The sequence below is a fragment of the Rhodococcus sp. NPDC056960 genome (assembly GCF_042674125.1).
In the GTDB taxonomy this organism is placed as follows: domain Bacteria; phylum Actinomycetota; class Actinomycetes; order Mycobacteriales; family Mycobacteriaceae; genus Rhodococcus_F.
Genome location: NZ_JBHURF010000001.1, coordinates 228742 through 285085, shown reverse-complemented (window position 1 = coordinate 285085; position 56344 = coordinate 228742). Strand labels below are relative to the sequence as shown.

The window sequence follows — 56344 nt, the reverse complement described above, 5'->3', positions numbered from 1 at the left end:
AGCCGCGTCGGACGGGCACCCGGACCGCTCATCCGAATCGGCCGGGTCCGCGACGGGACAGGAGCGCCTCACCTGCGCGAACGCATCGCCCACCGGGTAATGCGCCAGGCTGCGCCGGTCCCGGGACTTGCAATCACGGTGATTCGAAGTGGCGACGTCCGCCGATCGGGCGGGTAAGCCTAGGTTAGGCTTACCTTCCATTCTCGTCCCGAAGGAGCCGTTGCCGTGTTCGCACTCCCCGCCCGACGTCAGATCGCCGTCGCACTCGCCGTGGCCAGTTCGTCCCTCTTCCTCGCCGCGTGCTCGTCCGGCGACAGCGGAGGCACCACGCAAGCGGCCGGTGCGGGCTTTCCGGTGACGATCGACAACACGTTCGGGTCGACCACCCTCGATGCGGCACCCGAGCGCATCGTCACACTCGGATGGAACGCCCAGGACGTCGTGTACGCACTCGGCCAGACACCGGTCGGCATGCCCGAGTACACGTACGGCGCCGAGGCGAACGGAGTGATGCCCTGGCTGCAGGACCGATTCGATCCGGCCGAGACCACCCTGCTCGACGCGGCCACGTCCACCCCGATCGAGTCGGTCGCCTCGCTGGCGCCGGACGTGATCCTTGCCCCGTACGAGGGATTCGACCAGGCCACCTACGAGAAGCTGTCGGGAATCGCCCCCACCGTGGGGTACCCGGACAAGGCGTGGCAGACAACGTGGCAGGACCAGACCGCGCTGGTCGGACAGGCGCTGGGCAAGAGCGCGGAGGCGGAACAGCTCGTGGCCGGTCTCGACGACACCCTCGCCCGGACGGCCGCCGCGCACCCCGAATTCGCCGGCAAGACGATCTCGGTGATCAACTTCGACACCGACGCCGCGACCGTCAACGTCTACATGCCGTCCGATCCCCGCGTCCAGGTGCTCACGCAACTCGGGTTCACCGTGTCGCCCGGCGTGCAGAAGCTGGCTTCGACGAACGACCCGGACAAGTTCTTCGCCGACATCTCGGTGGAGAACATCTCCGATGTGGACGCCGACGTCGTCGTCGCGTTCGTCCCGGAGAACACCACCGTGGCCGCGAACCCGGCCTACGCGAATCTCGGCGCCATCGGCCGGGGTACCGCCGTCCCGCTGTCGGACACGAAGATCATCTCGGGGCTCAGCCAGACGAGCGTCCTCGCGACGCCGTGGGTCCTGGACAAGCTGACGCCTCAGCTCAGCGAGGCCGCGAAGAAAGCGGGTGCCTGAACTCCCGCCTGACAGGCGGCCTCGGGCGTAGCGTATTCCGGTACACCTAGTTCGATTGTGCCCGCATCAGGAACGCTCGTCGAAAGCAGGTATGCGATGACGCAGATGTCCGAAAGACACACCGCGAAGGTCATCGGCGTCACCGTCGCCGCCGCGGTGGGTGGATTTCTCTTCGGTTTCGACAGCTCGGTCATCAACGGCGCCGTCGACTCCATCCAGGACCACTTCGAGCTGGGATCGTTCTTCACGGGCTTCGCCGTGGCGATCGCCCTGCTCGGATGTGCTGTGGGCGCGTGGTTTGCGGGTCGCCTCGCGGACCGCTGGGGCCGCAAGAAAGTGATGCTGCTCGGCTCGGTGCTGTTCGTGGTGTCCTCGCTGGGCGCCGGCCTCGCGTTCAGCGTCCCCGACCTGATGCTGTGGCGCGTCCTCGGCGGCCTCGGCATCGGTATCGCGTCGGTCATTGCGCCCACGTATATCTCGGAGATCGCCCCGGCCCGCTACCGCGGCGCGTTGGCGTCGCTGCAGCAACTGGCCATCACTCTCGGCATCTTCGCCGCACTGCTGTCGGACGCGGTGCTGCAGAACGCCGCGGGCGGCGCCTCCAACGAACTGTGGCTGAACCTCGAGGCCTGGCGCTGGATGTTCATCGTCGGCGTGATCCCCGCGGTCGTGTACGGCGTTCTCGCCCTGATGATCCCCGAGTCTCCGCGGTACCTCGTGGGCAAGCACCTCGATCAGGAAGCGGCCGACATCCTCGCGAACATCACCGGCGAGGTCGACCCGCACGAGCGCGTCTCCGAGATCCGGCTCACCCTCCGCCGCGAGTCGACAGCGTCGTTCGACGACATCCGCGGCCCCAAGTTCGGGCTGCAGCCACTGGTCTGGGTCGGCATCTTCATGGCCATCTTCCAGCAGTTCGTGGGCATCAACGCGATCTTCTACTACTCGACCACACTCTGGAAGTCGGTGGGCTTCACCGAGAACGAGTCGTTCACCACGTCGGTGATCACCGCCATCATCAACGTGGGCATGACGTTCGTCGCGATCCTGTTCGTCGACCGGATCGGCCGCAAGATTCTGCTCGAGGTGGGCTCGCTCGGCATGTTCCTGAGCCTGCTCCTGGCGGCGATCGCCTTCTCCCAGGCGACCGGCAGCGGGGACGACGTGGTGCTCCCCAGCCCGTGGGGGGCGCTCGCCCTGGTCGGCGCCAACCTGTTCGTGATCTTCTTCGCCGCCACCTGGGGTCCGATCATGTGGGTGATGCTGGGCGAGATGTTCCCCAACAACATGCGCGCCTACGCACTCGGCATCAGCACGGCGGCGAACTGGATCGCGAACTTCACGGTCACCCTCTCGTTCCCGCCGCTCACCCGGTCGGTGGGGCTGTGGTTCCTGTACGGACTGTTCGCGTTCTTCGCGTTGCTGTCCTTCTTCTTCGTCCGGTTGAAGGTCCGGGAGACGAAGGGAATGGAGCTCGAAGAGATGCACACCTGACCCAGCTGATACGGATCCGGCCGAATCACACTGTGATTCGGCCGGATTTCTCGTGTCGGGCGGTCGGTGTTACTGCTTCTCCGCGCGCTGCGCGTCGAGGTCGGCGACCACGCCGTTCTGCTGCCCGGCGGGCAGGTTCCCGAGGCCGGCGAACCACCCGGTGATCTGCCGGGCGACGTCCTGTGCGGTGAGACCCAGCTCGGCGTGGATCTGCGCGCGCGACGCGTGGTCGAAGAACCGCTGCGGAACACCGAGATCACGACAGGGGACGTCGACCCCGCCCGACCGCAGCGCCGCGGAGACGGTGGAACCGACACCGCCGTGCAGTCCGCTGTCCTCGACGGTGACGACCATCGTGTAGTCCTCGGCGAACTTCACCAGCGACTCCGGGACCGGCAGGACCCACCGCGGGTCGACCACGGTCGCCGAGATGCCTTGCTGCTCCAGCCGTTCCGCTGCGGCGAGCGCGAGACCGGCGAACGCGCCGACCGACACGATGAGTACGTCGTTCCGCCCGGAGGGGGCCCGCAGGACGTCGACGACACCGTCGAGACGGCGCACCGCGGGGACGTCGTCACAGACGGTGCCCTTCGGGAAGCGGAGCGCGGTCGGGCCGTCGTCCACCGCCAGCGCCTCGTCGAACTCCTCCCGCAGGGTGGCGGTGTCGCGGGGGGCGGCGACCCTCATCCCGGGGACGATGCCCAGCAGCGACATGTCCCACATGCCGTTGTGGCTGGCGCCGTCGCTGCCGGTGATGCCGGCGCGATCGAGGACGAGGGTGACGGGCAGTTTCAGCAACGCCACGTCCATCAGCAACTGATCGAAGGCGCGATTGAGGAATGTCGAGTAGACCGCGACCACCGGGTGCAGACCCCCGAGCGCGAGGCCGGCCGCCGACGTCACGGCGTGCTGTTCGGCGATCCCGACGTCGAACATGCGGTCGGGGTACTTCTCGCCGAACGCCGCGAGACCCGTCGGGCCCGCCATCGCGGCGGTGATCGCCACGATGTCCTGCCGGCGGCTCGCCTGATCGATCAGCTCGGCCGAGAACACGGACGTCCAGTCCGCGGCCGCGTTTCCGGCCGACTTACCCGTGACGGGGTCGATCACGCCCGTCGAGTGCATCTGATCGGCCACGTGGTTCTCGGCGGGCGCGTAGCCCATGCCCTTGCGGGTGACCGCGTGGACGATGACCGGTCCGCCGAACGCCTTCGCGCGGCGCAGCGCGGATTCCATGGCCGCCTCGTCGTGTCCGTCGACCGGTCCGAGGTACTTGATGCCCAGATCGGTGAACATCACCTGCGGGGCGACGGCGTCCTTGAGACCCGCCTTCATGCCGTGCAGAACCGAGTACGCGGTGCGACCCACCCACGGAAGCTTCTTGACGATGCGACGACCGCTGTCGAGGATGCGCTCGTATCCCGGCTGCAGCCGCAGGGCCGCGAGGTGGTCGGCGAGCCCGCCGATGGTCGGCGCGTACGAGCGGCCGTTGTCGTTGACGACGATGACCACCGAGCGGTCCTTGCCGGCTGCGATGTTGTTGAGTGCCTCCCAGCACATGCCGCCGGTGAGCGCGCCGTCGCCGACGACGGCCACGACGTGGCGGTCCTGGCCGGTCAGCTCGAACGCCTTTGCGAGGCCGTCCGCGTACGACAGCGACGCCGACGCGTGGGAGGACTCGACCCAGTCGTGATCGCTCTCCGCCCGGCACGGGTAGCCGGACAGGCCGCCCTGTTTGCGGAGCGAGTCGAAATCGTCCTTGCGGCCGGTGAGGATCTTGTGGACGTACGCCTGGTGGCCCGTGTCGAAGATGATCGGGTCGGCCGGCGAATCGAAGATGCGGTGCAGCGCGAGGGTCAGCTCGACGACGCCCAGGTTGGGGCCGAGGTGCCCGCCGGTCGCCGCGACCTTCTGGACGAGGAACTCACGAATCTCGGCGGCGAGCTGCTTCATCTCCGCCGAACTCAGCCGACGAAGATCGTCAGGCGTCTGGATACGGGCAAGAACACCCAACGAGATCGCTCCCTCCGTGATGCACGCGACCGTGCGTGCCTCTGCCACGTGGCTTTCGTGTCACGTCACAGTGGAACCAGTCTACGGAGCCGCGGAAGTGAGGGACACACGGTACCGGCCGCTGCGGCCCCGTAGTGCGGGTTCGTCCTCGGGCATTCCGGCCACAGCCGTGACCGGGTTCACACAATTGCGTCGCCGGGCGGGCCGGACGGAACGCCCGACAGCGTCGTGCACAGCCTCTAGGGTCGTCCCATGAGCACCGTCGTGGACGCGCTGATCGGAAAAGTCTTCACCGCAACCCAGGCGAATCGCAGCGGCGAGCTCGCCGACTACATTCCCGAGCTCGCCGCGGTCGCCCCCGACTCGTTCGGCATCTGCATCGCGACCGTGGACGGCTACGTGTACGAGGTCGGCGACACCCGGCTCCCGTTCACGATCCAGTCCATCTCGAAACCGTTCACCTACGCCCTGGCCCTCGCCGATCGCGGGTCCGACGCCGTGGCCGAGAAGATCGACGTCGAACCGTCCGGGGAGCCGTTCAACGAGATCAGCCTCGATCCGCGGACGGAGCGGCCCCGCAATCCGATGATCAACGCCGGGGCGATCACCGCGGCGTCGCTGATCGCCGGGCCGGACGTCGACACCCGGTTCGAGCGAATTCGATCGACGTATTCGAGGTACGCGGGACGGGACCTGACGTTCAACCGGTCGGTGTACGAATCCGAGTTCCGGACCGGGCACCGCAACCGGGCCATCGGCCACATGCTGCGCTCGTTCGACATCATCACGGGCGACCCCGACGAGGCGGTCGACCTCTACTTCCGCCAGTGTTCCCTCGACGTGACGTGCCGCGACCTGAGCCTGATGGCCGCGACGATGGCGAACAACGGCGTCAACCCCGTCACCCGCGAGACGGTGCTCGAACCGGTTCTCGTCGAGCGGGTCCTCAGCGTGATGTCGACGTGCGGCATGTACGACGCCGCAGGCAAATGGGTGTACGAGGTCGGGTTGCCTGCCAAGAGCGGGGTCGGGGGCGGCGTGGTCGCCGTCCTTCCCGGGCAGATCGGCATCGCGATCTACTCACCGCGCCTCGACGCCCACGGCAACAGCGTCCGCGGCGTCGAGGCGTGCCGGGCGCTGTCGAACGAGTTGGAACTGCACTTCCTGCACGTCACGCGCGCCGCCCGCGCTGCGGTCCGCGCCCGGTACTCCGTGACGGACGCCCCCTCGCGGATGCGGCGCTCCCCCGCCGAGCGCGCCGCCCTCGACGACGTCGGCAAGCGCAGCCGGATCTACGAACTGCACGGGGATCTGCTGTTCGCCGGCGCGGAGAGCGCCGTTCGCGAGATCGGCGCCGTCGAGGAGGAACTCGACGTGGTGGTCGTCGACGTCCGGCGTGTCGACGACGTCAGCGGTGTCGCACGCCGGATGTTCGAGACGCTGCGGGCCGACCTCGCCGCCCGTCGGTGCGCGATCGCGTTCGTCGACCCGGCCGGTCTGCTCGGCAACACTCACTCCGACCTGTCGGGGAAGTCGGGCCGGGTGTTCGCCGACCTCGACGCCGCCGTGCAGTGGTGCGAGGACATCCTGCTCGAACGGCACTGCAGCACGGCCCGTCAGCCGTCGTCCGTCACGATCGACCGGCATCCCATGCTGTCCAACCTCACCCCGGAGCAACTCCGGCGCTTCACCCGCGACCTCGTCACTCGCACCTATGCCCGCGGTGAACTCGTCCTCCACCGGGGCGACCGGGCCTGCGGGCTGTTCCTCATCCTGTCCGGGCAGGTCAGCTCCACGGTCACCGACCGGTCTGGTGCGGTGCACCGGATCATGACGTTGTCGGCGGGAATGAGCTTCGGGGAGATGACGATGATGCTCGACTCCCGGTTCCTCAACGACGTCCGGGCCGACACCCCGGTGACGGTCGCGGTGCTGACGTCCGAGCGCTACCTCGAAATGGCTTCGGAGGAACCGAAACTCAAGTTGGCACTGCTCGAGCGCCTCGCGTCGGGCGCCTACGAACAGCTCGACGTGATGCTGCGGTCCCTGCTGCGGCAGAGCGACAGCATGTGATCGGCTCCCGCGAGGACGCAGGGAAAACCCGTTGCCCAATTCGGAGAAATCGGACAGGCTGGGGGCTCCGGATCGACGACGCCGTAATCGAAAGCAGGGGGCAATGCTCACAGCGACCACGCTCGCCATCGAGACGACAGCGCTCGTCAAGACCTTCGGATCCACCCGCGCCGTCGACGGCCTCGATCTGGCCGTCCCGCTCGGCGGCGTCTACGGCGTCCTCGGACCGAACGGGGCGGGCAAGACCACCGCGATCCGCATGCTGGCCACTCTGCTGCCGCTGGACGGCGGAACTGCCACCGTGCTGGGGCACGATGTCGCGAGCGAACCGGACGCCGTCCGCGGGAAGGTCGCCCTCACCGGGCAGTTCGCGTCACTCGACGAGGATCTGACGGGCACCGAGAATCTGTTGTTGCTCGGCCGGCTGTACGGGTACTCCCGGGCCGCGGCACGCACCCGCTCCGAACAGCTGCTGTCCGCCTTCGGACTCGAGGAGGCAGGCAACCGGCAGGTGAAGAATTACTCCGGCGGTATGCGCCGGAGGCTCGACATCGCGGCGAGCATCATCGTCACTCCCGAGATGATCTTCCTCGACGAACCCACCACCGGACTCGACCCGCGCAGCCGCAACCAGGTGTGGGAGATCGTCCGCGCGCTGGTGGCCGGCGGGACGACGGTCCTGCTGACCACGCAGTACCTCGACGAAGCCGACCAGCTCGCCGACCGGGTGGCCGTCATCGATCACGGCAGGGTCATCGCCGAGGGCACCACCGGCGAACTCAAGGCGTCCGTCGGATCGGGCGCGCTGCACGTGCGCGTCACCGATGTCGCCACCCGCCCCGCGGCGGCGGCGTTGCTGCGGCAGGTGCTCGAGGTGCCGATCATCGAAGAATCCGACCCGGCCGCTCTCACCGCGCGCATCGACGACGCGACCCGCGTGTCGCGGGCGCTGCCCGCACTCGACGACGCCGGAATCGCCGTCAGCACGTTCGCACTGGGGCAACCGAGCCTCGACGAAGTCTTCCTCTCCCTCACCGGCCGACCCACCGAGGAGAATGCGTCATGACCTCCACCACCGACCGGACCGCCGACACCGCCACCGCTGTCGCCGACGTCCTGCAGATGCCCGGCCCGCGGCCGGCGCGACCCACCGCCTGGTCCACGTCGCTGTCGTTCGGGTGGCGGGCGCTGCTCAAGATCAAGCACGTCCCCGAGCAACTGTTCGACGTGACGATGTTCCCGATCATGTTCACGTTGATGTTCACCTACCTCTTCGGAGGCGCACTCGCCGGATCGACGAGCGCCTACGTCCAGTTCCTGCTGCCGGGCATCCTCGTGCAGACGGTCGTCATGATCACCATGTACACCGGCCTGACGCTCAACAAGGACATCGAGAAAGGCGTTTTCGACCGGTTCCGGTCGCTCCCGATCTGGCGGCCGTCACCGCTCGTCGGCGCACTGCTCGGTGACGTCGTCCGCTACACCATCGCCTCGATCATCGTCCTGATCCTCGGGCTGGTGCTGGGTTTCCGCCCGGACGGCGGTCTCGTCGGCGTGGTCGCGTCGATCGGACTGCTGCTGTTGTTCTCGTTCAGCCTGTCGTGGATCTGGACGATGTTCGCGATGCTCATGCGCACCGAACAGGCCGTCATGGGCGTATCGATGTTCATCCTGTTCCCGCTGACGTTCGCCAGCAACATCTTCGTCGACCCCGCGACCATGCCGGGCTGGCTCCAGGCCTTCGTCGGCGTCAACCCGATCAGCGCACTGGTGACGTCCATCCGCGGGCTCATGGCCGGGTCGGTGGAGATGGCCGACCTCGCCGTCGTCCTCGGTTGGTGCGCCGGTTTCGTGGTGATCTTCGGACCGCTGACGATGCGGCTGTACAACCGTAAGTCGTGACGGTGGCCACCCCCGATCCCGCCGAGCGCTCGGTGACGGTCCGCGGATCCGGAATCGTGTCCGCGGTTCCGGATCTCGTCCGCGCCACCGTCACCGTGACGGCAACACGTCCCGCGGTCGCTGCGGCGTTCGAGGCGGTGTCGCGGTCCACCACGGCCGTCACCGCTGTTCTACAGGGCCACGGCGTCTCGGGCCCCGATCTCGCGACCACCGGGCTGTCCGTGCACTCGGAAACCAGCTGGACCGAGGGCCGGGGCAGCGAGGTGACGGGCTACACCGCGGCCACGACGCTGCAGATCACCGTCCGCGCCGACGGCGCGTCCGCCGCGTCACCGGCACAGGTGGTGGCGGACTGCGTGGGCGCGGGCGGCGACGACATCCGTCTCGGCGGGCTCGAATTCGACTTCTCCGACCCCGCCGTCCTGACGGCCACCGCCCGGGAGCGGGCCTGGGCCGATGCGCTTGCGAAGGCGGAGCAGTACGCGTCGCTGTCGCATCGCGCGCTGGGCGAGGTGCTGGAGATCTCGGAAGTCGACACCGGCGAGGTGTCGCCGCGGCCGGCCGTGAAGGCGCTCGCGGCGGCCGATTCCCCGGTCCCGGTCGAACGGGGTGAGAAACCGACGCGGGTCGATGTCCGGGTGCGGTGGCGTCTGCTCTAGACCCGCGGTCCGCGCTGCTGCACCGACGCCGCGAACGTGTCACTGAGCTGCGTCAGCGCCGTCACCGCGGCCAGGGCCTGTTCCTGGGACCAGCCTTCGAGCATGCCGCGCAACCGTTCGGCGCGCCGTTCGGTGGTCTCGCGCAGAATGTCCATTCCGTTCGGCGACACCCGGATACGGGAGGCACGCTTGTCGTCGGGGTCGACTGTCCGGGACACGTAACCCGCCTCGACCAACTCCGAGATCTGCCGGCTGAGCGACGACTGACTGACGCACAAATCGGTGGCCAGTTCGTTCTGCCGGCATTCCCCCCGCGCGGCGAGCACGAAGAGCACGCTCGTCAATGCCGGTGCGAGCGGTGTCTCGCCGCCGGCGGCGACGACCGCCCGCAACGATCGCCCGAGTGCGAAAACCGCATCGACGAGCGCTTGCGCAGTATCTGCCTGTACCGACATCCAGTCCCCGTCCCACCACTACTTCTGTGCGGCTCGACTATACGTAAAGTTGCGTTCGGTAAACAACGAAGCGACCCGGCGTTCAGCGGGTCAGCAACGCGATGCACTCCACGTGGTGGGTGAGCGGGAACGCGTCGAACGCGCGGAGCCCGTCGAGCCGGAATCCCTGCCCGAGGTAGAGCCCGATGTCGCGGGCGAACGACGCCGGATCGCATCCTACGTGGACGACACGTTCGGCGCCCGCCGCCGCCACCGCATCGATCACGTCCCGCCCCGCACCCGCACGCGGCGGATCGAGCACCACCACCTGTGGCGGGGCGGTCAGACCGGAGATCGCGCGCTCCACCCGGTCGGCGTGGAAACGCACCTGCGGGACGTCGGACAGCGCGGCCTTCCCGTCCGAGACGGCCTGGCGTGAGGACTCGACGGACTCCACCTGCCCCGACGGTCCGGCATGTTCCGCGAGGGCCGCGGCGAACACTCCCACCCCGCCGTACAGATCCCAGGCGGTCTCCCCCGCCGACATCCCGGCCCAGTCGGCGACCACGGCCGAATACGTGTCCGCGGCGCCGCGGTGCGCCTGCCAGAACCCGGTGGCGGCGAGCGCCCATTCGCGGTCACCCACCCGTTCCACCGGACGACCCGAACCGACGACGACCCGCTCGGCGCGCGGGGCGCCACCGGCCGCGCGACGTGCCATGGCACCGCGCCGCCCGGGACTGGTCCGGCCGGTCCGCGACACCTTCGGCGGAGCGATCTCGACGACGTGCCGCTCCCCCGTGCCGTCGAGAACGATCTGCACCTCGCTGCCCGGCCTCCACTCTCCTTCGCTCACACCGTCATAGGCGGCGGCGTCGATCTGCGGGCACGCGAGGTCGGTGACGATATCCGAACTGCGGTGCCGGTGATAGCCGGGGCGCCCGTCCTGATCGACGGCGAGCCGTACCCGCGTGCGCCAGCCGGTGCCGTCCCCGGTGCCGGGCAGTTCCTCGACCTCCACGTCCCGCTGCACCCGCGCGAGCCGCACCAATTGTTCCGACACCACCTGAGACTTCATGTCCCGCTGCACGTGCAGGCTTGCGTGGGAGAAGTCGCAACAGCCCGCGCCACCCGGACCCGACACCGGGCACACCGGCGTAACCCGCTCCGGGGACGCATCGAGGATGTCGATCGCGTCGGCCCGGCAGTAGGATCCGCCGCGGTCTTCGGTGACGAGCGCCGTCACCCGCTCACCCGGCAGGCCGTGCCGGACGAAGACCACCCGGCCCTCGTGCCGGGCGACGACGAAACCGCCGTGCCCGGGGTTTCCCAGCCGCAGTTCGAGGCGGCGGTCCAACCAGTTCTCACTCAACGCGTCTCGCCCGTCACTTCTCGTCGGGTTCGTAGCCGCGGCGCGAGGCCCCGGCCGTGTATTCGATGTTCAGGGTCTTCGCCTTCTCGGACGAGTTCAGCTGCCACGGAACGCTGGTGACCATGACACCCGGCTGGAACAGCAGACGACTCTTCAGCCGCAGCGCACTCTGGTTGTGCAGGATCTGCTCCCACCAGTGCCCGACCACGTACTCGGGGATGAACACGGTGACGACGTCCCGCGGCGAGTCCTTGCGGACGCGGCGCACATAGTCGAGGACCGGTTTGGTGATCTCCCGGTAAGGCGACTCGATCACCTTGAGCGGCACCGCGATGTCACTCTTCTCCCACTGACGCACGAGCGCCCGGGTGTCGGGTTCGTCGACGTTGACCGTGATCGCCTCGAGCGTGTCCGGCCGGGTGGCCCGGGCGTACGCGAGCGCGCGCATCGTCGGCATGTGCAGCTTCGAGACGAGGACGATCGAGTGCGTCCGGCTGGGCAGCACCCCGTCCCATTCCTGCTCCTCGAGTTCCCGGGCCACGCTGTCGTAGTGTTTCCGGATCAGCTTCATCACGACGAAGATCGCGACCATGGCCACGATCGCGATCCACGCGCCTGCGGCGAACTTCGTGATGAGCACGATGACGAGCACGGCGCCGGTCATGGCGAGGCCGATGGAGTTGATCACCCGGGAACGCTGCATCCGCCGCCGCTGGGCGGCGTCCTTCTCGGATTTCAGGTGCCGGGTCCAGTGCCGGATCATGCCGGTCTGGCTCAGCACGAACGACACGAACACACCGACGATGTAGAGCTGGATCAGCTTGGTGACCTCGGCGCCGAACAGGACGACGAAGGCGATCGCGGCGCCGGACAGGAACAGGATGCCGTTGCTGAACGCCAGGCGGTCGCCGCGGGTGTGCAGCTGACGGGGCAGGTAGCGGTCCTGCGCGAGGATCGATCCGAGCACCGGGAACCCGTTGAATGCGGTGTTGGCCGCCAGCACGAGGATCAGGGCCGTGACGATGGCGATGAAATAGAACCCGATGGGGAACCCGCCGAATACCGTCTCGGCGATCTGCGCGATCAACGTCTTCTGGTGATACCCGTCCGGGGCGCCGATCAGCTGCTCCGCCGGACTGTGCGCGTACACGATCCCGATCTTCTGGGCCAGGATGATGATGCCCATCAGCAACACGACGGCGATCGAACCCAGCAGCAGAAGCGTGGTGGCCGCATTGCGGGACTTCGGCTTCTGGAATGCCGGAACACCGTTGCTGATCGCCTCGACACCGGTCAGGGCCGCACACCCGGACGAGAAGGCGCGCGCGATGAGGAACGCGAACGCGATCCCGTACAGGTGGGAATCCTCGGCTTCGAGTTGGAACCCGGACGATTCGGCCCGCAGATCCTCGCCCAGGACGAAGATCCGGAAGAAGCCCCACAGCAGCATCAGGACCATCCCGACGATGAATGCGTACGTCGGGATCGCGAAGGCGGCACCGGATTCGCGGATGCCGCGCAAGTTGATCGCGGTGAGCAGGACGATGGCCGCGACCGCGAACAGCACCTTGTGCTGGGCGACGAACGGCACCGCCGAACCGATGTTGGAGGCCGCCGAGGAGATGGACACCGCGACGGTGAGGACGTAGTCCACCAGCAGGGCGCTGCCGACCGTCAGCCCCGCGTTGGGTCCGAGATTGACGGTCGCGACCTCGTAGTCGCCACCGCCCGACGGGTAGGCGTGCACGTTCTGCCGGTAACTGGCGACGACCACGGCCATCACCGCGGCGACGGCGAGACCGATCCAGGGGGTGTAGGCGTAGGCGGAGATACCCGCCACCGACAGCACGAGGAAGATTTCCTCGGGGGCGTACGCCACCGAGGACATCGCGTCGGACGCGAAGACCGGGAGGGCGATCCTCTTGGGAAGCAGCGTGTGCCCGAGCTTGTCGCTCCGGAAGGGTCTGCCTAGCAGTAGCCGCTTTGTGGCGGTCGAGAGCTTTGACACTGCCAAAGCGTAAGCCGTCCGCGGAAAAGCTGGACCCTCACCCACCAATGTGTCCGGATTGCGATCTCTGTCGCGGTTGCTCTTCTGTCTGCGCACTGTACGGTTCGATTCGGTATGCACGTACTCGAGACGTGACACCAGAGCCCATGAACGGAGTACAAGGTGTATGTGGTCATCATGGGATGCGGCCGGGTCGGCTCATCCCTCGCCGGCTCGCTGACCCGGATCGGCCACGAGGTCGCGGTCATCGATCGCGATCCCGCCGCATTCCTGCGTCTCGAACCCGACTTCCCCGGCCACACCGTCGTCGGCATGGGGTTCGACCGCGACGTGCTGGTCAAGGCCGGTATCGAGCGTGCCGAGGCGTTCGCCGCGGTGTCGTCCGGCGACAACTCCAACATCATCTCCGCGCGCGTGGCGCGGGAAACGTTCGGCGTGGAACGCGTCGTCGCCCGCATCTACGACGCGAAGCGCGCCGCCGTGTACGAGCGGCTCGGCATCCCCACCGTCGCCACCGTCCCCTGGTCGACGGACCGCTTCCTGCACAACCTCACCCGCGACAGCCAGACCGCCAAGTGGCGCGATCCCTCGGGAACGGTCGCGGTCACCGAGTTGTCCCTGCACGAGGACTGGATCGGCAGGCCCGTCGCCGAACTCGAAGCGGCGACGAATTCGCGTGTCGCGTTCATCATCCGCTTCGGCACGGGTGTGCTTCCCGACCGCAAGACGGTCTTCCAGGCCGACGACCAGGTGTACATCGCGGCCGTGTCGGGAACCGTGGCCGAGGCGGTCGCGCTCGCGGGCAATCCCCCGCCCTCGGACAACTGACACAGTGAGAATATTCACGATCGACCACCCGAACGGAAGCACACGATGAGAGTCGCAATCGCAGGAGCCGGCGCAGTCGGACGCTCCATCGCCCGCGAACTGGTCCGCAGCGAACACGACGTCATGCTGATCGAACGCAAACTCGAGCACGTCGAACAGGAGTCGGTGCCCGAGGCGACGTGGGTTCACGCCGACGCGTGCGAACTGAGCAGCCTCGAAACGGCATCCCTCGAAACCTACGAGGTCGTGATCGCGGCCACCGGCGACGACAAGGCCAACCTCGTCCTCAGCCTGCTCGCGAAGACCGAGTTCGGGGTCAGCCGCGTGGTCGCCCGCGTCAACGACCCCCGCAACGAGTGGTTGTTCGACGAGTCCTGGGGAGTCGACGTCGCCGTGTCCACCCCCCGCATGCTCGCCTCACTGGTGGAGGAGGCGGTGTCGGTCGGCGACCTCGTGCGGTTGATGACGCTGCGCCAGGGGCAGGCCAACCTCGTCGAGGTCACCCTGCCCGACAACACCCCGCTCGCCGGAAAACCCGTCCGCAAGCTCCAATTGCCCCGCGACGCCGCGTTGGTCACCATCCTCCGCGGCGGCCGGGTGATCGTTCCCCAGCAGGACGATCCGCTCGAGGGAGGCGACGAACTGCTGTTCGTCGCCTCCGTGGACGTCGAGGACGACCTCCGGGCCGCCGTCGGGCTCTCGTGATCGCGGCGCGGGCGAGCGACTTCGCCGCCGGCGCAACGACTTAGAGCCCCACGGCGGGCACCGGCTACGGCCGGCCGGGCTCCTCGCGGGGACCGCCCGCCTCGGTGTCGTCGGTCGGCACGGCCGCCTCGGTACCCTCCGTCGGCAGGGCGGCCTCGGTGTCGTCGACCGGCACGGCGGCCTCCTCGGACGGGCCGGGTTCGACGATCCGGTCGGCCCGCCGCACCGCCCAGATCGTCACCAGCAGAGCCAATCCCGCCAACGGCCAGCCCATCGCGATGCGCGCAAAGGCGAGCCAACCGGTCTGGTCGGAATCGTAGAGTTGCGACTGCACGACGTACCGGGCCCCGAACACCAGCGCCCAGGCGGCCGTGGCGACGTCGTAGGCACGCACCGCGCCGCGATGCCGCCGCCAGAGGTTGCCGTGGCCGTTGAGGAACCCCCAGATGAGTCCGACGATCGGCCGGCGCACCAGGATCGAGATCAGGAACACCGCCCCGTACGCGAGGCTCGTGTAGATGCCGAACAGGAAGTACCCCTTGGCATCACCCGTGCGGTACGCGATGAACGCGGAGATGCCGACGCCGAAGAACCCGGAGACCGCGGGCTGGACGGGGCTGCGGCGCACGAGGCGCCAGACGAGGATGGCGACCGCGACGCCGAGGGCCGCCCAGATAGCCGGACCCAGGCTCCACACCGCGTTGACCGGGACGAAGACCAGGATGGGCAGGGTCGAATAGACCAGCCCGCTGATCCCACCGAGCTGTTCGAGTATGGATTGCTGCTTCGTTTCGGTCACTCGACGAGAGTGCCACACGAGACGGACCCTACGATTCGCCGCGCAGCTCGTAATACGGGTTGAAGATCACCTTCTGGCCGTCGCGTTCGCCGACGCGTCCGCGAACGAGGAGGGTCTTGCCCGGCTCGATCCCCGGAATCCTCCGCCGGCCGATCCACACCAACTTGATCTGTTCGGTGCCGTCGAAGAATTCGGCTTCGATGCTGGCGTTCCCGGACTTCGGACACGCTTCGACGCTGCGGAGCCGTCCCAGCATGGTGACCTCTTCACCGCGGCTGCAGTCGCAGGCACGTTGTGCGCCGGACGCCTGTGACGTCTCGGCCATTTCCTCGGCGTCCAGCTGCTCGAGGTCTTCGGTGAGCCTGCGAGTCAGCCGACGAAAATATCCTGCCGTGGCGGGTGCCATTGCGCGCTCCTGGAGCATGTGCGACGCGAGATCTTCGCGCCGCTCGTAGGGCTGTGTATTCGCCACTGTAGACCCATTGGTTCCCGGCAACCACACCAGCGGAAGGGGCGCTGCCGGGGACGAGGCAAGATCACCTCATGCCCTCTGATGACCGGCCGTCCGTGGCCGTAGTACTCCCGGGTACGGGATCCGACGCGGACTTCGTGTCTCGCGCCTTCACCGAGCCTCTGGCCTGCCGCAGAGTGCGTACGGTCGCAGTCCAACCCGACCCGCGACGGGTCGTCGGCAGCTATCTGGACGCGCTCGACGCCGCGGCTGCGCAGCATTCCCGGATCATCGTCGGCGGGGTCTCGATCGGAGCGGCAGTGGCGTTGCAGTGGGCAGGATCACACCCTCTGCACGCCGCCGGGGTCCTCGCGGCGCTGCCCGCGTGGACCGGGACCGCCGCCGACGCCCCCGCCGCCGCCAGCGCCCGGTTCACCGCCGCCCGGCTGCGGGCGGACGGCCTCGAACAGGTCACCGCCGAGATGATCGCCTCCAGTCCGCCCTGGCTGGGACGGGAACTGGCCAAATCCTGGCGATCGCAATGGCCGCACCTTCCGGCGGCACTGGACGAGGCCTCCGAATACCACGCCCCGAGCGCGGACGACCTGGGTCGCATCGTCGTGCCGGTCGGCATCGCCGCCGCCGTCGACGACGCGGTGCACCCACTCGAGGTCGCCCGCAGCTGGTCCGAACTGTTGCCGCATGCCGGTCTGGTCACCGTGACGCTGGACGAGATCGGTGCCGACCCGGCCGTCCTCGGTTACGCCGGTCTCGAGGCGCTGGATTCGGTACTGCACACGATCTGAGCTGCCGTCAGCGGCCGAGTTGCTGCATCGCAGAACCCGATTCGCCGCGACGCTGCTGCGGCTGGGCCGGGGGCTGGGGTGCCTGCGACTCGTCCTGAGAGCCCGGGCCGGGCTGCTGCGGGGCAGGTTGCTGCGCGGTGGCGCCCTGCTGCTGTGCCAGCTGTTGCTGGTGGGCGGCCGCCAACTGCTGAGCGAGCGCCTCCGGCAGGACCACCGGCAGCGGGGTCCGCACCGGGTTCGGCTCGTTTCCCCGCTTGACGACGGTGTCGCGCAGGATCGCCCGGGCGGTCGCGACGAGTTCCGAATCGGACGTGTTGCCACCGCTCGGTCCCGCGACCACGCACCGCACCATCCAGCGGTAGCCGTCGACGCCGATGAAACGCAGGTCCGCATTGGGGGTGACGGCGAACACCTCGCGGCCCCACGGTCCGCTCTCGACGCTCACCGTCGCGTTGTCGTTCCGCAGGGATTCGGCGAGGTCGCCGGCGACCTCGCGCCACTGGCCCGGCGACTTCGGGGCGGCATACGCCGCCACCGTGACGCGCCCGTGCTGAGTGACGAGGTGCACGGCCTGCGGCGAACCGTCCGGCGCCATCTCGACCTGCAACTGGGCCCCCTGCGGCATCGGCACGAGGACCGAACCGAGGTCCAGCCGGGTCCCCACCTCACCGACGGTGAGATCGGCGCCCGACTCCAGGTCGTCGGCGTCGTACGGTCCGCCGTCGACCTCGGTGACGGCGTCGAAGTCGTCGAATTCCGTGTCGTCGTCGGCGGCGTCCGTGTCGGCGTCCTCGAAGACGTCGGGCCTGCCGTCCTCGGCTTCCTTCTCCTTCTTACGACGTCCGAACATGATCAGGCTCCTTCACTGACATTGCCGACGAGGCTGGCGTGGCCGCCACTCGACCCGTGTCCGTCGCTACCGCGGGAGGTGCCGTCGAGGGATTCGACCTCGACGAACGACACCAGTTCGACCCGCTGCACCACGAGTTGGGCGATCCGGTCGCCGCGGCGGATCTCGATCGGCGTCTCGAGATCGTGATTGATCAGGCACACCTTGATCTCGCCCCGGTATCCTGCGTCGATGGTGCCCGGCGTGTTGACCACCGACAGCCCCGACTTGGCGGCGAGTCCCGACCGGGGGTGGATGAGTCCGACGGTGCCCAGCGGCAGCGCGATCGCGACGCCCGTTCCGACGAGGACGCGGCGCCCCGGCTCGATGGTCACGTCGAGGGTGCTGCAGAGGTCGACACCGGCGTCACCGTCGTGCGCACGCCGCGGCAGCGGAATGTCCGGGTCCAGGCGCTGAAGGGCGACGGGCGGAAGGGCGGGGGTCGCGGCGGAGGAAGGGCCGGGAGATAGGTCGCTCACGTGCACCGAGCCTACTCGCAGACACCGACTATCCTGGTCGGGTGTCAGAAACGTCCCGGCCCGATGTCGCGCCCACCGATCACACCTCGCCCACCCTGTACTCGGAGCGCCTCTGGGTGCCCGTCTGGTGGTGGGCGGTCGGGTTGTTCGTCGCGGGCCTGCTCGCCGCGGAGGTGCACATGGGTGCGCCGGGCATCCGCGCCTGGCTGCCGTATGTCCTGCTGCTTCCGCTGCCCGTGTGGGGACTCGTCTGGCTCAGTCGCCTTCGCGTCGAGGTCGTCGAAGAACCGAACGGCGTCCACCTGCGGGTCGGACAGGCGCATCTCCCGGTCGACGTCATCGCGCGGGTCGCCGAGGTGCCCGGTTCGGCGAAGAGCGCGGCGCTCGGTCGTCAGCTCGACCCCGCAGCCTTCGTGCAGCACCGGGTGTGGGTCAAGCCGATGGCACTGATCGTGCTCGACGACCCCGAGGACCCGACCCCCTACTGGCTGATCAGCACGCGTCGGCCCGCGGAGTTGCTGGCCGCGGTCAACCGTGCGCGCCCGCAGGCGGACGGCGACTGATCGGACGGTGGGCCTCCCACCGTCCGCCTCTCGTACTCGCCGCCGCTCAGGCCGCGCAGTCCCTGCACACCAGCACTCCGCCCGCCTCACTGGCGAGCCGGCTGCGGTGGTGCACCAGGAAGCAGCTCGAACACGTGAACTCGTCGGCCTGCTTCGGCACGACGCGCACCGAGAGTTCCTCGCCGGACAGATCCGCGCCGGGCAGTTCGAACGATTCCGCCGTGTCGGACTCGTCCACGTCGACAACAGCCGACTGAGCCTCGTTACGTCGCGCCTTCAGCTCCTCCAGCGAATCCTCCGAAACCTCGTCGGACTCTGTTCGCCGCGGTGCGTCGTAGTCAGTTGCCATGTCGCCTTCCCCTCATCTTCTTCCCTGTATCCCGGCCCGCGCGGTACGTCGAACCGTGTGCCGGTCGACCGTCCACCCGCAAACCGCCTCGGCGCAGATCACACCCTGCGGCCACACAACGCCGCAACGGATGGGAACGTGCCCGGAACCAGGCCCCGGAAACATGATCTACGCCTCTTTATTCATCTTCTGCCGACCCTCGTTCTGCACGCTTTGAACGACTGGGGCCGCCAGACAGTAGCCGAAGGAAGTACAAAAGTCGTAACCGAATCGGCCGATCGCGCAAATTGTCTGCTAATCGTCACCAACCCCAGAGCAAGCTGTGACATTCCACAACGGGGACGGGTTCGGAGTTATGACGCCGCGGGGATCTAAGGTAGGTGCCAAACCTGCGCCACGACGTGTGGCCAGGCCCTGTATCGGTGCGCTGTGCGGGCGATACGTCACGAGCGCAGTCTGTAGGAGAGGTCGAGGCACACTGTGGTTTCACTGATCACCGAAGGCAGCTCGCACGACGACAGGGGTCGTCCGTTCCGGCGGCGCCGGGCGATGCCGATCCTCGTGGTGTTCGCGGTCCTCGCCCTGCTCGGCGCAATCGTGTGGATCCGCGTACTCGGCGACGACGAGGATCTCGCCACCACGGTCGACTGCAATGCGCCCCAGCCCGCGGCGCAGCCGGTCGACCCCGCCGCCCCGCCGCAGCAGGCGCTGGGCGAACGCGTCGACGGTTCGATCCTGCGGGACGTGGAGCCTGCCGCCCTGTCCGCCACCAAGGTGCGCGTGTTCAACGCGAACGGCGAGCACGGGCAGGCAGCGCAGGTGGCCGCCCAGCTGAGCGACTACGGGTTCGCGAGCGCCCCCGACGTGCAGGCGGGCAACGACCCGGTCTACGTCGACCAGAACATGCAGTGCCAGGGGCAGCTGCGGTTCGGCCCCAACGGCGTCGCCGCCGCGAGTGCGCTCTGGCTGGTCGCCCCGTGCGCCGAGCTCATCGAGGACACCCGCACCGACGACACGGTCGATCTGGCGCTCGGAACCTACTTCCGCAAGATCTCACCCAACACCGACGCCGAAGAGGTGCTGCGGTCGCTGAAGGAACCGCCGTCCGGAACCCAGCCGGCGCCTCTCGACATCGATCTCCTGAAGGCGGCGCGCACCGCCCGCTGCTGACCGCCGGTCACACCTCCGGGATCGGGGCGTCCGCCCCGGTCTCGGCGAACAGCGCGTCCAGCGCATCGGCGATGCCGGGAGCGGCCGCCACCACCACCTCGCCATCCGCGCTGAACGTGTGCGGCGCGGGGATGCGCACGCGGGCTCCGGCCTCGGTCGCGATCAGCGACCCGGCGGCCCAGTCCCACGGACTCAGCCCGTGCTCGAAGTGGGCGTCGACCCGGCCGGCCGCGACCATGCACAGATCGAGGGCCGCCGAACCGATCCGGCGGATGTCGCGCACCTGCGGGAGGATGTCGGCGATGAGTGCTCCCTGCGCCTTCCGCCGTGCCGCGCCGTACCCGAATCCGGTGGCGAGCAACGCCATCGACAGGTCCGTCACGGGGTTGCACCGGAGTTCGCTCACCCGTCCGTCCGCGTCGGTGAGTGTCGCGCCGCCGCCGCGGGCCGCGGCGTACGTCGACCCGGCGGCCACATCGACCACGGCCCCGGCGACGGACACCCCGTCGATCTGGACGGCCACCGACACCGCGTAGGCGGGGACGCCGTACAGGAAGTTCACCGTGCCGTCGATCGGGTCCACGATCCACCGCACCCCCGCGACGGAATGTCCCTCTCCCCCACCCTCTTCGCCGAGGATCGCATCACCCGGGCGCAGCTCCGCGAGACGGTCCCGGATGACGTGCTCGCTCTCGGTGTCGACCACCGTGACCGGGTCCGTCGGGGTGCTCTTGGCCGTCACGGAATCGCCGGATCCTGCTCGCTCCCCGACGATTCCGAACACCGCGGGCCGCCTCGCGCGGACGTGCGCGGCGGCTTCCTCGGCCACGGCGACGGCGACCTCGAGCAGTTCGCGGGGATCGGTGCCGACGTGGCCGGACGGGGAGTCTGAACTCTGGGGTGCGTGCACGTACCCATCGGAACACACTTTCACTGCCTCACACCACCGCTGACGTTTTTCGCGCCCTGACGCACGGTGCCTCTCCGGTCGGCCCGTGTCACCCACCGAAGTCGTCTCGACGCACTAGTGTGACGAGCAGCAGAAGCGCGCCGGAGAACAGTCGTCGTCGACACGGAGGAGCACACGCCATGACCAAGACCGGGTTCGGTGTCGACGTCGGGGGCAGCGGCGTCAAGGGCGGCGTCGTGGATCTCGAGACCGGTGAACTCGTCGGGGATCGGATCAAGCTGCTCACGCCGCAGCCGTCCACACCGGAGGCGGTCGCGCAGACCGTCGCGGAGATCATCCACCAGGCGGAATGGAACGGACCGGTCGGTATCACCTTGCCCAGCGTCGTCACCGGCGGAGTGGCGCGGACCGCCGCGAACATCGACAAACACTGGATCGGGACGGACGCGCGCGCCCTGTTCGCCGACGCGCTCGGCGGCCGGCTCGTCACCGTCCTCAACGACGCCGACGCGGCGGGGATCGCGGAGGACGCGCTCGGCGCAGGCAAGGACGCGAAGGGGGTCGTCATCCTCCTCACGTTCGGCACGGGCATCGGCTCCGCGATCCTCCACGACGGCGTCCTGCTCCCCAATACCGAGTTCGGGCACATGGAGGTGGACGGCAAGGAAGCCGAGCACCGGGCGGCGTCGTCGGTGAAGGAGAAGAAGGATCTGTCCTACAAGGAGTGGGCGGCCGAGGTGACCCGCGTCCTCACCCGGTTCGAGAACCTCCTGTGGCCGGATCTGTTCATCGCCGGCGGCGGAATCAGCCGTAAACACGAGAAGTGGATTCCGCATCTGACCAACAGGACACCCGTCGTACCTGCTGCGCTGCTCAACACGGCAGGCATCGTCGGTGCTGCTCTCGCCGTCGAAACGGGCATCGCTCCGTAACTATTTCGGATGGGTCGTTACAATGGAAGGGCCCGGCTGCGCGCCGGCGAAACCAGTAGACCTCTCCGCCGGATGACCACTCTGGCGTGACGCCGCACGACACCGTCACGAAAGGGCGTACGTGGCAGCCACCGATACACGTCAGACTGCTGATTCGACTTCGGAGTCAGGACCGGAAGCACCAGTCGGAGCGGCAGCCCCCGGCACTGCTCCGGCAGCCGAAGACACTTCCGTGAAGAAGCCGGCGGCCAAGAAGGCGCCGGCCAAGAAGGCAGCAGCGAAGAAGGCTCCCGCCAAGAAAGCGGCAGCGAAGAAGGCGGGCGCCAAGAAGGCCACGGCCGGTAAGTCAGCGGACGGCGAGGACCTCGACGAGGACTCGGCCGACATGGAAGACATCGACATCACCGAAGGCGACCTGGCCGAGGTGGAGTCCGATGTCGTGGAGGTCGTGGCCGTCGGCGAGGACGAGGAGACCGAGGAGCCGTCCGAGAAGGACAAGGCCTCCGGCGACTTCGTGTGGGACGAGGAGGAGTCCGAGGCCCTCCGTCAGGCCCGCAAGGACGCCGAGCTCACCGCGTCCGCCGATTCGGTGCGCGCGTACCTCAAGCAGATCGGCAAGGTCGCCCTCCTCAACGCAGAAGAGGAGGTCGAGCTCGCCAAGCGGATCGAGGCCGGGCTATACGCGACGCAGATCATGCAGGAACTGTCCGATACCGGGGAGAAGCTCCCCGCCGCACAGCGCCGCGACATGAGCTGGATCTGCCGCGACGGCAACCGCGCCAAGAACCACCTGCTCGAGGCAAACCTCCGCCTCGTCGTGTCGCTCGCCAAGCGCTACACCGGCCGCGGCATGGCCTTCCTCGACCTGATCCAGGAAGGCAACCTGGGCCTCATTCGCGCGGTCGAGAAGTTCGACTACACGAAGGGCTACAAGTTCTCGACCTACGCCACGTGGTGGATCCGCCAGGCCATCACCCGCGCGATGGCCGACCAGGCCCGCACCATCCGCATCCCGGTGCATATGGTGGAGGTCATCAACAAGCTCGGCCGCATCCAACGTGAGCTCCTGCAGGATCTGGGCCGCGAGCCCACTCCCGAAGAGCTCGCCAAGGAAATGGACATCACGCCCGAGAAGGTGCTGGAGATCCAGCAGTACGCGCGTGAGCCCATCTCCCTCGACCAGACGATCGGCGACGAGGGCGACAGCCAGCTCGGCGACTTCATCGAGGACTCCGAGGCCGTCGTCGCCGTCGACGCCGTGTCGTTCACCCTGCTGCAGGACCAGCTGCAGTCGGTGCTCGAGACGCTGTCCGAGCGTGAGGCCGGCGTCGTGCGCCTGCGCTTCGGACTGACCGACGGACAGCCCCGCACCCTCGACGAGATCGGACAGGTCTACGGGGTCACGCGTGAGCGCATCCGTCAGATCGAGTCCAAGACCATGTCGAAGCTGCGTCACCCCTCGCGGTCGCAGGTGCTGCGCGACTACCTGGACTGACAGCCGTACCCCGATGCCCCCGGACTCCGCGCGAGTCGCGGGGGCATCGTCGTGTGGGCGCACGGAGCGCCGCTACACGCTCGTACGGACCCGGATCCAGGCGCTCGCCACCGGTTCGACGACCCGCGCCGCCACCGGCCCGATGACGGCCATCAGGAGGACGTAGGCGGTGGCGAGTGCGACGAGTTCGCTCTCCACCGCGCCGGCCGACAACGCCAGGCCGGCGATGACGATCGAGAACTCGCCGCGCGCGATCAGCGCGACCCCGGCCCGGGCCCGGCCCAGCCGTCCGACGCCCTGCTGTTTCGCCGCCCACGCCCCGGTGATCATCTTCGTCAGCGCGGTGACGACGGCGAGGAGCACTGCCCAGCCGAGAACCGGCGGGATCGCCCGCGGATCGGTGTTGAGCCCGAACACCACGAAGAACATGGCCGCGAACAGATCGCGGAGCGGTTCGAGGACACGACTGGCGTTGTGGGCGGTCGTTCCGGAGATCGCGATTCCGAGGAGGAATGCGCCGACGGCGGCGGAGACCTGCATCGCCGAGCTGATCCCCGCGACGAGCAGCGCGGCGCCGAGCAGTTTCAGGAGCAGGGTCTCGCTGTCCGGGCTGTCCAGCAGCGCCGAGACGTATCGCCCGTAGCGGAGGGCGATCACGAGGACGACCGAGATCACGACGAGGGAGATCGCGACGGCCTCGAGTCCGCCGGCGAAACTGACACCGGCGAGCAGGGCCGTCAGGATCGGCAGGTACACGGCCATCGCGAGATCCTCGAACACCAGTATCGAGAGCACGACCGGTGTTTCGCGGTTACCGAGCCTCCCCAGGTCGCTCAGTACCTTCGCGATGATGCCCGACGACGAGATGTAGGTGACGCCGGCCATCACGACGGCGCCGGTGATCCCCCAGCCCAGCATCAGCGCGACGACGGCGCCCGGCGCCGCGTTGAGGACGGCGTCGACGACACCGGCCATCCACGACCGGCGCAGACCGGTGACGAGTTCCGACGCCGTGTACTCCAGACCCAGCAGCAGCAGCAGGAGCACCACGCCGATCTCGCTCGCCAGGTGACTGAACTCGCTGATGTCACCGAGATTGACGAACCCACCGCTGCCGAAGCAGAGGCCGCCGAGAAGGTAGAACGGGATCGGCGACATGCCGAACTGCGCCGCGAGACGGCCCAGGAGCCCGAGCGCGAAGAACACCGCGCCCAGTTCGATGAGCGCGAGCGTGGTGGTGTTCACGGGACGGTCAGCCGTTGGCCAGGAGCTTGGCTGACGCGTCCAGTCCGTCTGTTGTTCCGACGGCGACCAGGAGATCGCCCGAAGTGAGCAGGAAATCAGGTTTCGGCGACGGGTAGACCTGACCAGCCCGCATGACCGCGACGATCGAGACCCCGGTCCGGGTCCGCATCGCCGTGTCGCCGAGCGGCCGGCCGTCGAATCGGGAGTCTTCCTTGATGTACAGCTGCTTGGTGCGGATGCCGGGCAGGTCCCGGTGCTCCTCTTCCAGCTGCGCCACGAGTTGCGGAGCCCCCAGCAGATTGCTGAGGACCGCCGCCTCCTCGGTGGTGAGCGGTACGGAGGCGGCGCACGCGTCGGGGTCGTCGGCCTTCGAGACGATCAGATCCGTGCGACCGTCGCGATGGGTGATGACACCGATTCGACGACCTGAGGCGAGTTCGAAGTCCTTACGCACCCCGATGCCCGGGAGCGGCGTCACTTCAACGTTCATGTCTCCACGGTAGTCCGAACGGTAGGGGCAACCGTGGGAGGCTCGCTTCAGTGCCGGGCGGGGAACGTTCCGTCGGCGCCGGGGCGGTAGTCCTCGACCGCGGTCACCGCCGTGACGGGCAGCGGCCCGTACAGGTGGGGGAAGAGCATCGAGGACGGATCGGTGGGGACACCCGGCTCCCACTCGACGGGTGCACCGAGAGCGGCGGGGTCGAGCGTCAGCAGGACGAGGTCCGTGCGCCCGGCGAACAGCCTGTCTGCCGGCAGGTGCACCTGGGCCGGTGTCGACAGGTGGACGAATCCGTCGGCCGCGAACCCGTCGGGGATGCGGTGGCCTTCGCGTTGCGCGGTCTGCCACTCCTCGCGGCTGCAGAGGTGGACGAGCCGGGCGGGTGCGCCGGGGTGAGCGGGTTCGGATTTCACACGGTGAGACTAGCGTCACGCCCGAAACCGAATCAGCTGTCAGCGAACTCGGACCGCGCGGTCTGTTCACGTCCGCCCTCTTCAGGGCTTGTCCGGCGCATTTCCGGCGCGTTTCGTGTGTGATGCAACACTGAGAAACGCCGTCGGGAACAACGCGTAAACCTCAAACGTCTGACAGAGTAGATCCACCGCGCCACCCCGACGCGGCGGACCAAGGCCCCAGGCACTCGGCATCAGTCGAAAAGCCAGTACGGAGGAGTCATGCCCGGAACACTGACCAGCCCCCCGTTGACCGCAGCCGACCGGTGCGACCGGTGCGGTGCGGGAGCCCGCGTTCGCGCGGTCCTTCCGACCGGAGGAGAGTTGCTCTTCTGCGGTCACCACGCCAACGAGCACGCAGACCGGCTTCGCGAGATGAACGCAACGATCGTGTCCGAAGCCGAAGCTGCAATCTGATACGTCAGCCCGGGTGACCCGTCCCAGGCTCACCTCTTTCAGAACACGAGACCGGCGAGTGCACTGCACTCGCCGGTCTCGTCTGTTCGGCGGACCGGGTGACGGTGGTCACCACTGCCGCAGCGTGGAGATCCGCTCGGTGAGTTGGTCGACGGTGGCGATCGCCGTGGGCGGTCCCCCGCACACCCGACGCAGCTCGCCGTGGATGGTGCCGTGCGGTTTGCCGGTCCTGTGATGATGCATGGCGACCAGGCTGTTCAGTTCCCGGCGCAGCTGCGCCAGCTGTCCGGCCGCCGCCACCCGGTCCGCGACCTGCGGCACCGGCGTGTGGGCGGGCGCAGCGGGAGCGGGCTCCGGCTTGTCCAGCTGCTCCGCCTGACGCTGACGCAGCAGGGCGCGCATCTGATCGGCGTCGAGCAGACCGGGCAGCCCGAGATAGTCGGCCTCCTCGTCGGAGCCGGAGAACGTGGCCGTCCCGAAGGACGAACCGTCGTAGATCACCTGATCGAGCTCGGCATCCGCCCCGAGTGAGGTGAAGGCCTTCTCGTCTTCGCCGAGTTCGTCCTTCTGTTTGTTCGCGTCCGCGAGGAGGTCGTCGTCGAAGCCGTCCTTCTCGCGGTGCGGCTTGCCGAGCACGTGATCGCGCTGCGCCTCGAGCTGGCTGGCCAGGTCGAGCAGCACCGGCACCGACGGCAGGAACACGCTCGCCGTCTCACCCTTGCGGCGGGACCGCACGAATCGTCCGATCGCCTGCGCGAAATAGAGCGGGGTGGACGCGCTGGTGGCGTACACGCCGACGGCCAGACGCGGCACGTCGACGCCTTCCGACACCATGCGGACGGCGACCATCCACTTCTGGGTGCTCGCGCCGAACTCGGCGATCCGCTTGGACGCCGTCGGGTCGTCGGAGAGCACCACGACCGGATCTTCCCCGGTGACCGCCTTCAGCGTCTGCGCGTAGGCGCGGGCCACGGTCTGATCGGTGGCGATCACCAGACCGCCCGCGTCGGGCATGCCGCCCGTGCGCAACTGGCCGAGCCTCGTGTCGGCGGCGTGCAGGACGGCGGGAATCCAGTCACCCGACGGGTCCAGCGCCGTCCGCCACGCCCGGGCCGTCTGCTCGGCGCTGAGCGGCTCCCCGAGTCGCGCCGAGAACTCCTCGCCGGCATTGTTCCGCCAGCGCGCCTCGCCCGAGTAGGCCAGGAACACGACGGGCCGGACGACGCCGTCCGCGAGCGCGTCGGAGTACCCGTAGGAGTGGTCCGCCTTCGAGCGCATCAGGCCCTCGCGGTCGGGTTCGTAGGTCACGAACGGGATCGCGCTGTCGTCGCTGCGGAAGGGCGTTCCGGTGAGCGCGAGGCGGCGAGTGGCGTCACCGAACGCCTCCCGGATCGCGTCACCCCAGCTCTTCGCATCGCCGCCGTGGTGGATCTCGTCGAGGATGACCAGCGTGCGCCGGCTCTCGGTGCGGACACGGTGCTTGAACGGGTGGGACGCGACCTGCGCGTACGTCACCACCACACCCTGATAGTCGCTGGACGTCTGCCCCGTCGAGTTGGAGAAGTACGAGTCCAGCGCGATGCCGTTGCGCGCCGCCGACTCGGCCCACTGGTGCTTGAGGTGCTCGGTGGGCGCGACCACGGTGACCTGGTCGACGGTGCGGTCGCGCAGCAATTCCGACGCGACGCGCAGCGCGAACGTGGTCTTGCCGGCGCCCGGCGTCGCGACCGCGAGGAAGTCCTGCGGTCCGGTGGACAGATACTTCGTCAGGGCGCGACGCTGCCAAGCACGCAGCGAACCCGACGGTCTGGCCGGTTCGGTCTGTGCGAGGTAGGCCTCGGTGCCCACTATCTGCGCGGCCTCGGTTTCCACTCTCGGCGCCGACTGGGAGCCCACTGTCTCAGCACTCACGGGCTGCCCTCCGCTGACATGGCACTGTTTGTTGCACTCCTCGGTATTCGATCGACATGTCCGGCTCCAGACCCGAAGGCGCTGTCCGTCAAGGAGCCTAGCGCCCGGATCCGACGTGAACTGCATTCGCGAGTTCCGATAGTGGCAGATTTGTCGCGACACGAGGACAGCAGCGGTGGGCAACCGGGCGTGTCGTCAGGGATGCTGGAAACATCATGACCGAAACGCCCTCGAAAACGCCGGAAGGTGGCGGCGACCCACCCCAGTCCGGGTGGCATCCGCTACGTCGGACGCTGAGCGTGATCGGCCGCACAGCGAGCAAGGCGTGGGACGACTCGATCTTCGGGAAGGCGGCCACGGCGGCGTTCTGGCAGACGCTGTCGCTGCCGCCGCTCCTGCTGGGGCTCCTCGGAATGCTGGGATACGTCGGCGGCTGGTTCGGACCCGACACGGTCGACATCATCCAGTCCAAGATCATCAACTTCAGCGGGACGGTGTTCAGCGACAACGTCGTCGAGCAGATCATCCGGCCGACGGTCGGCGACGTGCTGCAACGGGGACGTCCCGAGATCGTGTCGCTGAGCTTTCTGCTGTCGCTGTGGGCGGGGTCGTCCGCCATCTCCACGTTCGTCGACTCGATCGTCGAGGCCCACGGGCAGCAGGAGGCGCGGCACCCGGTGTGGCAGCGCGTATTCGCGTTGCTGCTCTACGTGATGTTCCTGATCCTCGCCGTGTTCACCCTGCCGCTGGTCGCGCTGGGACCGACCCTCGTCGGCCGGGTACTCCCCGAGGCGTGGCGGACCATCGGGACGGAGATCGTCGACACGTTCTACTACCCCGCCGTCGGGTTGCTGCTGATCGTCGGCCTGACCACCCTCTACAAGGTGGCGCTGCCCCGGTCGCTGCCGTGGCACCGGCTGCTCGGCGGCGCACTGGTCGCGGGCGTGTTCTTCCTCGGCGCGAGCACCTGCCTTCGCTGGTACCTGTCGTGGGTCGCGGGCACGGGATACACGTACGGGGCACTGGCCACACCGATCGCGTTCCTGCTGTTCACGTTCTTCCTGGGTTTCGCGGTGGTGCTCGGCGCCGAGTTCAACGCCACCGTCCAGGAATTCTGGCCCGCCCGCGCCACCCGCATCGATCAGATGCGGGACTGGATCGCGGCGCAGGCCGACAGCTCACCGTCGGCGAATCCGGTGACCAGCCTCACACGGCGCATCGCGACGGGTCCGATCAAGATCGTCGGCGACCGCACCCCGACGGACCGTCCCGAACCGGCGTCCGGGAACGACGTCCAGCCCGACGGCTCGGTTCCGGAACGTCCCGAGCCACCGGGTGTGCGACGGGCGGCGAAGCCTCAGTCGCCCTTGCGCAACCCTTCGTAGATCTTCTTGCAGTCGGGGCAGACGGGCGATCCCGGCTTCGCGGATTTCGTCACCGGGAACACCTCGCCGCACAGCGCGACGACGTGGGTGCCCATGACGGCGCTCTCCGCGATCTTGTTCTTCTTCACGTAATGGAAGAATTTGGGAGTGTCGTCATCGGTCGACTCGTCGGTGGTGACGTCGGGCCGTTCCTTGGTTTGAGTGCTCACCCCTCAATAATGCCGCAACCGGCCCGCGATCCCACCCCTGCCGCCCCCGTGTGTGCAATTGCCGCCCGACAGTGGAACAGTGGAGTCATGGCACGAAGTGCAGGGTTCGGCGCGTCCGACGACGCCGGCTCACCGAACAATCCGGTTCTGATCACCGAAGCCGCGCGATCGATCGAGGAACAGCATCGCGCCCGTGTTCGCAAGTACCTGCTCATCATGTCGTTCCGGTTCCCCGCGCTGATCTTCGCGGCGGTGGCGTACGGCATCTGGGAGAACCCGTGGATCTCGATGGCGATCATCGGCGTGTCGATTCCACTGCCGTGGATCGCGGTCCTCATCGCGAACGACCGGCCTCCGCGCACCAAGGACGAACCCAGCCGTTACGACCACCGCGAGTCGCCGGGCACCGCCCTGCCCGCTCCGCCGCACCACACCATCGAGGGCTGACGCGCCCGCGGCGCGTACTGACACAATGCACGGGTGAACCGTGACGAACTGCTGTCGATCTGCCCCTCCCTGCGTGAGGCGCTCCGCCGCAACCGGTACGACACGGACACTCTGCTCGACGCGCTGGGCCCCGAGAATCATGCCGCGCTGAGCCGCAGCGAACCGGTCCCGGTGCGCCGGGCCAGCGCCGGCTGCGGGGAACTGGGAACTCTGATCCGGCTGTTCCTACTCACCGACGACTGCCCCGCCGCCGAGGTGGCCGCGGCGCTGGCCCCGCTCTCGGTCGAGGACGCCGTCGCTGCGGGCCTGCTCGTGTCCGACGGCGACGTCGTCCGGGCCGCCCTCGACCTCCGCCCCATGGACATCGGCGGCGGAAACCGCTGGGTGGTCTCCGACCTGGACGGGTCCCTCCGCCCTCGCGAGACCCCGGTCGATCACGTCATCGGCGTCGGCCACGCGTCGCTGTCGCTGCTGCAGGCCACCCCGACCGCACCGGTCGGGTCGCTGCTCGACGTCGGAACCGGCTGCGGCATCCAGGCGCTGCACGGAACCTCCTACGCCGGCTCGGTGACGGCCACAGACCTCAATGTCCGTGCCGTCGATCTCGCGGCCGTCACGGCCGCACTCAACGACGAGGAGATGGAACTACTCGCCGGGTCGTGGTTCGAGCCGGTGGCCGGCCGCACGTTCGACCAGGTGGTGGCGAATCCGCCGTTCGTCGTCAGCCGCGCACGGGTGGGGCACACGTACCGCGACTCGGGTCTCGACCTGGACGGCGCCAGCGAATTGATGATCTCCCGGGTCGCCGACTACCTGGCGCCCGGCGGGACGGCGGCGCTGCTGGCGTCCTGGATCCACGTCGGGGGCGAGGACTGGCGGGCCCGGGTGGCTTCCTGGCTTCCGGCCCACGGCATCGACGCGTGGGTGGTGCAGCGCGACGTCGCGGACCCCGCGCTGTACGTCGGCACCTGGATGCGGGACGGGGGCCTCGACACCCGCGACCCGGCATCGGCGACGATCGCCGAGGACTGGCTCGATCACCTGGCGAGCGCTGACGTGGAGGGCATCGGCTTCGGGTTCGTCTACCTGCGCCGGACCGACGCGCCCACCGACCTGATGGCGGAAGATCTCACCCACGGCTTCAGCGACCCGCTCGGCGCGGAGGCGCTCGGATACTTCGACCGGGTGGCGTGGCTGCGCGAGAACGACGTGCTCGCCGCGCGGTTCCGCGTCGAGGAGAGCACCGCCCTCGAACGGGTGTTCCTCCCCGGCGACGAGGGCTGGAGTCAGGTGGTCGCGCGGTTGCACCGCGGCAACGGCCCGGCGTGGCAGCACGAGGTCGACGATCTCGTCGCCTCCCTCGTCGCGGGCATGCGCGGCAGCGACGGCCTCGTACTGGGCGAATTGATCGATCTCCTGGCGGCCGCCCACGGCGTCGACGCCGGTGAACTCGCACACTCCGCGGTCCCCCTCGTGCACGCCCTCGTCCGGCACGGACTGGTGCTCCCCGCGTAGCCGGCGGGTTCCCGACTCGTCCCCCTTATACGTGTTCTCAGCAACTTCTCAGGACCGAATCGGGGAACCCGCAGGTCACAGCCTCTTCGTAAATTACCGGCCGGGAACTTTCCCGGGCCTTCGGTGCGTTGATCCATATGAGACACCACCGATGAGGAGGCAAGTCATGACAAGCCCCAGCACCACTACTCGCATTCGCCCCAGCGCCGCCGATCTGGACGCCCAGAGCCCCGCTGCCGACCTGGTCCGCGTCTACCTGAACGGAATCGGCCGCACCGCGCTGCTGACGGCCGCAGACGAGGTGGAACTGTCCAAGCGAATCGAAGCTGGGCTGTACGCGGCGCACATCCTGGACACCGGGAAGCGGCTCTCCCCCGCCAAGAAGCGCGACCTCGCGACGATCGTCCGTGAAGGCCAGTCGGCCCGCGCCCACCTCCTCGAGGCCAACCTGCGGCTCGTCGTGTCGCTCGCGAAGCGGTACACCGGCCGGGGGATGCCGCTCCTGGACCTCATCCAGGAGGGCAACCTGGGCCTGATCCGCGCGATGGAGAAGTTCGACTACGCGAAGGGGTTCAAGTTCTCGACGTATGCCACCTGGTGGATTCGTCAGGCGATCACCCGTGGCATGGCCGATCAGAGCCGGACGATCCGGCTGCCCGTGCACCTCGTGGAGCAGGTCAACAAGCTGGCCCGCATCAAGCGTGAGCTGCATCAGCAACTCGGGCGCGAGGCCACCGACGACGAACTCGCCGAAGAGTCCGGAATCCCGGCACACAAGATCGCCGATCTCCTCGACCACAGCCGCGACCCGGTCAGCCTCGACATGCCGGTCGGCAACGACGAGGAGGCACCTCTGGGCGACTTCATCGAGGACTCGGAGGCCACGTCAGCGGAGAATGCCGTCATCGCGGGCCTCCTGCACAGCGACGTGCGCAGCGTGCTGGCCACCCTCGACGAGCGTGAACAGCAGGTCATCCGCCTGCGTTACGGGCTCGACGACGGTCAGCCGCGCACCCTCGACCAGATCGGCAAGCTCTTCGGGCTCTCCCGCGAGCGTGTCCGTCAGATCGAGCGGGAAGTGATGGGCAAGCTGCGGCAGGGCGACCGCGCCGAGCGGCTGCGCTCCTACGCCAGCTGACCCCGGTCAACCCACTGGAATCGACGCCGGTGCCGGTCGTACTCGACCGGCACCGGCGTCGTGCTGCCTCCCGGAGGTCGTGACCGGGTCAGCGCAGGCGGCGGGGACCGAGGTCGGCGACACTCGGTTCCGGGCCGATCCGCACGCGGGAATCGGTGACCTGTGCCCCCTCCGCCGAGGCGAGTACGGGTTCGCACGCCAGTTCCCGGACTTCCGGAAGGTCGTCGGCGAGGGCGGAGATCCGCTGTACCAGGTCGACGAGGGCCGATTTGTTCACGGGCACCGCGCTGCGATATCCGGACAGCAGCGGCGCGGCCTTCGGTGCGTCGATCAGTTCCGCCGCGGCATCCTCGGTGAGGGGCAGCACCCGGTAGGCGCGGTCACCGAGGAGATCCGAGATCACGCCGGCCAGCCCGAACGAGATGAGCGAACCGAACGACGGGTCGTCCTGCACGCCCACCACGCAGCCGATTCCCTTGGTGGCCATCCGCTGCACGTGGAGCAGCGGTTCGCCGGACGCGGCGGCGAGGTCGCGATAGGCCCAGCGAACCGAATCGGGTCCGACCAGGTCGAGTCGGACCCCGCCGAGGTCGGGCCGGTGCCGCCACTGCTCCCCCGTCGCCTTCACCGCGACCGGGTATCCCAGTTCCTCCGCGGCCTGCACAGCCTCGTCCTCGGTGGTGGCGGATCGGAAGTCCACCACGTTCACCCCGTAGCACGCGAGGAGCTGCGACGCCTCGAAGTCCGAGAGCCAGCGTCCGGACGACGTCGAGAGCCAGCCGTCGACCATCTCCTTCGCCCGCTCCGGATCGATCCCGTTGGGGCGCACCACCTTCGAGGACGGCTTACGCTTCCACGCGGCGTACCGCCACGCCCGTGCCAACGCCAGGGCGGCGCGCTCCGGGCCGGGATACGAGGGAACCGAACCCCGGGTGGGGTGTCCGTCCTCACCCCGGACGGCCAGCACGTCGGGCACGCCCTCTGCCGCGAGGAACGTGGTCAGCACCGGTTTGTCCGCTTCCCGGACCGCCTCTCGCAGCGCCTGGGCATACGGTTCGGCGGGAACGGCGACGGGTGGGACGAAGACGGCGATCACCGAATCGACGTCGAACGACGCCAGCGCGGTGCGCACCGCCGTCGCGAACTCCTCGGGACCGGCCTGCGGGCCGAGGTCGACGGGGTCGCCGACCTGAAGGCCTTCACTGCGTGCGGCGTCCGCGGCGAGGACACCGAGCGCAGTGGAGTTGCCGACCACCGCGAGCCGCGGGCCCGCAGGCAGCGGCTGGTATCCGAACAACAGCGCGCAGTCGAACAGCTGGGAGATCGACCCGACCTGCACGACGCCGGCCTGCTCGAACAGGGCGCGGACGATCGAGTCGTCCATCTCGCCGCCGCTGGCCGCCAGCGCGGGCGGGACGGCGTGCCTGCCGCTCTTGACCGCGACGATCGGCTTGTTCCTCGCCACCCGGCGCGCGATGCGCGAGAACTTGCGCGGATTACCGAAACTCTCCAGATACAGCAGCACCACCTCGGTGGCCGGATCCGAATCCCAGTACTGCAGGAGGTCGTTACCGGAGACGTCGGCGCGGTTACCCGCGGAGACGAAGGCGGACAAGCCGATTCTGCTCCGCGCGGCCTCGTCGAGGATGGCGATGCCGAGTGCACCGGACTGGCAGAAGAAGCCGACGTTGCCCGGACTCGGGAGCACGGGTGCGAGGGTCGCGTTCAGCGACACCTCGCGGTCGTTGTTGGCCACGCCGAGCGCGTTGGGACCGATCAGCCGCATCCCGTGCGCACGCGCGGCATGGACGAGCCGCCGTTCGGACTGCCTTCCGTCCGAACCGGTTTCACTGAAACCCGAAGACACGACGACGAGCGCCTTGACTCCCTTGTCGAGGCAGTCCTCGAGAACGGCGTTGATCGATTCGGCGGGAACGGCGACGACGGCGAGATCCACCTCGTCGGGGATGTCGCGGACCGTCTGGTACGCGCGCACACCGTGAACCGAACGATGCTCGGCGTTGACCGGGTACACCGGGCCGGTGAATCCGGCCCGCAGCAGGTTCGTCAGAACGGCGTTGCCGACCTTCGCCCGGTCGGTGGACGCACCGATCACCGCGACCGATCGCGGACTGAGCACGTTGCGCATACTGCGTGCCTCCGCCGCGCGCTCGCGGGAATTGCGCACGGACACCATCGCTTCGGTGGGGTCGATCGCGAACTCGAGCCGCAGGACTCCGCCCTCGAAACTGCGGCTCACCTGATACCCCGCCTCGCGGAAGACCGTCACCATGTTCCGGTTCTCCGCGAGCACCTCGGCGACGAACATCGTCAGGCCGTTCTCCGCGGCCGCCGCCGCCAGATGCTCGAGCAGGATCGGCCCCAGCCCGCGGCCCTGATGCGCGTCGGCGACGACGAACGCCACCTCCGCAGACTTGCCGTCCCCTTCGCCGGTGAGCCGTTCGTAGCGCCCGACGGCGATGATCTCGTCGCCGAGGACCACCACGAACGCCACCCGGTCGTGGTGGTCGACCGTGGTGAAGTGGACGATGTCCCGCTGCGACATGGTCGGGTAGGGCCCGAAATACCGCAGATAACGGGTGCGTTCGGAGAGCTTCGAATGGAACGCGACGAGTTTGTCCGCGTCCTCGGGAACGATGGGCCGCAGCGCGACCGCCCCGCCGTCCGCCGCCAGCACGTCGGCGACCCACTGCCGCGGGTAGTTGTGCGCGGCGTCGGGCGGATTCGCCTTAGACTCGGCCGGAACCGGTTGTGCGCAGCCGTCCGTCGTGGCGGTACCGTCCGTCGGCTCAGTCACGGGGATCCTCCGGGTCGAGTCCGAGTAGCGGGAAGCAGGCGCGGCGGGTGGCGATGACGGCCGAGTCGATGCGGGTCAGAGCCCGGTCGACCGACGGGATCCCGGACTCCGGTGTGCCGCCGGGTCCGTCCCACGGCAGGTAGTCGATCTCGCCGCCGTCGCCCATCGTGTCCGGCAGGTCCACGCTGGGCGCGAGCACATGGGCCCGCTCCTGCCAGTCGGCGGGTACGGCACGCGCCGTGTCGATCTCGCGGTCGAGTGCCGCCGCGATGAGGTGCGTCCACGCACGGGGGACGACACGGACGAGTCCGTACCCACCCCCGCCGACGGCCAGCCAGCGACCTTCGGCGTAGCGGTCGGCCAGATCGCGCATCGCGAGAAACGCGGCCCGCTGGCCGTCGACCGTCAGCGCGAGGTCGGCCAGCGGATCCTCGCGGTGGCTGTCGACGCCGCACTGGCTGATCACGATCTGGGGCCGGAACGCCGCGAGGGCGCCGGGGACGACGGCATGGAAACCGCGCAGCCACAACGCATCGACGGTGCCGGGCAGCACCGGGAGGTTGACGGCGGTGCCCTCCGCGGCCCCCTCACCGACTTCGCTCGACCACCCGGTGTTGGGCCAGAGCGTCGCCGGATGCTGGTGGAGCGAGATCGTCAGCACCCGGGGGTCGCCCGCGAACGCGTGCTGCACCCCGTCCCCGTGGTGTGCGTCAACGTCGATGTAGGCGATCCGGTCGAAACCGTTGTCCAGCAGCCAGGACACGGCGATGGCGACGTCGTTGTAGACGCAGAAGCCGGACGCCCAGTCGGGCATCGCGTGGTGCATGCCGCCGCCGATGCTCACCGCCCGCCGCGTGCGTCCCGCAGCGATCTCCTGCGCCGCGGCGAGGGACCCCCCTGCGAGGATCGCGCTCGCTTCGTGCATCTGGGGGAAAACGGGATTGTCCTCGGTGCCGAGCCCGTGCGGGGCGTCCGCGCCGAGCACACCCGAGGTCGCCGAGTGCCCGGCCTGTTTGACGGCGTCGACGTACGCGGGGGTGTGGATCCGCAACAGATCCGCGTCCGACGCTGGGTCGGGCCGCAACAGTTCGACCCCCTCCAGAATTCCGAGGCTGCGGGCGAGCGACATGGTCAGCTCGAGCCGGGTGGGGTTCATCGGGTGGTCCGCACTCCACCGATAACTGAGATAGTCCGGACTCCACACGACCGCACGGTTCGATACCAGTGCAGCCGAATCCTCTCCGGAACTGAACGACGCGGTCATGGACTCACGCTACTGGTACCCCGCGGAGGGTGCGAGCAGACCCCGCTACGACTACGGTCGACGCGCTGCGAGGCGGACGGCGCCGGTGAGGGGCAATCACCGGTAGAATCATTCGAGACGAAGGGGTGTGAGTGTGAAGGATCTGGTCGACACCACGGAGATGTATCTCCGGACGATCTACGACTTGGAAGAAGAGGGCGTCGTCCCCCTTCGAGCACGTATTGCCGAACGACTCGAGCAGAGCGGTCCGACGGTCAGCCAGACCGTTGCCCGGATGGAGCGCGACGGTCTCCTCCTGGTCGCCGGTGACCGCCACCTGGAACTGACGGAGAAGGGCCGCGAACTGGCGGTGTCGGTGATGCGGAAGCACCGCCTCGCCGAGCGGCTGCTGGTCGATGTCATCGGCCTCAAATGGGAAGAGGTTCACGCGGAGGCGTGCCGCTGGGAGCACGTCATGAGCGAAGAGGTGGAACGGCGCCTGGTGGAGGTGCTGAACAATCCGACGACGTCGCCGTACGGCAACCCGATTCCGGGGCTCGCGCAGCTCGGGCTCGACCGCCCGGTCGACGCCCCCGAGACGCTGATCCGTCTCACCGACGTACCGCCCGGCAAACCGACCGCGGTCGTGGTCCGGCGCCTCGCCGAGCACGTGCAGTCGGATCCGGACGTCATCGGCCAGCTGCGGGAGGCGGGCGTGGTGCCCGACGCGCGTGTCACCGTCGAGACCAAGCCCGGTTCGGTCACGATCACGGTGCCCGGCCACAGCGGTTTCGATCTGTCCGAGGAGATGGCACACGCCGTCCAGGTGAAGCAGGTTCAGGGATAGTCGATGAAACTTCTGGTCACGGGCGGCGCCGGCTACGTCGGCAGCGTCTGCAGCACAGTCCTGCTCGAACGAGGACACGAGGTCGTCGTCGTCGACGACCTGTCCACCGGTAACGCCGACGCGGTGCCGCTCGGGGCCGAGTTCGTCGAGGGCGACGTCGCGGAGGTGGTGTCGGACGTACTCGGCACGGGCGGCACTCCCCGCTTCGACGGCGTCCTGCACTTCGCGGCGCAGTCGCTGGTCGGCGAGTCCGTCGAGTATCCCGAGAAGTACTGGCGCGGCAACGTCGTCACCACGCTGGAACTTCTGGAGGCCATGCGGAATTCGGGGACGCAGAAGCTGGTGTTCTCGTCGACGGCCGCCACCTACGGCGAGCCCGAGCACTCGCCGATCACGGAGGCCGACCCCACTCGGCCCACCAACCCGTACGGGGCGACGAAACTCGCGATCGACCATGCCATCACGTCGTACTCGGTGGCGCATTCGCTCGCGGCGACCAGCCTGCGGTACTTCAACGTCGCGGGCGCGTACAAGTCGGCCGGTGAGAACCGGGTCGTCGAAACTCATTTGATTCCTCTCGTGCTCCAGGTCGCGCTCGGCCAGCGGGAGAAGATCTCCATCTTCGGCACCGACTGGCCCACGCCGGACGGAACCGCGATCCGCGACTACATTCACGTACTCGACCTCGCCGAGGCGCACGTGCTGGCACTGGAGTCGTCGATCGAGGGCAGGCACCGGATCTACAATCTCGGTAGCGGTGCGGGTTTCAGTGTGCGCGAGGTCATCTCGGCATGTGCCCGGGTCACCGGGCTGCCCATCGCGGTCGAGGACGCGCCACGCCGGGCAGGCGATCCTGCCGTGCTGGTGGCATCGAGCGACCGTGCCATCGCGGAGCTCGGGTGGCGTCCGGAGCACACCGACCTCGACGAGATCGTCGCCGACGCCTGGACCTATCTGCAGAATCTGGGCGACCGGTCGCACGCGGCACGTCGCTGACGCCGGCTCAGCCGGCGAGGGGCGGGGGCAGCACGACACCGACCGCGCTCGCGCGTTCGTAACCGACGTCGGCCAGTCCCCGCACCTCCGCCGGCCGCATTCCGCTGTGCAGTGCACCGTCCAGCAGGGTGGCCAGTACGTGCCCCGGCTCCGCGTCCAGTGCGGCGTCCAACGCGATGCCGGCGAACGGCCCGTCCCCCCGCAGGTAGGCGCTGTAGCCGAGCAGCGCCGCCGGGTTCGCGCGTTCCGGGTCGGGTAGGTTGCGGGCCAGGAGAATCCACAATTGCTCGGCATCCTCGGCGAACGGGCCGACGGCGAGCGCGAGCACACTGTCCCGGACGGTGACATTGTCCAGCGCGAGCGCGAGTTCCGCGTACTCCGGCGCGAGGAGCCTCTCACCGGACGACACCCGCGCCACGTGTGTCAGCACAAGTTCGAGCTCGAGCCGATGGCAGCGATCCGGCATGGACGATCGCTCTGCCAGTTCCCTTCGCAGCAGCGAGGACGGGCGGCCACGTTCGATGAGAGCGGCGATCTGCATCCGTTCGAGCACCGGCCCCACCTCGATCATGGCCTCCATCTCCTCGCGCGAGGCGCGGATAGGCCTGCCCTCGAGGACCCGCGCGAGCGCGACGCGGGACGCCGCCGGATCGGACTGGACGCCGTAGTTGCCGCCGAAGAGGCTGAACCACGGACCGCCCGAAGCGATCTCCGCCGCAAGGAAGACATCGAGAAGGTCGGTCGACGTGAAGTCGAGGAGCTCCTCGAATTCTTCGACGATCGCGGACAATTCGTCGAGACAGAGCGCGGACGGGCCGGTGAAACGGTCGTCGACGAGAACCAGGATCACCCCGCCGGCGCGGTCGCGCTCACAGACGGTGGCGAACTGGCCGAGCGCCGCGCACATCGTCGGGGTCGGCTCTCCGGCACCTCCGAGGACCAGGTCGTGTCTCATGACCGCGCCGACCGAACTGGTGCGCTTCCCGGTCAGGCACACCGCCACGATCGACCGGGCCGGCCGGAATCCGAGCAGCGCGGGAACCGAGGCGAGGAGGTCGCCCGGAGCGGACAGCGTGACCGTGTGCTGCCGCGGGGGCGGTCCCCCGCCGGGGTCGCCGGAGTAGTCGGAACTGTGCGGAAATGCCGGAGTCGTCATGCACCAGACTCTGATCGGTCCATGCCCCCGGCCACGGAACGCGACCTGGGCAAATGCACAGGCCTGTGGATGAGCGCTCGGTTGTGGACAACCGGCCCGCCACGCCGGGCGGACGCGCCGATCGCCGGGAGAGTCGTCGGAGCCGTGTGCTAGGGCCTGCTCAACTGTTCTGCACCTTCTGCACCGCCGCGGTGAACACCTCGTCGAGCGCGACGGTGTCGGCTTTCGCGTCGCCGAACGACATGAACGTCGCCGACACCCGCACGTCGCCGACCTGGGCGATCAACGTGATCATCGACTGGGTGACCTTCTCGTTGTCGTTACCCGACCTGACGGTCCGCCGGAGCGCCAGCGTGTCGTCGGCGCGGACGGGAGGCGCAGGCGTGATCTCGGTGGTGACGGTGGACTCGGCGCCGTTGTCGGTCACCGTGACGTCGCCGCATCGCTCCGTCTGCGCGGCCAGTTCGTCCAGGGGTGTGTCGGTCTTGGTGAGTTCGATCGAGATCGTCGAACGGCTCGCATTGTCCGTGCCCACGGCCATGACCGTGCCGGTCGGTCCGAAGTCCTGCGCCGGCGGCGCGCAGTCCGCGGGATCGACGACGGCACCCTGCGATACGCCTGTCAGGTCGGGCGCGGCCATCGCCACCGCCTGGGCGGGGAGCACGATCGCCTCGTACCGGGCCGGGAAGTCGGAGGGGTCGACCAGGAGCTTCGACAACCCCTTTCCGGACGGCGAACCGACGGCGATGGCCGTACTCGGCTGTGCGACCCCGGAGACCGTCGAGGAGCACCCGGACAGGAGCGCTGCGGCCGCGGACAGCGCGACCACGGGGACAACGATGGCCCTTCGTACCGCTGTGCGCCGAGACCTCACCGTCGACCTCCCGTGTCGGATCCGTGGCAGCCCCGCCCGGGGTGCCCCTTTTCCGCCACTCTGCCACGCCGGTGCACCGGCAGCGGGGAGGCTGCGGGTCAACTGCCGCGGGCGATCCACTCCTCCAGATGCGGGGCCTCGGCTCCGATGCTGGTGCCGTCGCCGTGTCCGGTGCGCACCGTCGTCGACGCCGGCAGCGCGAACAGACGGTCGCGGATGGACCCGATGATCGTCGGAAAGTCCGAGTAGGACCGCCCGGTGGCGCCGGGGCCTCCGGAGAACAGGGTGTCGCCGCTGAACAACTCCCCCGCCTCGGGGAGGTACAGGCAGCACGAACCCGGCGAGTGACCGGGAGTGTGCAGTACCCGGATGTCGGTCCCGGCCACCGGGATCTGCTGCTCGTCCTCGATCGGTGTGTACGCGACGGCGGTGTGCGTCTGCCGCCACAGCACGTCGTCGGCCGGGTGGAGGTAGAGGGGAGCATCGAGCGCTGCCGACAATTCGGGTGCCACCGTGACGTGGTCGTTGTGCCCGTGTGTGCAGACGATGGCCCGCACCTTCCGGCCGCCGACCGCCGCGACGATGGGTTCGGCGGAATGGGCGGCGTCGACGACCACCACTTCTGAGTCGTCGCCGACGATCCACACGTTGTTCTCGACGTCCCACGTGCCGCCGTCGAGGCTGAAGGTTCCGGACGTGACCACTCGGTCGATGCGCACGCTCACGACGCGACCGCCGATCGCCGCACCCGGCCGGCAAATGCGTCTCCCCGACTCGACATCGTGCACCTCCAGAAACGTCGTCCCGCTCGGACCGTGCCGTTCTCACAGTGCCACAATTCACGTGCGGGATCTCGCTGTGGGCGAACACCGAACGGCCCGGGGCGGGAATTATCGGTCGAGCGGGGCGTGTTCCCCCAGAGCAGGCCGTCCGAGAGCAAAGTCCGACGTATCGATGCCGGAGACGATAGGGGACACTGGAGGCCAGGCACGAAGGAGAAGAGGTCTGTAATGGACGAACAGTCGAAGATGTACGAGCTGGAGTTCCCGGCGCCGCAATTGTCCTCCGCGGACGGGCAGGGACCTGTGCTGATCCACGGACTCGAGGGTTTCTCCGACGCCGGCCACGCCGTCAAACTCGCCACCACGCATCTCCGCGAGAGCCTGGAGAGCGAACTGGTCGCCTCTTTCGCGGTCGACGAGCTAGTCGACTACCGCTCACGTCGGCCCACGATGACGTTCAAGGCCGATCATTTCTCGGACTACGACCAGCCCGAGCTGAACCTGTACGCCCTGAAGGACACGGCGGGAACCCCGTTCCTCCTGCTGGCAGGCATGGAACCCGATCTGCGCTGGGAGCGGTTCACCACGGCGGTGCGGCTGCTGGCCGAGCAGCTCGGGGTGCGCCGGACCGTGGGGATCAACGCCATCCCGATGGCCATCCCGCACACCCGTCCGCTCGGAGTGACGGCTCATTCCACCAACAAGGACCTGATCAAGGATCATCAGCGCTGGTCGGGCGAGCTGCAGGTGCCGGGCAGCGCCTCCTCGCTGATCGAGTTGCGGATGGCGCAGCACGGACACGAGTCGGTGGGATTCTCCGTTCACGTCCCGCATTACCTGGCTCAGACGGACTACCCCGGGGCCGCCGAAACCCTCCTCGAGAACGTGAGTGACGTCACCGCCCTCGACCTGCCGCTGACCGCGCTGGGCGAGGCGGCCGCACGCGTCCGCGAACAGGTCGACGAGCACATCGCGGGTAACGAGGAGGTACAAACCGTCGTCCATGCCCTGGAGCGCCAGTACGATGCGTACGTGACGGCTCAAGAGCAGCAGTCCACACTTCTGGCCAGCGAAGAAGATCTTCCGAGCGGTGACGAACTCGGCGCGGAGTTCGAGCGTTTCCTCGCCGAACAGGCGATGCAGGACGGCAACGGCGGCGACTCCGACGAGGAGGGGGGATCACCGGGCGGGGCATGACCGGCAAGTGGTTGTGCGGCCGCCACGCGGACACTGTGCGGCCGCACGGTCCGGTTGTTCACCCGACACCCGGTGCAATAGCGTCGAGGTGAAGCGGATGATTGAGCTGTCAACATTCGGGCATTGCACCTAGTTCAGGAGGCGACATGAGCGACAATCGCATTCGTAAGCTCAGGCCTGTTCCGAACGCCGAAACCCGCATGATGTTCCGCACCATCCACGGTTACCGCCGTGCGTTCCGCATGGCGGGCGAGGGCCCCGCACTGCTGCTGATCCACGGCATCGGCGACAACTCGTCCACGTGGACCGAGATCATCCCGCACCTCGCCAAGAACTACACCGTCATCGCACCCGACCTGCTCGGTCACGGGCGTTCCGACAAACCGCGGGCCGATTACTCCGTCGCGGCGTACGCCAACGGCATGCGCGACCTCCTGTCCACCCTGGGCATCGACAAGGTCACCGTCGTCGGTCACTCGCTCGGCGGCGGGGTCGCCATGCAGTTCTCCTACCAGTTCCCGCAGATGGTCGACCGGCTCGTCCTGGTGTCGGCGGGCGGGGTCACGAAGGACGTGCACCCGCTTCTGCGCCTCGCGTCGGTCCCGGTGGTCAACGAGGCGCTGAAATTGCTGCGCATTCCGGGTGCGATGCCCACCGTCCGGCTGGTCGGCAATGTGCTGAGCCAGCTGAACGGAACGCGGCTGCGTCCCGGTGCGATGCTGCACGACACACCCGACCTGGTACGGGTACTGGCCGAGTTGTACGACCCCACCGCGTACGAGGCCTACCTGCGCACCCTGCGGGCCGTCGTCGACTGGCGTGGCCAGGTCGTCACCATGCTCGACCGATGTTATCTGACCGAGAACCTGCCGGTGCAGCTCATCTGGGGCGATCAGGACGCCGTCATCCCGGTGAGCCACGCCCACCTGGCGCACGCGGCCATGCCCGGCTCACACCTCGAGATCTTCCGCGGCGCAGGCCATTTCCCGTTCCGCGACGACCCGATGCGGTTCCTGCGCACCATCGAGAAGTTCCTGTCGGGAACGCATCCCTTGCAATTCGACGAAGCGAAGTGGCGGCAGATGCTCGTCACCGGCGTCGGCGAGAGCACCATCACCGGCAGTGCGTCCACCCGCATGGCGGTCCTGGACGCGATGGGATCGGACGAACGCAGCGCGACCTAGGCCCGGCGGCGGCGTACCGGCGTCCGGCTAGCCTGTAGCAGTGCTTCTCTCCGACCTGATCCCCGGGAACGCGGATTCCGATTCCGTTTTCGACGCTTTTACCTCGTGGACCGAAGATCGAGGTCTGACGCTCTATCCCGCCCAGGAAGAGTCGGTCATGGAGTTGGTGTCCGGGGCCAACGTGATCCTCGCGACACCCACCGGATCCGGCAAGTCCATGGTGGCGGTCGGCGCGCACTTCTACGCGATGGCCACCGGCAAGCGCACGTTCTACACGGCCCCGATCAAGGCCCTCGTCAGCGAGAAGTTCTTCGCCCTGTGCGAGGTGTTCGGCGCGGAGAACGTCGGCATGATGACCGGCGACGCCGCGGTCAACTCGCGGGCACCCATCATCTGCGCAACCGCCGAGATCGTCGCGAACCTCGCACTGCGGGAGGGCCCGGACTCCGACATCGGCCAGGTGGTGATGGACGAGTTCCACTTCTACTCCGAGCCCGACCGCGGGTGGGCGTGGCAGGTCCCCCTCGTCGAACTCCCCCGCGCCCAGTTCCTGCTCATGTCGGCCACGCTCGGCGAGGTCGACTTCTTCTCGTCCGACCTCACCCGGCGGACCGGACGCCCCACTACCGTCGTGGCCGGCACCGAGCGGCCCGTGCCCCTCCTGTTCTCGTATGCCACGACCCCCGTGAGCGAGACCATCGAGGAACTGGTCACCACCAACCAGGCCCCGGTCTACGTCGTCCACTTCACCCAGGCCGCCGCCCTGGAACGCGCCCAGGCCCTGACCAGCGTCAACTTCTGTTCGCGCGAGGAGAAGGACGCGATCGCCGAAGCGCTTGGCGGATTCCGCTTCACCACCGGATTCGGCAAGACCCTCTCACGCCTCGTCCGGCACGGCATCGGCGTCCATCACGCGGGGATGCTGCCGAAGTATCGCCGTCTCATCGAGAAACTGGCGCAGGACGGTCTGCTGAAGGTCATCTGCGGCACCGACACTCTCGGTGTGGGGATCAACGTCCCCATCCGCACCGTCCTCCTCACCGGGCTGACCAAGTTCGACGGCACCCGCACGCGGCACCTCCGCGCCCGGGAGTTCCATCAGATCGCGGGCCGGGCCGGACGCGCCGGCTACGACACCCTCGGCACCGTCGTGGTGCAGGCCCCCGAACACGAGGTCGAGAATCTGCGCGCGCTGGCGAAGGCCGGCGACGACCCCAAGAAGCGCCGGAAGGTGCAGCGGAAGAAGGCACCAGACGGCTTCGTCTCGTGGAGCGAGGCCACGTACGACCGGCTCGTCGCCGCGTCCCCCGAACCGCTCACGTCGCGGTTCTCCGTCTCGAACTCCATGCTGCTCAACGTGATCGCCCGACCGGGTAACTGCTTCGAGTCGATGCGGCACCTGCTCGAGGACAACCACGAGTCCCGGCCGGCGCAGCGCAAGCACATCCTCAAGGCGCTGTCGCTGTACCGCGGGCTGATCGACGCCGGCGTGGTGCAACGGCTCGACGAGCCCGACGCCGACGGCCGCATGGCCCGGCTCACGATGGAACTCCAGCGCGACTTCGCGCTGAATCAGCCGCTGTCCCCGTTCGCCCTCGCCGCCCTCGAACTCCTCGACGCCGAATCCGATTCGTACGCGCTGGACGTGGTCTCGGTGATCGAGTCGACCCTCGACGACCCGCGGCAGGTCCTCATGGCGCAGCAGCACTTCGCCCGCGGGGAGGCGGTCGCGCAGATGAAGGCCGACGGGATCGAGTACGAGGAGCGGATGGAGCTTCTCGAGGAGGTCACCTGGCCCAAGCCCCTCGCCGAATTGCTGTTTCCCGCGTTCGAGATGTACCGCGGTGGTCATCCGTGGATTTCGGAGTTCGCACTGTCACCCAAGTCGGTCGTGCGGGACATGGTCGAGCGTGCCATGACGTTCGCCGAAATGGTCAGCCATTACGGCCTGGCCCGTTCCGAAGGACTCGTGCTGCGTTATCTCGCGGATGCGTATCGCGCACTGCGCCAGACCGTTCCGACCGAGGCCCGGACGGAGGAGCTCGACGACCTCATCGAGTGGCTCGGCGAGCTGATCCGCCAGGTGGATTCGAGTCTGCTCGACGAGTGGGAGCAACTCACCGACCCCGGCGCCGAGGGGGACGAGCAGCAGGTCGCGTTCGGAGCCGATGTGCCGCGCCCGATTTCGGCGAACACGAGAGCATTCCGGGTGATGGTGCGCAACGCCATGTTCCGGCGTATCGAACTCGCGTCCCGACGGCGGTGGGCCGAACTCGAGGGGCTCGACGACGGCATCGATGCGGACGAGTGGGAGGACCAGCTCCAGCCGTACTTCGACGAGTACGACTCGCTCGGTACCGGCCCGTCGGCGCGCGGCCCCCAGCTGTTCCAGGTGGAGACCGCGCCCGAGCTGTGGCGGGTCCGGCAGGTCCTCGAGGACCCGCAGGGCGATCACGGGTGGGCGCTGACGGCGGTCGTCGACCTTCCCGAATCCGACGCGGCCGGTGAAGTCATCTTCGACGAACTCAGCATCGTCGAGGGATAGCGGTCAGGAACGCGGCCGGCGGGGCTGATCGCGCCGCGCCGCGTTCTTCTCCTTGATCCGGACGGCCTCCTTGCGGACCTCCGCCTGGGTGGCACGCTCCTGTTGCAGCCAGTCGGGGCGATCCGCCATCAGTGCGTCGATCTGCTCGGTCGTGAGCGCCTCGGTGACCCCGCCTCGGGCGAGGCCCGCGATCGATACGCCCAGTTTCGCCGCGACCACCGGCCGCGGGTGCGGGCCGTTGCTGCGCAGCGCGAGCAGCCACTCGGGCGGGTCGCTCTGCAGGGCGCTCAGTTCGTCGCGGGACACGACACCCTCCTGGAACTCCGCGGGGGTGGCCTCGAGGTACACACCCAGCTTCTTCGCCGCGGTGGCGGGCTTCATAGTCTGGGGGCTCTTGTGCGACGTCATGGTGTCAAGAGTAACGAGCGTCCGCGGTGCCGTTGACCGAGGCCGGTAGCCTGGCGGGGTGACAGACGCGGACGCATCCCCTTCCTTCCGGCTCGCGTACGTCCCGGGGGTGACCCCCACCAAGTGGGTGCGGATCTGGAACGAACGGCTGCCCGACGTGCCGCTCGCCCTCGTGGCGGTGTCCGCCGCCGAGGCGCCTGATCAGCTGCGTGGCGGCGGAGCGGACGCCGGCCTGGTGCGGTTGCCGATCGACCGGACCGGGCTCAGCGCCATCCCCCTGTACACCGAGATCCCGGTGGTGGTGGCACCGAAGGACCACGTCGTGGCCGCGGTGGACGAGGTGTCGGTCGCGGATCTGGACGACGAGATCGTGCTCCACCCGCTCGACGACACCCTCGAGTGGGGCGCGGTGCCGGGACGGCCCGCCCAGGACCGGCCGGCCACGACGGGCGACGCCATCGAACTGGTTGCGGCGGGGATCGGGCTGCTCGTCGTGCCGCAGTCGCTGGCCCGGCTCCATCACCGCAAGGATTTGATCTATCGGACCGTGACGGACGGCCCGGAATCGCGGATCGCGTTGTCGTGGGCCGAGGACGAGACCACCGACTTGGTGGAGGAGTTCATCGGCATCGTCCGCGGCCGGACCGTCAACAGCTCCCGGGGGCGCACTCCGACTCCGGCCCAGCCGAAGAAGAAGCGTCCAGCGGCGGCGGCCCCGCGACAGAAGCCCGCCGCGGGGGCCAAGACGTCGCGGTCAGGTTCCGGAACCAAGGGCGGCAAGCGGGGCAAGCCCCGGCGGCGGTCCTGACCCCGGCCCGTCAGGCCGGTGCCATCTTCGTGAGCAGGCCGGCGAGTTGCCCGTAGTTGTCTGCACGGGCGCTGGACGAGCGGAACACGAGGCCGATCGTGCGGCCGGGAGCCGGCGCCGCGAAGCGGGCGGTCGCGAGCTGCCCCCGGCCAGTCTCCACCTGGACGGCGGATTCCGGCACCAGGGTCACCCCGAGTCCACCGGCGACGCATTGCACCACCGTGGACAGCGACGTGGCGCGGGTGTCGCCCGCCACCGGGTGCACGTCGACCGAGCGGCACAGATCGAGGGTCTGGTCGCGCAGGCAGTGCCCCTCGTCGAGCAGCAGGAGCGGAAGCTCGTCCAGCATCCGCGGCGAGATGTCGGTGCGACCCGCGAGCGCGTGCCCCTCCGGCACGACCATCACGAAATCCTCTGTGTACAAGGGAATGTCGACGAGACCGCTGACACCGCTCGGCAACGCCAGCACCGCGACGTCGAGCGCGCCCACCCGCAATGCCTCCAGAAGTCGCGCCGTCTGATCCTCGATGACCTGCGGCTCGAGGGCGGGCATCTCCTCGCGTAGCGCCGGCAGCAGGGCCGGCAGGACGTACGGGGCCACGGTGGGGATCAACCCGATCCGCAGCGGTCCGGCCAACCGGTCGCCGACGCCCGCGGCCGTCGCGACGAAACCGTCGGCGGCCTCGAGGATCACCTTGGCCTGACCGAGGAGCCGCTCCCCCGCCGCGGTGACGAGGACGCGGCGAGTGCTGCGCTCGATCAGCTGCACGCCGAGCCCGTTCTCCAGGGCGGCCAGCGACTGCGACAGGGTGGGTTGACTCACACTCAATCGTGCTGCCGCCGTGCCGAAGTGGCGGTACTCCGCGACAGCCACGAACGCACGCAGCTGTGACAGGGTGGGTTGATAACTCTGATCGGCCATGCCTATCAGTCTAAACGTCATCCATCACCCGACCCTTTCGACGGGTTTCGTCCGGAGGGAATCACCCCGGACCGCGCCGACCCTCGCCGACGTGCGCGTCCGGCACACGTGGTTCACCGACGCGCCGGAGCGATAGGGTGCATCAATGCCCATCCACGTAGACGTCGTCCGGGTGTTCACCGACGACAAAGGACGCCACGGCAATCCGCTCGGCATCGTCGACGCGTCGACCGTCCCGCCCGAGGACCGGCAGTCCGTCGCCGCCGCACTCGGGTACAGCGAGACGATCTTCGTCGACATCCCCGGGCCCGGCGACGAGCACGCGTCCGCCCGGATCTTCACCCCCACGACCGAACTCCCCTTCGCCGGACATCCCACCGTCGGGCTGTCCTGGTGGCTGCACGAGCGCGGCGCCTCGGTGAACACGCTCGACGTCCCCGCGGGCCCCGTCGCCACCCGGAGTTCCGGCGCGATCACATGGGTGCGGGCCCGTCCCGAGTGGGCGCCCGAGTTCTCGCTGTACCCCATGGACAGTGTGCGCCAGGTCCAGACGGCGGACCCGAAGAGATTCGGCGCCGGACACCACTACCTGTGGGCCTGGACGGACAAGGTCGAGCATTCGATCCGGTCGCGAATGTTCGCCCCGGACATGGGTATCACCGAGGACGAGGCCACCGGGGCCGCTGCCGTCCGCATCACCGCGCACCTGCGGCACGCCCTCCTGATCACCCAGGGCAAGGGCTCCGAACTGCGCACCACCTACGATTCCGCCGGCTGGGTCGAGGTCGGCGGACGGGTTCACCCCGAGAAGTCACGCACCGTCTGACGCGGGCCCGCCGCGTCGTCCCGCGGCGAGGTCGGCGGCGCTCAGCGTCACCTCGATCTCCCGGCCCAGCGTCACACCGGGTGCGAGGGGAAGCTTGTCGCCGCTCCAGAATCTTCCGGGGTCGTACCAATTGGTGCGCCGCCGGCCGATGAGCAGACCCATCTCCTCGTACGTCTGCGCGACCACCTCGGCGCAGTAGGCACTTTCGAGGCTCCCCGACCGCACCTGCCGACGCCCCTTCCCCGGCAGGCGCCCGCCGAACCATCGCGAGGCGAGTCTCGCCGTCGACGGGAACGGCGTTCCGTCGAGCCGCGCGATGGTCCGCAGCAACGCGTCCTCCTGCTGCGCGGTCGCAGGTTCGGCGAGCTGACGCAGCCAGCCCCGCTGCCCGTACCGCGCTCCCCACACCTGGACGGCGGAATGCAGGTCGTGGAGTTGCACACCCCGCTGGAAGCGGCCGGTCCACATGTCCTGCAACGAATGCCCGAGTTCGGCGTGCCACATCAGCGGCGGGAGGTCCTCCAGGACCACCGACATGCCGACGTGGTTGACCGGGCTGTTCGTCAGGGTCTGAATCGCCCTGTCCGCCGGGGACTCTCCGCGGAAGATCCAGATGTCACCGGTGCGGGTGACCTCGACCGCGGTGTCGAGGTCGATGGTGGAGCCGTGTCGTCGTGCGTCCGTGTGCCGTGGCGCGTGCATGGCACCTAGCCTAGAAGGATGCGACCTCGCGGCAGGCAATGGTGGAAACTTCTCGGACTCGCCGGAATGGTGGGCGTGGCCGCGACCGGAGTCGTTGCGGTCCGCGCGGATCGGCAACGCAAGGCGTACACGCCCGACGAGGTGCGGACGCGTCTTCACGAGCGCTACACCCGCGCGTACGCGGCGCACGACGGGCAGACGGAGATCGAGCTGACCGAGCCGACGTGGCGGGACCGGGTCACCTGTGCCCTGCGCCGGGTCCGCGGGCGGGGCACCGGCAGCGATCAGCCCAGCGCCCGGCGGATGCCGTCGGCGAGCTGACCGACCTGCTCGTCCGTCATGACGAACGACGGCGAGATCTGCATGGCACCCTGACCGGCGGCACGGCCCGAGATTCCGTGTTCACGCAATGTGCTCACGAACGGGAGAGCTTCCGCCGGATCGGCCAGCTGCACCGCCGCGACGGCACCGAGTCCACTGCGCACCTCCTCGACCCGCGGGTGGTCGGCGAGCGGCGCGAGGTGCTCGTGCAGTGACGCCTCGAGCCGCTTCGACTCCGCCAGCAGATTTTCCCGCTCGATGATGTCGAGGTTGGCGAGAGCGGCCGCCGCCGCGCCGGCATGACCGCCGTAGGTGTAGCCGTGCCGCCACCAGACTCCGCCGGCGAAGAACGGCTCGGCCACGCGGGGCGCGATGAACACCGCACCCATCGGGACGTAGCCGGACGTGAGCCCCTTCGCCGTCGTCATCATGTCGGGCTGTAGGTCGAATCGCGTCGACGCGAACCACTCGCCGCCGATACGGCCGAATCCGGTGACCACCTCGTCGACGACGAACAGGATGTCGTGTTCGCGGCAGATGTCGCGGACCTCCGCGAGGTACCCCTCCGGCGGCAGGTACACGCCGCCCGCGCCGATGACAGGCTCGCAGAAGAACGCGGCGATCTTGTCGGCGCCGATCTTCTCGATCAGTTCGAGCAGGCTCTTGGCGTCGTTCCAGGCGACCGTCGCGGCGTCGGCCATCAACTCGCCGTAGCCCTCGCGGTTGACGGGAATACCGGCCAGCGCGGTTCCCGCGACGTGCATTCCGTGATACGCCTTCTGGCGGCCGACCACGATCGTCTTGGCCGGCTTGCCCATCTCGTGCCAGTAGCGGCGCGCGAGCTTGGCCGCCGTGTCCACCGAATCCGAGCCGCCCGAGGTGAAGAAGATCTTGCTCCCGGGCACCGGCGCGATGGTGGCGAGGCGATCGGCCAGGGTCGCGGTGGTCTCGGGAACGAAGTCACCGAAGTTCGAGAAGTGGGCCATCGTCCGCAACTGTTCCGCAACGGCGTCCGCGATCTCCGCACGCCCGTGCCCGACGTTGGTGAACCACAGACCCGCAGTCGCATCGAGGTACCGGTTGCCACGGTTGTCCCAGATGTATGCGCCCTCGCCGCGGGACACCACGAAGGCGCCCTTCTGTTCCACCGCGCCCATATCCGCGAATCCGTGCCACAGTGCCGACGCCATGCTCATCCCTTCGTGAAACCCCACCCCAGGCGACTATGCCACGGCGCCCCGGCTCGGATCCGGTCGCGTCACTTCTGCACGAGTGCGGTGGGGTGCGCTTCCGTGTCGACACCCGGTATCCCGCGACCGCGGATGGACGCGCCCGCCGTCTCGGCCACGAAGTACAGCGCGACGAGACCGATTCCGCAGGCGGCCATCATGTAGAACGCGGGCATGAGCGTGTTTCCGGTCCAGTCGATGAGCAGTTCGTTGACCGCGGGGGCCGTGCCGCCGAACAGCGAGGTGGACACGTTGTACGCGATGGCGAAGCCGGCGAACCGCACGTGGGTCGGGAACATCGCCGGGAAGGTCGCCGAGATCGTGGACAGCTGCAGCACGTACAGCAACCCGAGAACCGCGAACGCCAGGATCGCCCATCCGAAACCCTGACGCATCAGCAGATACATCGGGACGGCGAGCACGATCAGTCCCACGAGGGAGCCGTACCACAACGGTTTCCGGCCCACCCGGTCCGACAACCCGCCCGCGAACGGAATGACGGCCATCATCACGAGTTGCCCCACGATGAACAACGTCAGCGATGCGGTGGACGACAGTCCGATCTGTGTTTCCAGATAGGTCGGCATGTAGCTCAGCAGGGTGTAGTTGGTGACGTTCAACGCGATGACGAGACCGCCGAGCAGCAGCAACGGCTTCCAGTACTCGGTCACCAGGTCCTTGAACTCGTGGGTCGTCCCCGACTCCACCGCGCCCTCCGCGTCCAGTTCGCGGAAGACGGGTGTCTCCTCGAGCTTGGTCCGCAGGTACAGACCGATCAAACCCATCGGGCCGGCGATGAGGAACGGGATCCGCCATCCCCACGTGGACATGAACGGGTCGGAGGAGAACAGTTCCACCACCAGCACCACGATGGCACCGAGCGCGTAACCACCGAGGGTGCCGAATTCGAGGAAGCTCCCGCAGAAGCCGCGCTTGCGGTCGGGCGAGTACTCGGCCATGAACGTTGCCGCTCCGCCGTATTCGCCGCCGGTCGAAAAGCCCTGGATCATGCGCAGCAGCACGAGCAGAAGCGGCGCCCACACACCGATGACGTCATAACCGGGCACCAGACCGACGCAGAACGTCGCACCCGCCATCATGACGATCGTCAGCGCGAGTACCTGGCGGCGGCCGAGCCGGTCACCCAGCGGACCCCACACCAGACCGCCGAGCGGACGCACCACGAACGACACCGCAAACACGAGCAGGGCGTACAGCGTGGCCGAACCGGTATCGCCGGGAAAGAACGCGGCCGAGATGTAGGTGACGGTGAACGCATAGACACCGTAGTCGAACCACTCGGTGGCGTTGCCCATCGCCGACGCTGCGATCGCACGACGGAGAACACCTGGTGGGAGCGTTTCCTGCTCGGCTGACGCATTCGCAGATGCCATAGATCCCGCCTCCTGAGGCCGGTGTTCGCGTGCCCTCATTGTGTCCCGAGTGACACGTGTTGTCGTCGCTTTGCGGTTTACAGAGACACCGAGTACCCGCCCTGGACGGTGTTCAGTCACCGGACGCGGGGGTAACCGCAACCCATGACCAGCCGAATCATCGCCATTGCCGTCGACTGCCGGGACTCGGAATCACTGGCACGATTCTGGTGCGAGGCCCTGGGCTACCCGTCGACCCGCCGGCGGACGGACGCAGGGCAACGAATTCTGCGTGCTACCGGAACGTGGGACCGACGGCGGGACGACGGCGTGAGCCCCTCCACCAGGCGGCGGGCCCGCCATGAGAGAGCCAGTGCCGTACGTGGTCGACGGAGTCGACGACCACCCGGACCCACTCGTCCCAGGCAGTTTGGGTGGGAAGCGTTTCGACGGCTCGGGTCAGGAGACGATCGATCGCATCCGACACGACGTCCGCGCGTTCGAGCTGCACCATGTGTCCCGCACCGGGCACCTTCACCAGTTCCGTGTCCGGCAACACGCCGGCGATGGCCTTCGAATAGCGGAACGGGGTCAGGACGTCCCGATCGCCGCACACGACGAGCGTCTCGATCGGTGCAAGCAACGGCACGGCCGCCGTCTCGTCGTGGTTCTTGAACGACGGCAGGAAGTCGACGAGCGTCTTCAGCGAGGTGTCGTTGATCATCTGCTCGGAGTGCCACATGATGGCCGGGCTGATGCTGCGGTCGCCGAACGACGCAGACCTCAGGATCGGCGCCAGCACCCTCTTGCTCGCGCCGCGACCGCTCTGTACCACGCGGGGCAGGTGCCGGGCCGCGGTGCTGAATCCCGCGACGACCGGCGTGTTGAGGGTCCGGGCAAGTCCCACATCGCCCAGCTTCTCCGCCGCGGTGGCGATCAGCCCCACCCCGACGACGCGCGAGCCGATCAGATCGGGGTGCTGCCCCACGTACGAGAGGACGGCCATCCCGCCCATCGAGTGGCCCACCAGCACGATCGGACCCTCGGGCACGAGCGCCCGGATCACGGCGTCCACATCCTGCGCGAGGTGCGGGATCGTGCACGTGTCGCGGCGCGGCATCCCGGAATTGCCGTGCCCCCGCAGGTCGAAGAACACCATGCGAATCGTGGAGCCCCACGTCTCCTCCAGCCGGACCCGCTGGAAGTGCCACCCCGTCATCCGATTGCAGAAGCCGTGCACGAACACCACCGTCAGCGGAGCGAACTCGGGACCGACCTCCCGCACCGCCAGCGGTACTCCGTCGTCGGCGGCAACCACACTCCCGCGGTCGCGGCTGAGCAGGTCGAACGTCTCGCCTGCGAACTCGTCGAACATAATCTCCCAGCCGTTGCCGAAGTCACGGATGATGTCGCGGACGCCTGTCCAGCTGAGGATAGCGCGGCCCGCGAATCGTCCGCGCGCAACTTCGCCGCTACCGGACCTCGCCGTACCGGCGACGCGCACCGAGACGTCCCACCGCATTCACGGCGAGCGCCATCAACGCCATGGCGAGCAACAACACGACCGCGGTGACGGCCAACTGGAGGTAGCCCTGTTCCCGCGGATCGAGGAACGGGTACGGATACCAGTCGACGATCGGACCGCGGATCAGCGAATAGACGCCGTAGACGACGGGAAACACCAGCCAGCTCAGACACCGGGCGTCGGTGATCCGCACCCGAGACGGCGCGATCACCCAATCGACCAGCAGGACGAGCGGGAGCAACCGGTGCAGTGCGGTGTTGATCCAGGCGTCCTGCAGCATCACGTCGACCTGTGCCAGCAACACCGCATACACGATTCCCGTGATGACCATGTACAGCGTCGTCGCACCACGGAACAGCTGCCAGCCCCGCGACTGCGGATCCCGGACGGCACCGATCAGGAGGACGACGACGGCGAGGATGTTGCTCTCGATGGTGAAGTAGCTGAGGTAGTTGGCCGGCGAGAAGTCGGGGCTGCCGGCATTGCGGACGGGAATCCACAGCAACGCGATCAGCCCGTAGACAGCGAAGACCGCCCGCAGAACCCGAACGATCCTCTGACCTCGCAGATCCGTGACGACGGCAGCGTCCATGCGCCGATACTCGCACATGGGCGGGCGCGGCACGGGCCGATCCACCGCGCCCGCTAGGCTGGGGTCCAGCATGTCCACCACAGCACCCAGCCGACGGGAACTGAAGAACAGCCTCGGCGACCTCACCCTGCGTGACGAACACCGGCTCCGCCGGCGACTCGACCGTGCGCGCACGCCCGACGCGCTCGCCTCCCTGTCCGACGAGATCGCCGCCGCCCGCGGACGCGTCGCACGACGACACGACAGCGTCCCCGCGATCGATTACCCCGACTCGCTGCCCGTCAGTCAGCGCCGCGACGACATCGCACAGGCGATCTCCGAAAACCAGGTCGTCATAGTGGCGGGCGAGACGGGATCCGGCAAGACGACGCAGATCCCGAAGATCTGCCTCGAGCTCGGCCGCGGTGTTCGCGGACTCATCGGACACACCCAGCCCCGCCGACTCGCGGCACGGACGGTCGCCGAACGGATCGCCGAGGAACTTCACAGCGAACTCGGTGAGACCGTCGGCTACACCGTGCGATTCACCGACCAGGTGTCGGACGGCACGCTGGTGAAGCTGATGACGGACGGAATCCTGCTCGCCGAGATCCAACGCGACCGGATGCTCCGCCGGTACGACACGCTGATCATCGACGAGGCCCACGAACGCAGCCTCAACATCGACTTCATTCTCGGGTACCTGCGGCAGCTCCTCCCCCGCCGTCCCGATCTGAAGGTGATCATCACGTCGGCCACCATCGACCCGCAGCGTTTCGCGCAGCACTTCGCCGCCGACGGTGTGCCCGCCCCCATCGTCGAGGTGTCCGGGCGCACCTTCCCCGTCGAAATGCGGTACCGGCCACTCACGGTGGACGTCGGCGATCAGAGCTTCGACCGTGACCCCGTCGACGCGGTGTGTGAAGCGGTCGAGGAACTCTCCGGCGAGGGCGACGGCGACATCCTGGTCTTCCTCTCCGGCGAACGGGAGATCCGCGACACCGCCGACGCACTGCGCGATCGCAGACTGCGCGGCACCGAGATCGTGCCTCTCTACGCCCGCCTGTCCGCGGCCGAACAGCACAGGGTGTTCACACCCCACACCGGGCGCCGGGTCGTGCTGTCGACCAACGTCGCGGAAACGTCCCTCACTGTGCCCGGCATCAGGTACGTCGTGGATCCCGGAACCGCTCGCATCTCCCGGTACTCGGTGCGCACCAAGGTGC

Annotated in this window: 54 protein-coding genes and 1 pseudogene (1 of these 55 cut by a window edge); 28 read left to right on the top strand and 27 right to left on the bottom strand. The window is 68.4% G+C overall.

Annotation, left to right across the window (positions count from 1 at the left end; all coding sequences use genetic code 11):
• Positions 1 to 225: 225 nt before the first annotated feature.
• Together ACFTWF_RS01445 and ACFTWF_RS01440 are read left to right on the top strand one after the other, a co-directional pair.
• On the top strand, positions 226 to 1242 hold the full coding sequence (locus ACFTWF_RS01445; RefSeq protein WP_378459509.1) for an iron-siderophore ABC transporter substrate-binding protein: 1017 nt from the start codon (positions 226 to 228) through the stop codon (positions 1240 to 1242).
• Between the two features lie 96 nt (positions 1243 to 1338).
• Positions 1339 to 2736, top strand: a complete 1398-nt coding sequence (locus tag ACFTWF_RS01440) for a sugar porter family MFS transporter (RefSeq protein WP_378459508.1) — start codon at positions 1339 to 1341, stop codon at positions 2734 to 2736.
• Positions 2737 to 2805: 69 nt separating this feature from the next.
• Here ACFTWF_RS01440 and dxs read toward each other — a convergent pair whose 3' ends face one another.
• Positions 2806 to 4749 carry a 1-deoxy-D-xylulose-5-phosphate synthase gene (dxs, locus tag ACFTWF_RS01435; RefSeq protein WP_378459779.1) on the bottom strand — a complete coding sequence of 648 codons (1944 nt, stop codon included), beginning with the start codon at positions 4747 to 4749 and terminating at the stop codon, positions 2806 to 2808.
• 252 nt (positions 4750 to 5001) lie between these two features.
• Between dxs and glsA the strand changes: the two genes are divergently transcribed.
• The 4 genes from glsA (at position 5002) to ACFTWF_RS01415 (ending at position 9383) form a co-directional block, all read left to right on the top strand.
• Positions 5002 to 6822: a glutaminase A gene (gene glsA / locus ACFTWF_RS01430; protein ID WP_378459507.1), complete on the top strand. Its 1821-nt coding sequence runs from the start codon at positions 5002 to 5004 to the stop codon at positions 6820 to 6822.
• Positions 6823 to 6925: 103 nt separating this feature from the next.
• On the top strand, positions 6926 to 7888 hold the full coding sequence (locus tag ACFTWF_RS01425) for an ATP-binding cassette domain-containing protein (RefSeq protein ID WP_378459506.1): 963 nt from the start codon (positions 6926 to 6928) through the stop codon (positions 7886 to 7888).
• Positions 7885 to 8724: an ABC transporter permease gene (locus ACFTWF_RS01420; protein ID WP_378459505.1), complete on the top strand. Its 840-nt coding sequence runs from the start codon at positions 7885 to 7887 to the stop codon at positions 8722 to 8724. The genes ACFTWF_RS01425 and ACFTWF_RS01420 overlap by 4 nt, the downstream gene beginning before the upstream one ends.
• Positions 8721 to 9383, top strand: a complete 663-nt coding sequence (locus ACFTWF_RS01415; protein ID WP_378459504.1) for an SIMPL domain-containing protein — start codon at positions 8721 to 8723, stop codon at positions 9381 to 9383. Before ACFTWF_RS01420 ends, ACFTWF_RS01415 begins: the two co-directional genes overlap by 4 nt.
• On the opposite strand, the gene ACFTWF_RS01410 is transcribed toward ACFTWF_RS01415, so the two are convergent.
• The 3 genes from ACFTWF_RS01410 to ACFTWF_RS01400 all read right to left on the bottom strand — a co-directional run bounded on the left by ACFTWF_RS01410 (position 9380) and on the right by ACFTWF_RS01400 (position 13197).
• Positions 9380 to 9838 (bottom strand): MarR family winged helix-turn-helix transcriptional regulator, encoded by a 459-nt coding sequence (locus ACFTWF_RS01410; RefSeq protein ID WP_378459503.1) that lies wholly within the window; start codon positions 9836 to 9838, stop codon positions 9380 to 9382. The two genes, ACFTWF_RS01415 and ACFTWF_RS01410, sit on opposite strands and share 4 nt — an antisense overlap.
• Before the next feature lie 82 nt (positions 9839 to 9920).
• On the bottom strand, positions 9921 to 11189 hold the full coding sequence (locus ACFTWF_RS01405; RefSeq protein WP_378459502.1) for a class I SAM-dependent RNA methyltransferase: 1269 nt from the start codon (positions 11187 to 11189) through the stop codon (positions 9921 to 9923).
• A gap of 13 nt (positions 11190 to 11202) precedes the next feature.
• Entirely contained in the window at positions 11203 to 13197 is a 1995-nt protein-coding gene (locus ACFTWF_RS01400) for an APC family permease (protein ID WP_378459501.1), read from the bottom strand.
• A gap of 162 nt (positions 13198 to 13359) precedes the next feature.
• On the opposite strand from ACFTWF_RS01400, the gene ACFTWF_RS01395 reads away from it, so the two are divergent.
• Both ACFTWF_RS01395 and ACFTWF_RS01390 read left to right on the top strand, forming a co-directional pair.
• Entirely contained in the window at positions 13360 to 14025 is a 666-nt protein-coding gene (locus ACFTWF_RS01395) for a potassium channel family protein (protein WP_378459500.1), read from the top strand.
• A gap of 45 nt (positions 14026 to 14070) precedes the next feature.
• On the top strand, positions 14071 to 14730 hold the full coding sequence (locus ACFTWF_RS01390) for a TrkA family potassium uptake protein (protein WP_005240868.1): 660 nt from the start codon (positions 14071 to 14073) through the stop codon (positions 14728 to 14730).
• A 64-nt stretch (positions 14731 to 14794) separates the two neighbouring features.
• On the opposite strand, the gene ACFTWF_RS01385 is transcribed toward ACFTWF_RS01390, so the two are convergent.
• Positions 14795 to 15529, bottom strand: a complete 735-nt coding sequence (locus ACFTWF_RS01385) for a DUF3159 domain-containing protein (RefSeq protein ID WP_378459499.1) — start codon at positions 15527 to 15529, stop codon at positions 14795 to 14797.
• A 28-nt stretch (positions 15530 to 15557) separates the two neighbouring features.
• The gene (locus ACFTWF_RS01380) at positions 15558 to 15935 is read right to left on the bottom strand and encodes an OB-fold nucleic acid binding domain-containing protein (RefSeq protein WP_005240856.1); all 378 of its coding nucleotides are present in this window, start codon (positions 15933 to 15935) and stop codon (positions 15558 to 15560) included.
• A gap of 137 nt (positions 15936 to 16072) precedes the next feature.
• Here ACFTWF_RS01380 and ACFTWF_RS01375 point away from each other — a divergent pair, with 137 nt between their 5' ends.
• Complete coding sequence (locus tag ACFTWF_RS01375) at positions 16073 to 16786, top strand: alpha/beta hydrolase (protein WP_378459498.1); 714 nt, start codon at positions 16073 to 16075, stop codon at positions 16784 to 16786.
• 7 nt (positions 16787 to 16793) lie between these two features.
• Here the strand turns inward: ACFTWF_RS01375 and ACFTWF_RS01370 are convergent, their stop codons facing one another.
• The gene (locus tag ACFTWF_RS01370) at positions 16794 to 17636 is read right to left on the bottom strand and encodes a DUF3710 domain-containing protein (RefSeq protein WP_378459497.1); all 843 of its coding nucleotides are present in this window, start codon (positions 17634 to 17636) and stop codon (positions 16794 to 16796) included.
• A 2-nt stretch (positions 17637 to 17638) separates the two neighbouring features.
• Entirely contained in the window at positions 17639 to 18160 is a 522-nt protein-coding gene (gene dut, locus ACFTWF_RS01365; protein WP_378459496.1) for a dUTP diphosphatase, read from the bottom strand.
• Positions 18161 to 18195: 35 nt separating this feature from the next.
• Between dut and ACFTWF_RS01360 the strand changes: the two genes are divergently transcribed.
• Entirely contained in the window at positions 18196 to 18717 is a 522-nt protein-coding gene (locus ACFTWF_RS01360; RefSeq protein ID WP_378459495.1) for a DUF3093 domain-containing protein, read from the top strand.
• Between the two features lie 46 nt (positions 18718 to 18763).
• Here ACFTWF_RS01360 and ACFTWF_RS01355 read toward each other — a convergent pair whose 3' ends face one another.
• Positions 18764 to 19066: a DUF4193 domain-containing protein gene (locus ACFTWF_RS01355; RefSeq protein WP_087555838.1), complete on the bottom strand. Its 303-nt coding sequence runs from the start codon at positions 19064 to 19066 to the stop codon at positions 18764 to 18766.
• Between the two features lie 480 nt (positions 19067 to 19546).
• Between ACFTWF_RS01355 and cei the strand changes: the two genes are divergently transcribed.
• Positions 19547 to 20236: an envelope integrity protein Cei gene (gene cei / locus ACFTWF_RS01350; protein ID WP_378459494.1), complete on the top strand. Its 690-nt coding sequence runs from the start codon at positions 19547 to 19549 to the stop codon at positions 20234 to 20236.
• 7 nt (positions 20237 to 20243) lie between these two features.
• On the opposite strand, the gene ACFTWF_RS01345 is transcribed toward cei, so the two are convergent.
• Positions 20244 to 21146, bottom strand: a complete 903-nt coding sequence (locus tag ACFTWF_RS01345) for an inositol monophosphatase family protein (RefSeq protein ID WP_378459493.1) — start codon at positions 21144 to 21146, stop codon at positions 20244 to 20246.
• A 179-nt stretch (positions 21147 to 21325) separates the two neighbouring features.
• Between ACFTWF_RS01345 and ppgK the strand changes: the two genes are divergently transcribed.
• The gene (ppgK, locus tag ACFTWF_RS01340; protein ID WP_378459492.1) at positions 21326 to 22078 is read left to right on the top strand and encodes a polyphosphate--glucose phosphotransferase; all 753 of its coding nucleotides are present in this window, start codon (positions 21326 to 21328) and stop codon (positions 22076 to 22078) included.
• Between the two features lie 121 nt (positions 22079 to 22199).
• Positions 22200 to 23573, top strand: a complete 1374-nt coding sequence (locus tag ACFTWF_RS01335; protein WP_185729346.1) for an RNA polymerase sigma factor — start codon at positions 22200 to 22202, stop codon at positions 23571 to 23573.
• 72 nt (positions 23574 to 23645) lie between these two features.
• Here the strand turns inward: ACFTWF_RS01335 and ACFTWF_RS01330 are convergent, their stop codons facing one another.
• Genes ACFTWF_RS01330 through ACFTWF_RS01320 form a run of 3 tightly spaced genes read right to left on the bottom strand, consistent with a single transcriptional unit; the run spans position 23646 to position 25730 of the window.
• Positions 23646 to 24818: a cation:proton antiporter gene (locus ACFTWF_RS01330; protein ID WP_378459491.1), complete on the bottom strand. Its 1173-nt coding sequence runs from the start codon at positions 24816 to 24818 to the stop codon at positions 23646 to 23648.
• Between the two features lie 7 nt (positions 24819 to 24825).
• Positions 24826 to 25308, bottom strand: a complete 483-nt coding sequence (locus tag ACFTWF_RS01325) for a cation:proton antiporter regulatory subunit (RefSeq protein WP_185729344.1) — start codon at positions 25306 to 25308, stop codon at positions 24826 to 24828.
• Positions 25309 to 25355: 47 nt separating this feature from the next.
• Positions 25356 to 25730 carry a DUF952 domain-containing protein gene (locus tag ACFTWF_RS01320; protein WP_378459490.1) on the bottom strand — a complete coding sequence of 125 codons (375 nt, stop codon included), beginning with the start codon at positions 25728 to 25730 and terminating at the stop codon, positions 25356 to 25358.
• Positions 25731 to 25991: 261 nt separating this feature from the next.
• Here ACFTWF_RS01320 and ACFTWF_RS01315 point away from each other — a divergent pair, with 261 nt between their 5' ends.
• Positions 25992 to 26186 (top strand): hypothetical protein, encoded by a 195-nt coding sequence (locus ACFTWF_RS01315; RefSeq protein ID WP_005240831.1) that lies wholly within the window; start codon positions 25992 to 25994, stop codon positions 26184 to 26186.
• A 108-nt stretch (positions 26187 to 26294) separates the two neighbouring features.
• Here the strand turns inward: ACFTWF_RS01315 and ACFTWF_RS01310 are convergent, their stop codons facing one another.
• Positions 26295 to 28058: a DEAD/DEAH box helicase gene (locus ACFTWF_RS01310; protein WP_378459778.1), complete on the bottom strand. Its 1764-nt coding sequence runs from the start codon at positions 28056 to 28058 to the stop codon at positions 26295 to 26297.
• A 254-nt stretch (positions 28059 to 28312) separates the two neighbouring features.
• Between ACFTWF_RS01310 and ACFTWF_RS01305 the strand changes: the two genes are divergently transcribed.
• The gene (locus ACFTWF_RS01305) at positions 28313 to 29482 is read left to right on the top strand and encodes a YihY/virulence factor BrkB family protein (protein WP_378459489.1); all 1170 of its coding nucleotides are present in this window, start codon (positions 28313 to 28315) and stop codon (positions 29480 to 29482) included.
• Here the strand turns inward: ACFTWF_RS01305 and ACFTWF_RS01300 are convergent.
• The gene (locus ACFTWF_RS01300; protein ID WP_005240826.1) at positions 29455 to 29691 is read right to left on the bottom strand and encodes a DUF3039 domain-containing protein; all 237 of its coding nucleotides are present in this window, start codon (positions 29689 to 29691) and stop codon (positions 29455 to 29457) included. The genes ACFTWF_RS01305 and ACFTWF_RS01300 overlap by 28 nt on opposite strands.
• Positions 29692 to 29778: 87 nt before the next feature.
• On the opposite strand from ACFTWF_RS01300, the gene ACFTWF_RS01295 reads away from it, so the two are divergent.
• From ACFTWF_RS01295 to ACFTWF_RS01285, 3 genes are all read left to right on the top strand, one after another.
• Entirely contained in the window at positions 29779 to 30138 is a 360-nt protein-coding gene (locus ACFTWF_RS01295; RefSeq protein ID WP_378459488.1) for a DUF3099 domain-containing protein, read from the top strand.
• A gap of 33 nt (positions 30139 to 30171) precedes the next feature.
• Entirely contained in the window at positions 30172 to 31653 is a 1482-nt protein-coding gene (locus ACFTWF_RS01290; RefSeq protein WP_378459487.1) for a methyltransferase, read from the top strand.
• A gap of 166 nt (positions 31654 to 31819) precedes the next feature.
• The gene (locus tag ACFTWF_RS01285; protein WP_185729338.1) at positions 31820 to 32791 is read left to right on the top strand and encodes a sigma-70 family RNA polymerase sigma factor; all 972 of its coding nucleotides are present in this window, start codon (positions 31820 to 31822) and stop codon (positions 32789 to 32791) included.
• Between the two features lie 88 nt (positions 32792 to 32879).
• Here the strand turns inward: ACFTWF_RS01285 and ACFTWF_RS01280 are convergent, their stop codons facing one another.
• Together ACFTWF_RS01280 and ACFTWF_RS01275 are read right to left on the bottom strand one after the other, a co-directional pair.
• Positions 32880 to 35609 carry a GNAT family N-acetyltransferase gene (locus ACFTWF_RS01280; protein ID WP_378459486.1) on the bottom strand — a complete coding sequence of 910 codons (2730 nt, stop codon included), beginning with the start codon at positions 35607 to 35609 and terminating at the stop codon, positions 32880 to 32882.
• Entirely contained in the window at positions 35602 to 36873 is a 1272-nt protein-coding gene (locus ACFTWF_RS01275; RefSeq protein WP_378459485.1) for an acetoin utilization protein AcuC, read from the bottom strand. The genes ACFTWF_RS01280 and ACFTWF_RS01275 overlap by 8 nt, the downstream gene beginning before the upstream one ends.
• 133 nt (positions 36874 to 37006) lie before the next feature.
• Here ACFTWF_RS01275 and ACFTWF_RS01270 point away from each other — a divergent pair, with 133 nt between their 5' ends.
• A complete protein-coding gene (locus ACFTWF_RS01270) occupies positions 37007 to 37699 on the top strand; it encodes a metal-dependent transcriptional regulator (RefSeq protein ID WP_073360025.1) in 693 nt (230 codons plus the stop codon).
• 3 nt (positions 37700 to 37702) lie between these two features.
• Positions 37703 to 38695 (top strand): UDP-glucose 4-epimerase GalE, encoded by a 993-nt coding sequence (gene galE, locus ACFTWF_RS01265; RefSeq protein ID WP_378459484.1) that lies wholly within the window; start codon positions 37703 to 37705, stop codon positions 38693 to 38695.
• 7 nt (positions 38696 to 38702) lie between these two features.
• Here galE and ACFTWF_RS01260 read toward each other — a convergent pair whose 3' ends face one another.
• The 3 genes from ACFTWF_RS01260 to ACFTWF_RS01250 all read right to left on the bottom strand — a co-directional run bounded on the left by ACFTWF_RS01260 (position 38703) and on the right by ACFTWF_RS01250 (position 41450).
• Complete coding sequence (locus ACFTWF_RS01260; protein ID WP_378459483.1) at positions 38703 to 39851, bottom strand: DUF4192 domain-containing protein; 1149 nt, start codon at positions 39849 to 39851, stop codon at positions 38703 to 38705.
• Between the two features lie 160 nt (positions 39852 to 40011).
• Positions 40012 to 40680: a sensor domain-containing protein gene (locus ACFTWF_RS01255; protein WP_378459482.1), complete on the bottom strand. Its 669-nt coding sequence runs from the start codon at positions 40678 to 40680 to the stop codon at positions 40012 to 40014.
• A gap of 143 nt (positions 40681 to 40823) precedes the next feature.
• Positions 40824 to 41450 carry an MBL fold metallo-hydrolase gene (locus tag ACFTWF_RS01250; protein ID WP_378459481.1) on the bottom strand — a complete coding sequence of 209 codons (627 nt, stop codon included), beginning with the start codon at positions 41448 to 41450 and terminating at the stop codon, positions 40824 to 40826.
• Positions 41451 to 41735: 285 nt separating this feature from the next.
• Here ACFTWF_RS01250 and ACFTWF_RS01245 point away from each other — a divergent pair, with 285 nt between their 5' ends.
• The 3 genes from ACFTWF_RS01245 to ACFTWF_RS01235 all read left to right on the top strand — a co-directional run bounded on the left by ACFTWF_RS01245 (position 41736) and on the right by ACFTWF_RS01235 (position 46433).
• The gene (locus ACFTWF_RS01245; protein WP_378459480.1) at positions 41736 to 42704 is read left to right on the top strand and encodes a proteasome assembly chaperone family protein; all 969 of its coding nucleotides are present in this window, start codon (positions 41736 to 41738) and stop codon (positions 42702 to 42704) included.
• A gap of 146 nt (positions 42705 to 42850) precedes the next feature.
• The gene (locus ACFTWF_RS01240) at positions 42851 to 43888 is read left to right on the top strand and encodes an alpha/beta fold hydrolase (protein WP_015890471.1); all 1038 of its coding nucleotides are present in this window, start codon (positions 42851 to 42853) and stop codon (positions 43886 to 43888) included.
• Between the two features lie 40 nt (positions 43889 to 43928).
• Complete coding sequence (locus ACFTWF_RS01235; RefSeq protein WP_378459479.1) at positions 43929 to 46433, top strand: DEAD/DEAH box helicase; 2505 nt, start codon at positions 43929 to 43931, stop codon at positions 46431 to 46433.
• Between the two features lie 3 nt (positions 46434 to 46436).
• Here the strand turns inward: ACFTWF_RS01235 and ACFTWF_RS01230 are convergent, their stop codons facing one another.
• Entirely contained in the window at positions 46437 to 46841 is a 405-nt protein-coding gene (locus ACFTWF_RS01230) for a DUF5997 family protein (RefSeq protein WP_378459478.1), read from the bottom strand.
• 58 nt (positions 46842 to 46899) lie between these two features.
• Between ACFTWF_RS01230 and ACFTWF_RS01225 the strand changes: the two genes are divergently transcribed.
• Positions 46900 to 47649 (top strand): LysR family substrate-binding domain-containing protein, encoded by a 750-nt coding sequence (locus tag ACFTWF_RS01225; RefSeq protein WP_378459477.1) that lies wholly within the window; start codon positions 46900 to 46902, stop codon positions 47647 to 47649.
• Between the two features lie 10 nt (positions 47650 to 47659).
• Here ACFTWF_RS01225 and ACFTWF_RS01220 read toward each other — a convergent pair whose 3' ends face one another.
• Positions 47660 to 48571: a hydrogen peroxide-inducible genes activator gene (locus ACFTWF_RS01220; protein ID WP_378459476.1), complete on the bottom strand. Its 912-nt coding sequence runs from the start codon at positions 48569 to 48571 to the stop codon at positions 47660 to 47662.
• A gap of 145 nt (positions 48572 to 48716) precedes the next feature.
• Between ACFTWF_RS01220 and ACFTWF_RS01215 the strand changes: the two genes are divergently transcribed.
• The gene (locus ACFTWF_RS01215; RefSeq protein WP_378459475.1) at positions 48717 to 49397 is read left to right on the top strand and encodes a PhzF family phenazine biosynthesis protein; all 681 of its coding nucleotides are present in this window, start codon (positions 48717 to 48719) and stop codon (positions 49395 to 49397) included.
• Here the strand turns inward: ACFTWF_RS01215 and ACFTWF_RS01210 are convergent.
• Positions 49383 to 50099 carry a hypothetical protein gene (locus tag ACFTWF_RS01210; protein ID WP_378459474.1) on the bottom strand — a complete coding sequence of 239 codons (717 nt, stop codon included), beginning with the start codon at positions 50097 to 50099 and terminating at the stop codon, positions 49383 to 49385. The two genes, ACFTWF_RS01215 and ACFTWF_RS01210, sit on opposite strands and share 15 nt — an antisense overlap.
• Positions 50100 to 50165: 66 nt before the next feature.
• Between ACFTWF_RS01210 and ACFTWF_RS01205 the strand changes: the two genes are divergently transcribed.
• Entirely contained in the window at positions 50166 to 50420 is a 255-nt protein-coding gene (locus tag ACFTWF_RS01205; protein ID WP_378459777.1) for a hypothetical protein, read from the top strand.
• Here the strand turns inward: ACFTWF_RS01205 and ACFTWF_RS01200 are convergent.
• Together ACFTWF_RS01200 and ACFTWF_RS01195 are read right to left on the bottom strand one after the other, a co-directional pair.
• The gene (locus ACFTWF_RS01200; protein WP_378459473.1) at positions 50384 to 51616 is read right to left on the bottom strand and encodes an aspartate aminotransferase family protein; all 1233 of its coding nucleotides are present in this window, start codon (positions 51614 to 51616) and stop codon (positions 50384 to 50386) included. The genes ACFTWF_RS01205 and ACFTWF_RS01200 overlap by 37 nt on opposite strands.
• 62 nt (positions 51617 to 51678) lie before the next feature.
• Positions 51679 to 53043, bottom strand: coding sequence for an MFS transporter (locus ACFTWF_RS01195; protein ID WP_378459472.1), 1365 nt, complete (start codon positions 53041 to 53043; stop codon positions 51679 to 51681).
• A gap of 144 nt (positions 53044 to 53187) precedes the next feature.
• On the opposite strand from ACFTWF_RS01195, the pseudogene ACFTWF_RS01190 reads away from it, so the two are divergent.
• Positions 53188 to 53307: pseudogene (locus ACFTWF_RS01190) on the top strand (VOC family protein); the annotation flags it as partial.
• A gap of 10 nt (positions 53308 to 53317) precedes the next feature.
• On the opposite strand, the gene ACFTWF_RS01185 reads toward ACFTWF_RS01190, so the two are convergent.
• Positions 53318 to 54397 (bottom strand): alpha/beta fold hydrolase, encoded by a 1080-nt coding sequence (locus ACFTWF_RS01185; RefSeq protein ID WP_378459776.1) that lies wholly within the window; start codon positions 54395 to 54397, stop codon positions 53318 to 53320.
• A 97-nt stretch (positions 54398 to 54494) separates the two neighbouring features.
• Entirely contained in the window at positions 54495 to 55139 is a 645-nt protein-coding gene (locus tag ACFTWF_RS01180) for a Pr6Pr family membrane protein (protein ID WP_378459471.1), read from the bottom strand.
• 70 nt (positions 55140 to 55209) lie between these two features.
• Between ACFTWF_RS01180 and hrpA the strand changes: the two genes are divergently transcribed.
• On the top strand, positions 55210 to 56344 hold the beginning of the coding sequence (gene hrpA / locus ACFTWF_RS01175; protein ID WP_378459470.1) for an ATP-dependent RNA helicase HrpA. The gene runs 2753 nt beyond the window's last position; only the first 1135 of its 3888 coding nucleotides appear in the window; its start codon is at positions 55210 to 55212; its stop codon lies off the right edge, out of view.

Excerpts from the sequence above, each read along its gene's own strand:
- ACFTWF_RS01425 (WP_378459506.1), top strand. The coding sequence starts at position 6,926 with ATGCTCACAGCGACCACGCTCGCCATCGAGACGACAGCGCTCGTCAAG.
- ACFTWF_RS01220 (WP_378459476.1), bottom strand. The coding sequence starts at position 48,571 with ATGGCCGATCAGAGTTATCAACCCACCCTGTCACAGCTGCGTGCGTTC.
- ACFTWF_RS01275 (WP_378459485.1), bottom strand. The coding sequence starts at position 36,873 with ATGACCGCGTCGTTCAGTTCCGGAGAGGATTCGGCTGCACTGGTATCG.
- glsA (WP_378459507.1), top strand. The coding sequence starts at position 5,002 with ATGAGCACCGTCGTGGACGCGCTGATCGGAAAAGTCTTCACCGCAACC.
- ACFTWF_RS01375 (WP_378459498.1), top strand. The coding sequence starts at position 16,073 with ATGCCCTCTGATGACCGGCCGTCCGTGGCCGTAGTACTCCCGGGTACG.
- ACFTWF_RS01205 (WP_378459777.1), top strand. The coding sequence starts at position 50,166 with ATGGTGGGCGTGGCCGCGACCGGAGTCGTTGCGGTCCGCGCGGATCGG.
- galE (WP_378459484.1), top strand. The coding sequence starts at position 37,703 with ATGAAACTTCTGGTCACGGGCGGCGCCGGCTACGTCGGCAGCGTCTGC.
- ACFTWF_RS01370 (WP_378459497.1), bottom strand. The coding sequence starts at position 17,636 with ATGTTCGGACGTCGTAAGAAGGAGAAGGAAGCCGAGGACGGCAGGCCC.
- ACFTWF_RS01210 (WP_378459474.1), bottom strand. The coding sequence starts at position 50,099 with ATGCACGCGCCACGGCACACGGACGCACGACGACACGGCTCCACCATC.
- ACFTWF_RS01195 (WP_378459472.1), bottom strand. The coding sequence starts at position 53,043 with ATGGCATCTGCGAATGCGTCAGCCGAGCAGGAAACGCTCCCACCAGGT.
- ACFTWF_RS01295 (WP_378459488.1), top strand. The coding sequence starts at position 29,779 with ATGGCACGAAGTGCAGGGTTCGGCGCGTCCGACGACGCCGGCTCACCG.
- ppgK (WP_378459492.1), top strand. The coding sequence starts at position 21,326 with ATGACCAAGACCGGGTTCGGTGTCGACGTCGGGGGCAGCGGCGTCAAG.
- ACFTWF_RS01325 (WP_185729344.1), bottom strand. The coding sequence starts at position 25,308 with ATGAACGTTGAAGTGACGCCGCTCCCGGGCATCGGGGTGCGTAAGGAC.
- ACFTWF_RS01180 (WP_378459471.1), bottom strand. The coding sequence starts at position 55,139 with ATGGACGCTGCCGTCGTCACGGATCTGCGAGGTCAGAGGATCGTTCGG.
- ACFTWF_RS01410 (WP_378459503.1), bottom strand. The coding sequence starts at position 9,838 with ATGTCGGTACAGGCAGATACTGCGCAAGCGCTCGTCGATGCGGTTTTC.
- ACFTWF_RS01440 (WP_378459508.1), top strand. The coding sequence starts at position 1,339 with ATGACGCAGATGTCCGAAAGACACACCGCGAAGGTCATCGGCGTCACC.
- ACFTWF_RS01245 (WP_378459480.1), top strand. The coding sequence starts at position 41,736 with ATGGACGAACAGTCGAAGATGTACGAGCTGGAGTTCCCGGCGCCGCAA.
- ACFTWF_RS01380 (WP_005240856.1), bottom strand. The coding sequence starts at position 15,935 with ATGGCACCCGCCACGGCAGGATATTTTCGTCGGCTGACTCGCAGGCTC.
- ACFTWF_RS01185 (WP_378459776.1), bottom strand. The coding sequence starts at position 54,397 with ATGTTCGACGAGTTCGCAGGCGAGACGTTCGACCTGCTCAGCCGCGAC.
- ACFTWF_RS01285 (WP_185729338.1), top strand. The coding sequence starts at position 31,820 with ATGACAAGCCCCAGCACCACTACTCGCATTCGCCCCAGCGCCGCCGAT.
- ACFTWF_RS01240 (WP_015890471.1), top strand. The coding sequence starts at position 42,851 with ATGAGCGACAATCGCATTCGTAAGCTCAGGCCTGTTCCGAACGCCGAA.
- ACFTWF_RS01200 (WP_378459473.1), bottom strand. The coding sequence starts at position 51,616 with ATGAGCATGGCGTCGGCACTGTGGCACGGATTCGCGGATATGGGCGCG.
- ACFTWF_RS01390 (WP_005240868.1), top strand. The coding sequence starts at position 14,071 with ATGAGAGTCGCAATCGCAGGAGCCGGCGCAGTCGGACGCTCCATCGCC.
- ACFTWF_RS01230 (WP_378459478.1), bottom strand. The coding sequence starts at position 46,841 with ATGACGTCGCACAAGAGCCCCCAGACTATGAAGCCCGCCACCGCGGCG.
- ACFTWF_RS01355 (WP_087555838.1), bottom strand. The coding sequence starts at position 19,066 with ATGGCAACTGACTACGACGCACCGCGGCGAACAGAGTCCGACGAGGTT.
- ACFTWF_RS01420 (WP_378459505.1), top strand. The coding sequence starts at position 7,885 with ATGACCTCCACCACCGACCGGACCGCCGACACCGCCACCGCTGTCGCC.
- ACFTWF_RS01260 (WP_378459483.1), bottom strand. The coding sequence starts at position 39,851 with ATGACGACTCCGGCATTTCCGCACAGTTCCGACTACTCCGGCGACCCC.
- ACFTWF_RS01305 (WP_378459489.1), top strand. The coding sequence starts at position 28,313 with ATGACCGAAACGCCCTCGAAAACGCCGGAAGGTGGCGGCGACCCACCC.
- ACFTWF_RS01215 (WP_378459475.1), top strand. The coding sequence starts at position 48,717 with ATGCCCATCCACGTAGACGTCGTCCGGGTGTTCACCGACGACAAAGGA.
- ACFTWF_RS01315 (WP_005240831.1), top strand. The coding sequence starts at position 25,992 with ATGCCCGGAACACTGACCAGCCCCCCGTTGACCGCAGCCGACCGGTGC.